We start from the raw sequence: 57,671 nt of genomic DNA, 5'->3' as shown, positions 1-57,671 counted from the left end.
ATCCGATCGGCCTATCGCAACAGCGGCGCGCGACTCATGATGGAGGGTGAGAAAATGTACTATGAGATTTCAGCCGAACGGTTGGTCGACTTCAAACATCCCGGCCGTCATGTATATGAGTTCGTGGAGTTGTACGGCGTGAATGTGTATCGGATTACGAAGGTGAGGTTTCACTCGAAATATTAGGATTTCGTTGCGCGAGATGTAGCGTTTTTATTTCGTGAACTGATTGGGAATTTCACTCGCTTGACTCTCAGCAAAATTCTGAACTGGAAAAATGGAGAAATCGGTTTCACAAAAACTCGGGATCAATCAAGGCATGCGAACTTTTCTCGTAAACGCGCCTGAAAAATTTTTGAAAACGGCGGACATACCTGATGTTGACATCCATGATAAATTAACGGGTGAATTCGATTACATCCATTTTTTTGTCGTGACGCAACAAAAGTTTCACGAAGAATTTCAAACTCTCAAAAAGCATCTCAAGCCGACGGGAATGTTGTGGGTTTCTTGGCCAAAGTCGGGACAAGAGAACACCGATTTGAATATCAAAATTGTTATCAAGATCGGATATGGATATGGATTGGTCGAAAGCAAGTCGATAGGTATCGATTCCGTTTGGTCGGCGTTGAAATTCACGCACCCGAAAGAGGGAAAGGAATATTGTAATAGTTATGGAAAACTTGTTTGATAGATAGGTTATGGATAAGCTACGATGGATTTATGATGTGCGTTTTTTAGCTGATGAGATTGAATTAAACGTTGGGAATAGGATTGAATTTGCGTTTGAGGGTTTTGCGTGGGTGTGAAAAAGCTTCGGATAATTTAGGAATTGATGCAGTTTTCGTGTATTCGAAGAATCGCGAATCGCACTAACTTTCGGGCGGGTGGTGGTGGTAATTTTAAGGTGACGAAAAAAACATATCCGTTACCAGCGTTGCAATCTCCGAACTTTGAATTTGTCGAAAATCCTAAACCAAAACATCCACAAATTCCATCCTCACGATCCCATCATCGTCAATCCTCGTCAACGTAACCTCATGCAAAGTGTTCACCAACTCCGGATTCCAAGGCGTTTTCACCTTCACGTAATTCTCCGTAAAACCGTGAATATAACCTTCCTTGTTTTCGGCCTCGAACAAAACCGTGCGCGTCGAGTTCAATTGACTCTCATAAAAAGCACGGCGTTTCTTAACCGACAATCCGCGTAACATCTTAGACCGTTTCGCGCGAACATTGGCCGGAACGACGCCGTCAAACTCGGCAGCTTCCGTATTGTCGCGCTCCGAATATGTAAACACATGCAAATACGAAATATCCAAATCGTTCAAAAAGTGATACGTTTCAAGGAAATGCTCATCGGTTTCACCAGGAAATCCAACGATAACATCAACCCCGACACAAGCGTGCGGCATCACCTCGCGAATCTTAGCGACGCGTTCCGAATACAATTCACGCATATACCTGCGCTTCATCTTCTTCAAAATATCATTGCTTCCCGATTGCAACGGAATGTGGAAGTGAGGCACGAACGTCCGGCTTTTCGACACGAAATCAATCGTCTCGTTCCTCAATAAATTCGGCTCGATCGATGAAATCCGCAAGCGCTCGATTCCTTCGACCTTATCCAAATTCTGCACTAATTCGTAAAAAGTGTGCTCGTGTTTCTTATTTCCGAACTCACCTTTCCCATAATCGCCGATATTCACGCCCGTCAAAACGATCTCGCGAATGTTCTGGGCTGAAATCTCCTTCGCATTGCGCAACACATTTTCCATAGTGTCCGAACGAGAAATCCCACGAGCGAGCGGAATCGTACAATACGTACATTTATAATCGCAACCGTCCTGAACCTTCAAAAACGCCCTGGTCCTATCGCCTATCGAATAACTTCCCACGTAAAAATCAGCTTCGACGATTTCGCACGAATGCACTTCGCCAAAGTCGTTCTTACTCAAATCGTTTATATAATCGGTGATTTTAAACTTTTCGGTCGCACCCAGAACAAGATCGACGCCGTCAACCGATGCCAATTCCTCAGGCTTCAACTGCGCATAGCAACCAACGGCCGCGACGAACGCCTTGTCGTTGAGTTTCATCGCCTTTTTCACGACCTGCTTGAACTGCTTGTCGGCATTTTCAGTAACCGAACACGTGTTGATCACGTAAATATCCGCGACCTCCTCGAAGTCCACGCGATCAAAACCTTCGTCCTGAAAACTGCGCGCGATCGTCGAAGTCTCACTGAAATTGAGCTTGCAGCCAAGTGTGTAAAATGCGACTTTTTTCTTTTCCATTTTGTATTTGGGCGTTGCCTACGGCCGGTCTTCCGCTTTTACCTTTTATCGGCTGGCTATCGCGCCGCTAAAAGGGTAACCGCTCAAGACCTAACGCGGGTTCCCGATAAACTTGAAATTCCGCGTCCCGAAAAGGGTGTGCAAATTTACGCTAAAATTTCAAACGACGCCAACGCAATTCCCAAAAATCAATCGGTTGGGAATCAGTCGAGTTCGCGTCTCAAAACCTTGAAATCGCAAGCACCCAACGAAAGTGAAGCGGAAACATTCGTTTGCTGTTGCGTCATCACATCGAACCATGAATCTTGAGAAGTTGGAGGAAGCGGCAAAGTTCGCGTCGCAATGCTTGGATTTACAACGATTAAAACGCGTTCATCGGCGGCAATTTTTTCGAACGCGATCAGATCCGTCGACGGTATTTCAACCAAATTGTAATTTCGGATGCAATAAGGCGAACCGAACGAATTCTCGATTCCCGTCAGATAAATCGGCATGATTCAAATCATATTTACGTCCAAATTCTTCAGGTAATCCAGACGGCAGTGATGCCGTTCAAATCGTGCGCGGAGCTGAAAGCGTTGATGTGAATTTCGTACATCGATCTTCGAGACGTCGAGCACTTCGAAAGCATCAATTTCGTCGGCCGCATTCCTGTCATCCTCATTGGAACACGCAATCGCCGACGCCAAAAGCAAAAGTGTGAAAAACAACGGTATGAGTCTGGAAAATTTTGTATACATTGAGAAAAAATTCTGCGGTCAAAATACAATTAATCCGGATTTACAAAGTTATTACCTTCTACGAATTCCGTTTCCCGAATATGAGAAAAATATGTTTGCTTTTGTTGCTGTGCGCCTGTTCGCTGCAAGCCCAAAAAAAGAAGATCCAACCGTCGCAACTTCCTGAAAAGGCGCTTACGTTCATAGAGACTAACTTCTCGAGCGTCGCATTGCGCCAATGCATGCAGTTTACTGAGGGCGACAACATCCGGTACAAGGCTGTTCTCGCCGACGACACTGAGATCGACCTCACCGAATCTGGCGACTGGACCGAAATCGACGGAAAAGTACATTCCATCCAACCGACATTTCTCGGACCCGCCGTCATCGACCAAATCAGGAAAGCCCAACCCGGACATCGGTTGTTGAAAGCTACCAAAACCGCTAAGTCTATAGATGTCACGCTCGTAAATGGCGCGAAACTTTCCTTCGACCTGAACGGCAAACTTAAATAGCTTTAGACTTTCGACTTTCGACTTTCGACTTTAGCCAGTCCTTCACAAATAATGAAATAAATCTTCAAAATCCTACAACGTCCCCGTTCCCCCAAACACCTAACTTTGAACTTCGCACGCTGCACTTTGCACTTCCATCCAGCACTTTGCACAAAAAAAAAACGCTATGAAAAACATTATCCTTTTCGCTCTCCTACTTTCAGGCGGCTTCTTCTGTACCGCCCAATCGTCTAAAATTTCAGTGGCCGAATTGCCGCAACCCGCCAAAATTTTCCTTTCCAAACACTATAAAAACCGTCCCGTGGCAAGTTGCCGCAAAAAAGACGCATCGACCGCTCCGTACGAGGTCCGACTCGCTCAGGGAACGGCGATCAAATTTGCTGAAAATGGCGATTGGCGTGAAGTCGATGGAGACGGAGCATCTCTTCCGAAGGCAATGCTTCCGGAAAACGTCGCAGAATACATCCAGGCAAATTTTCCGCGCAAACGTATCACGTCCATAGAAAAAAGCGCGAATAGTATCGAGGTGAACCTCAACGGCGATATCGCGCTCGCATTCGACGCCAAGGGACAATTACTTCAATAAACCTTCTTAACGCAGTATTAAAGGCTTGGGATTTCATTTTTTGCAGTCGTAAATTAGGGTGAACTTTAAAACACACGACCATGAGAACTACGATCCTCAGCCTGATATTTTTGTTGGGCGCGACATTCACACAAGCCCAGGACAGCAAAATGAAAGTCACCGACCTGCCTAAAGAAGCACAAAATTTCCTCGAAAAATACTTTAAGGACGCCAAAGTCGAGAAGGTGAAAAAAGAAAGCCAGATCGGTGAGAAAGGGTACGAGGTCGAACTCGCGAACGGAATCGAGATCGAATTCACGAACTCCGGCCAATGGCGCGAGATAGACGGAAACGACAACGCGATTCCGACGGGTTACATTCTTCCCGCGATCGTCGACTATGTGAAAGCGAAATACCCGCAGCAAAAAATCACGCATATCGACATTGGCCACAAGGACATCGACGTCGACATATCGAACAACACCGACTTGAATTTCACTCAGGACGGGAAGTTCATCAAAGCAAAACAGAAATGACGTAGCCGTTTCTGGGATCTGCAAAAGCATTACGTCCATTAAAAATCACACTCTTAATGAATTTGATGCTTTTTCGATTCGAATTTCAGTTACGATTTATAAGCTAAATTCCTGCAAAATGACTTATTTCTAAGTAGTTAGACGATTTTATTTGGTCATCCGTTATGCGATTTTTACATTTAAAGGACAACAACCTTTAAATATTTCAGCTATGCGGAACTTTACTCTATTCGTTCTCTTGCTGACCTCGACTGCATTTTTTGGCCAGGTCGGTGTAAATACCACAACCCCTAATGCGATGCTCGACGTAAATTCGACGACAAACGGGTTTCTGGTGCCTCGAGTGGCGCTCACGGCAAACAATGTCGAAGCCCCGATCATCAATCCGCAAGGAGGCGCTTTGGCGATTTCTACTTTAGTATACAATACGGCTACCGTCACCGGAACCAATGGTGTTACGCCCGGATATTATTATTGGAGCGGTACGCAGTGGGTAACGTTTGGCGCGCGCAACTGGGATCTTTCAGGAAATTCAGGAATCGCGACGCCGGTCATTCCCGTAACTTACGGAACGACTACGATAGGCGCAGCCGAAAACTTCTTGGGCACGACCGACGCCAACGACCTGGTTTTCGGCACGAACAACATCGAGCGAATGCGAATAAGGCAAACCAATGGTTTCGTCGGAATCGGACGCGCAAATCCCGCGACACGACTCGACATCCTATCGCCCGGCAATACGATCGGCCTGCAAATCCTCAGCGGAACCAATACACAATACACATATTTGACATTGGGTCGCGCAACTGAATACGCCCAAATCGGAGCGGCGACGACCGGAACGTTTTTTACCGACGCGATCGATGGCGATATGGCGGTAAAGAACTTCAATTCGGGAAAATTGCTTTTGGGAGCGAACTTTTTCGGAAACTCGGCGGTCTCAATCGCCAATACCGGAAACGTCGGCGTAAACACATATACGGCCAATTCCAAACTTGATGTCAATGGCGATTTGTCTTTGCGCGAGGGCGCGGCAATCGCTGTAATTTCAGGAGCTAACGCATTGACGCTCACAGGCGAGTTCAGCCATTACCGATTAACGGGTGCCGCCGCTGCATTTTCGATAAATTCGATCGCGAACGGCGACAACGGGCAAATGCTTACGCTTATCAATGCGACCGGACGCTCAATGACGATCATCAATAACAACGTTGCAAATGGGATCCTCACGGGAACGGGTGCAAACCTCGTTTCTACAAGTGTGAACAATTCGTCGGTAAACTTGTTATATAATGCGACACTGGCGCGCTGGGTCGTGACATCGAATTCGGGAATGTTCAGCAGCAACGAATGGCATACGAATGGAAATGCCGCGTTAAACGATCCGGTTGTTCCTGTAACCTACGGAACCTCAACCATCGGAGCCGCTGAAAATTGGGCCGGCACAACCGACGCAAATGATTTTGTAATCGGCACGAACAACATCGAAAGACTCCGGGTAAAACAAACAAACGGATTTACGGGCGTCGGAACCGCATCACCAACAGCCAGATTTCATGCCGCCACGCTCATACCGGGAGGAACAACCATCTACGGAGAAAATACCTTCATCGGTAATGCAGACGGAGTGGGTGTTTTCGGACGCGCCCAAAACAATCCAGGTTACGGTTACGGCGGGTTTCTCCAAGGTAATTACATGAGTCTTTATGCAACTACGAATGCAACGACATACGCTGGAACCGCTTACGGATTATACTGCACGGTCAACGGTTCTGCGGGAGCGCGATATGGCAGCTACCTGGCGGTAACCGGCACGGCAGCACTCAACTACGGCAATGCGAATTTCAGTGTGAACGGCGCAACGAATGTAGGCTCGTTGTCGTCAGCTTACGGTGGAAGCGTGAATGTCGGTGTCCAGGCATTTGCGAATCTGATCCAACCTAACCTCGGTTGGTTTTCGCTGGGAGCGACGGTCGCGACGGTGAATAGCGGAAAAGGTATCGAAGCCGGCGGACAAAACATCGGTATCGAAGCGCGCGCCAATGCTGACAATGCCAATATTTTAGATAAAATGCCCGGTTTGTTTTACGTGTCGAATGGAGGTTTTCCAGCAATCGCCGCAGTCGGCTCGATCATAGACAACGTAACGTATAAAATCTTCGGATTCGGCGTGGTTTCCACGATCGTGCGCGATACGAACGAGAAAGACCGCATCATGGTCGCACCCGAAGCGCCCGAGGCATTGTTTCAGGATTACGGAACGGGAACGTTGGTGAACGGATACGCGAAAATCACGATCGACCCGATATTGGCGAAAAACATACGCGTGGACGAAACACATCCGTTAAAGGTATTCGTACAGCTTGAGGGCGACTGCAAAGGTGTTTACGTGTTCAACAAGACGTCTTCAGGATTTGAGGTAAAAGAACTTCAAAACGGTACATCTTCAGTAGCGTTCACGTATCAGGTCGTAGGAGTTCGCGCCGATGAGGAACGAGGTGGCCACCTGTCGAAATATTCGGAGATGCGTTTCAAACCGATGAACCGAGAGCTCAGGCCGATCGAGCGAGATGAAAAATCAATCAGGGTCGACACCGACGTCAGGAAACCACAGTTGAATTAAAGAAAAAGCCACGCTGATCACGTGGCTTTTTTTTATTCTTTCCTATACTGTTTCGTCTCCTCAAAAATATGTTCGAGGATTTTCGCTTCCTGTTCATCAAATTCGACGTTTCTGCGCGACATCACGATTCTCGCGGTCTCAAAGGCTTTGTTCGTCATATAGGTCGTGAATCCCGACGCGCCGCCCCAGCTGAAACTCGGCACGAAATTACGTGGGAAACCGGCTCCGAAAATATTCGCGCTCACGCCCACGACCGTTCCGGTATTGAACATCGTGTTGATGCCGCATTTGCTGTGGTCGCCCATCATTAAGCCGCAAAACTGCAATCCGGTTTTAGCGAAACCGCCTTTCTCATAACTCCAGAGTTTTACTTCCTCATAATTGTTTTTTAGATTGGAATTGTTCGTGTCGGCGCCCAGATTACACCATTCGCCAAGTACCGAATTTCCCAGGAAACCGTCGTGGCCTTTGTTCGAATATCCGAAAAGCACCGAATTGGAAACTTCGCCCCCGATTCTCGAATGAGGTCCGACAGTCGTCGCTCCATAGACTTTTGTCGCGAGTTTGACCTGTCCGCCTTCGCAAAGCGCAAACGGCCCGCGAATGACTGAGTTTTCCATTATCTCGGAATTCTTGCCGATGTAGATCGGTCCCGACGAAGCGTTCAATGTCACGAATTCAAGCTTCGCTCCTTCCTCGATGAATATATTTTCAGCCGAGATTACATTTACGCTCGACGGAATCGGTTGCGACTTTCGATCTTCAGTCAATAATTCGAAATCCTCGCGCAACGCCGCGTCGTTCTTGGCAAAAATATCCCATGGATTCGCGACTGTCAGGCAATCGCCCGTGAACTCAATGATTTCATATGAATCGAAATCGACTTCTTCCTGCGTATCCTGAGTGTAAAAAGCGATGATCTCGTCATTCTTCGAAATGGCTTGGTTCGGTTCGAGGCTTTTGACCATTTCGGCCAATTCCTCGGTCGGGAGATACGAACTGTAGATCATCACGTTTTCTTCCATTTCGACCATCGGGAATTTCTCCGACAAATATTCCTCGGTGAGCGTCGTCGTCGTATTCCCAAGGTATTTTTCCCATTTCTCGCGAATCGTCAAGATCCCGATCCTGATATCGGCGACAGGACGGGTGAATGTAAACGGGAGAAGCGCGTTTCGGACGGAGCCGTCGAATAAAATATAGTTCATGATAATTAAAGGATTGAAAAATTTAAAGATTTAAAGATTACACGGATCTTCAAACCACGTGCTAATTTAGCATTAAAAATTTAGACGTACGTATAACTCGATTCCTCCTGATTATTTTATAACGTCTACGTCATACCAAAATCTTTAAATCTTTAAATTTTTCAATCTTTAAATAATATTGAAACAAAAAAGCCCCCTGTTTCCAGAGAGCTCTTCGTAATTTGAACACCATTGCGATTACTTGACGTGTTTCGCGTATTTGTTTTTGAACTTGTCGATACGACCTGCCGTGTCGATAAGTTTCGATTTACCAGTGTAAAAAGGGTGAGATGTTCTAGAGATCTCCATTTTCACTACAGGATATTCAACACCTTCGTGAGTAATGGTTTCTTTCGTATCTGCAGTTGACTTGGTCAAGAAAACCTCGTCGTTAGACATGTCCTTGAAAGCGACTAGTCTGTAATTCTCTGGGTGAACTCCTTTTTTCATGGTGTATCTTTTTTATTGAGCCGCTGTTCCTTCTGAAGCTTTCCCTCCGGAAAGGTATGAACTCGCAACAGCTTTTGATTTTTACTGTTTTTATTTGAGTGCGCAAATGTAAGTCTTTTTTTAAGATTACAAAACGGTTTCAGTATTTTTTTGCTCCGACGCCTGCCAGTCGTATTTCCTAATGTATTTCTTGATTGTCCGAGCACTGAGTCCGTGGACGATCACGCTTAGTAAAATCGTGGCAGTCGTAACCGAAATCAACTTCGTCCGATCAGCAAACGCCGCCGCGCCCAAAGCGAACGCAAGATAATAAATGGATCCGATGCCGCGCAACCCGTAAAACGACAACACGAACCGTTGGAACGGATTTATTTTTCGGCCGAGCAAACCGATGTAACCCGCAATCGGACGCACGACCAAAACCATGGCGAGCGCCGTGAGCAACACGTGAAAATCCAAAATATTCTCATAATTGATCGCGATGAAAAATCCCGAAACGATGAAAATCAGCGCGACCACGAAACTCTCCAACTCTTCATTGAAGTCGTGCAAACTCGAAGCGTGCTCCAAATTCCGCTTCGAATTGCTGAAGATGCAAGCCGAGAAAAACACCGCCAAAAATCCGTACCCTGAAACCATCTCGGCGAGCGCATACGGCAACAAAAGCAACGCCAGCGACAAAATCCCACGGCTGATCGCACCGACGGTTTCGACGTTTCTACTCACTAAAAAAATCGCGCGATACAACAAATAACCCGTTATCAAACCTACGATCACGCCGGCCGCGATCTTGTACACGAACTCGAACAAGAACCAAGGCACGAGCCAATCGCCGTAATTTTCGCCTTTTGTCGCAATGTAGATGCCGAGCCAGATGAACGGGAACGCGATGCCGTCGTTGATGCCGGCTTCAGCGGTAAGGCCGAGTTTTATTTGCGATTTGTCGGGCGCTCCGGGTTCGGATGTTTGAAGTTCCGACGCGAGAACGGGATCGGTCGGTGCAATCAAACCTCCGAACAACACCGCAGTCGCAGGACCGAATCCCAAGAACCAATGCCCTATGAATGCGGCCCCGATTATCGTGATCGGCATCGTAACGGCCAAAAGCCAAAACGCGTTTTTCCAGGTTCTCCACTTAAACGGTTCCGTGATGCGGATTCCGGCGTTCGCGAGCGCTACGAAAATCACGAATTCGGTGATGTGTTCGACGGTTTTCAAATGATCGTCGAGGTCGATTTCCAAATCCGAGAAGAAAAAGAAAACCACAAAACCAACAAGCAGATAAACGACCGGCGCCGAAATGTGTTTCCGCCTGCAAATCACGGGAACGACCGCCGCAAGCAGCGCGATGCAGCCCGTGAAAAACAAAAGCGACGTGTATTCTTCAACCTTAAATAAATTATCGAACATAAGCGGATTTTTCTAAAGATAACCCACAGCGCGCGAAATGCCAATTTGAAAGCGGCTTTTTACCTAATTTTTAGCAGATGTTCCAAAACCACTACTATTAAAATCTACCAATTATCATTAAAGTGGAATTGCTATATTTGTTAACCAAAATAAACAACTACAAAACATGGAATCAGCAATCAAGAAAAACGGAACGACTTACGGAATCATCATCGGTGTAGTCGGCATCCTGAGCGCGACGATCGTCTACGCACTACAACTTTACACAGCTTGGTGGCTCAGCGTTTTAGGTCTGGTCATCTCAATCGCGCTGTACTGCGTGATGCTCTCAAAAACAAAAAAAGAAATGGGTGGCGTGTTCTCGTTCAAACAAGCTTTCACTACTTTTTTCATCGCTGCGGTTTTGGCGATCCTTATCGGAACATTATATAATGTAGTATTGTATAATTTTGTGGATCCCGGAGCGAAAGAAATTGTCAAGGAACAATCAATCAAGGCGACCGTGAGCATCATGGAAGGTTTCGACGCCCCGGCGGCATCGATAAACGAAGCGGTCGAAAAATTGCAAAAAGAGGACCAGTTCTCGATCGGAACGCTTTTCACGAATGCCGTCGTCGCGATCGCCATCAGCTGCGTGCTGGGACTTATCTTGGCCCTGATCTTCAAAAGCCGCCCTACCTATAAAGAATAAATGAATTTATCCATAGTTATCCCGCTGCTTAACGAGGAAGAATCGTTGCACGAACTCCACAACTGGATCGTTTCGGTCATGGAAAAAAACGCATATACGTATGAGGTTCTTTTCATAGACGACGGCAGCACCGACAATTCGTGGCAGATCATCGACACGCTTTCACACGAGAACCCGAATGTAAAAGGCATCCGATTCATGAAGAATTTCGGGAAGTCGCAAGCGTTGCACGCCGGATTCGCCGCGGCCAAAGGCGACGTCGTGATTACGATGGATGCCGACCTTCAGGACAATCCCGACGAAATCCCTGAACTTTTTCACATGATCACCAACGATCATTTCGATCTCGTCTCAGGCTGGAAAAAGAAGCGGTACGACAACGTAGTGATGAAGAATTTGCCGTCGAAATTGTTCAACTGGGCGGCCCGAATGACAAGCGGCGTCCATTTGCACGATTTCAACTGCGGACTGAAAGCCTACCAAAACAAGGTCGTGAAAAACGTCGAAGTCTCGGGCGAAATGCACCGATATATTCCCGTTTTGGCGAAGAACGCCGGCTTCAAGAAAATCGGTGAAAAAGTCGTGAAACATCAGGCGCGAAAATACGGAGAAACCAAATTCGGGATGAACCGATTCATTAATGGATTTCTCGACTTGATCACGATCTGGTTCCTTTCGAGGTTCGGGAAACAGCCGATGCACTTGTTCGGGGCGCTCGGTTCGATCATGTTCGTGATCGGATTCTTGGCCGCGGGCTACATCGGAATCGCAAAGCTCGTGCGTTTGTACGACGGACAGCCTACGATTCTTGTGACCCAAAACCCGTGGTTTTATATTTCACTCGCCACGATGGTGATCGGGACCCAATTGTTCCTCGCGGGATTTTTGGGCGAAATCATTTTGCGCGCGCGAAACAACAACGACCGATATAAAGTCTCGGATCGCGTTAATCTGTAGTTCGAACCTGCCGTATTGCCATAGAATTCAGATTCGTGCATTCGTGGCCGAATATTGATTTTTTAGCCATGAATGCACGATGTTTGTGTTGAACTGTAATAGGTTCGAGTTTGAAAATAATTTGGTCTGACCCTTGAATTTATAAGTGAATTAACAGACCGAGACGCAATTTTTAAAGATATTTATTCTTTGAAATCTACAGCCTAGCCCCGATGCAAGGGAAAAGCTTTTCGATGTAAAAATGCGATTTTGCCGAAGTGCGCGGGCGACCAAAGGAAGCCACGCGCACGAAATGCAAAAACCATTTTTACGGCGGAAACTTTGGAATAGCAGCGGGAATAAGCTCCTAAAAAACAACAACAATGCAAATTGAACAACCGATACTCGACCGCGTAAACGAATGGTTAACGCCCGATTTTGACCGCGAAACCCGCGAAAAAATCGAAGAAATGATGACGTCGAACCCTAAAGAACTCGAGGAAAGTTTCTACAAGAACCTCGAATTCGGAACGGGCGGAATGCGCGGCGTCATGGGTGTCGGAACCAATCGCATCAACCAATATACGCTCGGGAAAAACACCCAGGGTTTGAGCGATTACCTGCACAAATCGTTCCCCAACAAAGACATAAAAGTCGTGATAGCCTATGATTGCCGACACAATTCGAACACGCTTGCGAAAGTCGTGGCCGACGTGTTCTCGGCGAATGGCATCCAGGTTTATTTATTTTCAGATCTGCGCCCGACGCCCGAATTGTCGTTCGCATTGAAATACCTGAAATGCCAATGCGGAATCGTGCTCACGGCATCACACAACCCGCCCGAATACAACGGTTACAAAGTATATTGGGAAGACGGCGGACAGCTCGTTCCGCCCCAGGACAAGGAAATCGTCGAATTGATCGAAAGCCTTTCGTACGACAAGATAAAATTCACGGCGAACGACAAACTCATCACGTATATCGACAAGGAAGTCGACGACGCGTTCGTGAAATCGACGGTCGAGAACGCGAGTTTCGACACGCCACAATCGGCGAAAGACGGTTTGAGCATCGTGTATACGTCGTTGCACGGCACATCGATAAAATCGATTCCTGCGACGTTGGAAAAAGCGGGTTACAAAAACGTGCACATCGTTCCCGAACAGGCCGAACCGAACGGGGATTTCCCGACCGTAAAATCGCCGAATCCCGAGGAACCCGAAGCGCTGTCCATGGCGGTTTCATTGGCCGAAAAACTTGGAGCCGATATCGTAATCGGGACCGATCCCGACGCCGATCGTTTGGGCGTTGCGGTGCGCGACAACAACAACAAACTCGTATTGCTCAACGGAAACCAGACAATGGTTTTGATGACGCATTTCCTTTTGGAACAATGGCGCAAAGCCGGAAAACTCAACGGAAAACAATTCGTGGGTTCGACGATCGTTTCCACGCCGATGATAATGGAATTGGCGTCGGCTTACGGCGTCGAATGTAAAGTCGGTTTGACGGGATTCAAATGGATCGCGAAGTTCATCAAGGATTTCCCGAACCAGGAATTCATTGGCGGAGGCGAGGAAAGTTTCGGATTCATGGTAGGCGACAAAGTGCGCGACAAGGATGCGGTAGGTGCGACGTTATTGATTTGCGAAGTCGCGGCCCAGGCCAAAGCAAAAGGAAGTTCGGTTTATAAAGAACTTCAGCAATTGTATGTCGACTACGGATTTTATAAAGAATATCTCGTCTCGCTGACCAAAAAAGGAATCGAAGGCGCGCACGAGATCAAACAGATGATGATCGACCAGCGCGAAAATCCAATTAAGGAAATCGCGGGAGAACGCGTTGTCTTGGTCGAGGATTACCAATCGTCGGTGGCGAAAAATCTCGTTACGGGTGAAGAAGATGCGATCTCTATCCCAAAATCGGACGTATTGATCTATTATACCGAAGACGGCGCCAAAATCGCCGCACGACCAAGCGGAACCGAACCTAAAATCAAATTTTACGTAAGCGTGAACGCTGCGATCGATTCAGTCGAGGATATTCCCGAAGCCGAGAAACAACTCGACGCTAAAATCAAGGACATCGTCCGCGACCTTAAAATCAATTAATGAGCAGTTTAAAAAAGATTATTCCTTTTGCGAAGCCGTACAAAAAATACGCGTTTCTGAATATATTTTTCAACATTTTGTACGCGTTGTTCAGCACGCTGTCTTTCGTGGCGCTTATGCCGATGCTCGACGTGCTTTTCAAACAGGAAAACAAAGTGTTCGTCAAACCCGTTTTCACAGGTTTGGGCGATATCAAGAAATACAGTTCGGATTTACTTAGCTATTATCTCACCGATTTCAGCCAAACCCATGGCCAGGGCGACACTCTCGCCATTTTGGTTGCGGGAATAATCTCGATTTTCCTATTGAAAAACTTGTGCGATTACCTCGCCATGTTCTTCATCACGTACTTAAAAAACGGCGTATTGCGCGATTTGCGCACGTCGATGTACGACAAAATTTTGCGTCTCCCGATTGCATTCTTTTCAGAAAAACGCAAAGGCGACACGATTGCAAGAATCTCGAACGACGTGAACGAGGTACAGAATTCCATGCTTGCCATTTTGGAACTCATCGTAAAAGAACCGTTGACAATTGTCTTTACGATTATCATGATGTTTTTGATAAGTTGGGAACTGACGCTTTTCGTATTCGTTTTCATTCCGATTTCAGGGTACGCGATTTCACTTCTCGGGAAACAACTCAAGAAAAAATCAACGGCGGCCCAGCAGGAACAAGGCACATTTTTATCGACGCTCGAAGAAACGTTGGGCGGACTTAAAGTAGTAAAATCCTATAACGCCGAAAATCATTTTGGCGATGCGTTCAAGAAATCCACGAATCGGTTTTTCCGATTGTCGAACAGTATCACAAACCGACAAAACCTAGCTTCACCGATGAGCGAATTCCTCGGGATTGCCGTCATCGCGTTCCTGCTTTGGTACGGCGGACAAATGGTCTTGGTCGAGGGAACGCTCAAAGCCGGATCGTTCATCGCCTACATGGGATTGGCATACAATATCCTAACACCTGCAAAAGCGATCTCGAAAGCATCTTATGGCGTGAAACGCGGAGCCGCGGCAGCCGATCGTGTACTCGAAATCCTTCATGAACACAACCCGATCACAAGCAAACCGAACGCGATCCACAAGGAAACGCTCGAATCGGGAATCGCGATAAACAATATCGACTTCGCATATAACGACGAAAATGTGTTGACCGGTTTTTCGCTCAATATCAAAAAAGGCGAAACCGTCGCGCTCGTCGGCCAATCGGGCAGCGGGAAAAGTACGATCGCGAATCTGCTCACGCGTTTCTATGATGTGAACAAAGGAGCGATTCTCGTCGATGGAATCGATATCCGGGACATGGATCTGCAATCGTTGCGCGGTCTCATGGGATTGGTGACTCAGGACAGCATCTTGTTCAACGACACGATCAAAGGAAACGTGTCACTCGGAAAACCGAATGCGACCGACGACGAAGTGATCGAAGCCCTGAAAGTCGCGAACGCTTATGAGTTCGTGAAAGATTTGCCTGACACGATCTACACGAATATCGGCGACAGCGGAAACAAACTTTCGGGCGGACAAAAGCAACGTCTCAGCATCGCGCGCGCCGTGCTCAAGAATCCACCGATCATGATTTTGGACGAAGCTACGTCGGCACTCGACACCGAAAGCGAACGTTTGGTGCAACAAGCGTTGGAAAACATGATGCAGAACCGGACGTCGGTGGTTATCGCGCACAGACTTTCGACGATCCAGAAAGCCGACCGTATCGTCGTCATGCAAAAAGGCAAGATCGTCGAGCAGGGAACGCACGATGAATTGATCGCGCACGATGGAACGTACCGGAAATTGGTGAATATGCAGTCGTTTGAGTAACGGCACGTTTTCGCGACTCGCTACTTCGATGTTCGAAATTCGGTTTAATCGTTGAATTGTTTATTTGAATTAGTCTCGGTGTTTGACGTTAGCGTTAGGTTGTTCGTCTTAAATTCCGCCTTTCACTAGGCATACTCCAAAAACCTCCAACTTCTTGACGAACGCTTAATGTCCTTAACTATCTTAATGGTTTAAAAAACGCTAACTTTAATGTTTAACCGCGTTTGTTTCGCCAGTTCGCTTCACTCGTATGGGATGAAGCTTTGTTTGAAATCACGGCTTTGCGATCAGCGAAAGATGTAGCGAGTGGCCGCGGCAATGCAACTCTTTAAATCCTTCAATCTTTAAATTTTTCAATCAAAAAAATGTACATCCACGATTCCCAAATTAAGCTTCCCTCCGACCCGGATACCATCGTCTGGAAATACATGGATTTGTCGAAACTCATCGATGTGCTGTTGTCGGGCAAAATGTTCATGTCGCGGTCCGACAAGTTCGAAGATCAATACGAAGGCACATTTTCAGAACCGACATACGAGGAAATCAAGAAGCTCTCGGCCGATAATCCCGAGTTCCTGCAATATTACAAACAACATCGCGAGCAGGTCGTGATTTCATCGTGGCATCTCAACGAATACGAATCGTTCGCGATGTGGCAGATCTTCACGCAAAAACAGGAAGGTCTGGCGATCCAATCCACGATCGGGCGTTTGCAGAAAGCCCTTTCTCCTGAAAACCAATTCTCGCAATACATCGGTGAAGTAAATTACATCGACTACAAGAAAGAGCATATCCCGTTCGACAATGCGTTTTTCCCGTTCCTGTTCAAACGAAAAAGTTTCCAATACGAACGCGAAGTGCGCATCATCACCGACGTTTCGGAGTTCGACATGAAGATCGACAACGGACTGAAGATCGACGTCGACATCAACACCATGATCGAAAAAATCTACATTCACCCGAAATCCGAAAACTGGTATAAAAATCTGGTGATCGAATTGGTGAAGCGTTTGGGATTTGACTTTGGGATTGAGAAAAGTGATTTGGAGAGTGAGATTTTGATTTAGCTTGGTGAAGTGCTGTAGTGCTAAAGTGCTGAAGTGCTAAGCTAGTCAGCCTGAACGTTCTCGTACAAATGAAAGAGCGAAATTTGGGATATTATTCATCGAAGAAAGATCGTTGACTTATCCGAAAACAACTCTATCACTTCTGCACTTCTGCACTTCTGCACTACAGCACTACAGCACTTCCCTACCTCACCACTTTTCCCTATACTTGCAAAACCAACCAGACCACCATGACCTGCAAAAACTGCAACTCCAACTTCGAAGGTAATTTCTGCAACAACTGCGGTCAAAAAGCCAAGACCGAACGTTTGAACTGGCGTTATATTTCAGATGAAGCGAAATATGTATTCCTGCATTTCAACGGCGGCTTGATGTATTCGGTCAAAGCGCTTTTCACGCGTCCGGGCGATTCGATTAGGGAATTCATTGAAGGAAAACGCGTACACCATTACAAACCGATTTTGTTGCTGTTCGTGCTCGCGGGTATTTATGGAGTATTGGTGCACTACGTTGACTTTGAAGCCTATGTAACAACCGTTCCACGTTCCGAGGAAGAAAAACTGGCGATGGAAATCCAACGGAAAGTAATCACATGGTTCGTTGACCATTATTCACTCGTAGAGATCCTTCAATTGCCGCTCTATTCCATATGCTCGTACTTGGCTTTCAGGAAATGGGGCTACAATTTTATCGAACACGTGATTTTAAATACATTCGCCTCGGCACAACGTCTGGTGATCAATATAGTGCTCGTTCCTTTTTTGATCTTGATGTCGCACATTTCAAAAGAGTTTTTTTGGGCAATTTCGTTCGTCAGTTTCGGCTCTTTCATCTTCACGGTCTGGACGTTGATCACATTTTTTAGAGGTCGTGACCTTGGAGCGATCATCTTACGGATGTTGCTGTTTTGCGTACTGATGAGCATTGTCATGTTTATCTTGATCGTTATCGGCAGTATCTCAATTGTTGTACTCAGGCCCGACCTTATTGGGAAATAACATTTACGGCAATCCTACATTCGCTCATGTTTGATGATGTCTGAGTGCGATCGTCCAGATTCACTCTTATATCATTTTCCTTTTAATTACAAAGAGCATTCATATACGATCACATCCGATTTATAAGGTGCAATCCTATATACTAAACTTGACGTCAACGGTTTTTTTTTGTAAGGGTTTGGATTCAGACCGGCTTATACTCTATCGCCTTCCAATCAGCCGAAAGCAAATCAACGTAATTGTAATGCAACACATCGTCCTTATCGAACTCCCCGTTTTTATTCGTATCCTCGATCGAACGGAAATACAAGCGGTTCTTGGATTCGATGAAATTCCAGTCGATCAATTCCTGGTATTCGGGTGAGATTTTAGCGAGTCGCTTGCCGCTGATATCGCTCATGTAAAGCGTTCGGATGTCGCTCTGGTCCAATCGTCCGTCCTGGTTCGTATCCATGTCTGAAAGCGAATACACCAAGACTTGCTGTTTCGTCTTGTCGGCGAAAGCTTTGAGGAACGTCGCGGTTTGGATCAAAACAGGTTTGTCAAAAATCGCGGTCATCGAGTCGGAAGCGGTTTGCTGCACTTTCAGATTCTGCAAAAAGCCCGTAATCTCGAACTCTCCGTAATTTGAAACCGTGAAACTTCCTCGTTCATACGTGTAACCCGAGCGCTTCGTACCGTCAAGCACGCGGTATTGCCCGACCGGATGGATCAAATAATCGGTTCCTGAAATTTGGATCGGAAGGTCGGCAATCTCGATCTGGGTCGTATCGGCAACCGGCTGGACTTTCGATTCGGTCGTCTTGTAAATCACTTTGGGCTTATCGGTTTCCTCTTTCTTGCACGAAGCGAAAAAGGCGACGCTCGCCAGCAGCAGCAGTGTTTTTTTCATGGGATTGCCAATTACTTTTCCAAATATACTAAAAATCGAAAGGCGCTTTGTTCTGGCTTACAACCTTGCGGAAAGTTTAACGTTGAACACGCGCGTGGTCATGTAGTTCGGAATGCCGTATTGATTTTTCGTGTATACGTCGCGCACCCAGGTATTGGTGATCGCGTTCTGGTTGTTGAACATGTTGAAAATCTCGAATCCTACCGATAAGTCCTTGAACTTCTTGAGCCAATGGCCGTCAGGACGATTCGCATTGTTCTCGGTAAGCACGTACGAGAACCCGACGTCGGCGCGACGATAATCACGTAAACGGCTTTGGTATACGTATGGATCGGCGTATGAAGGCGAACCTCCGGGCAAACCGGTGTTGTAAACCATATTGATGTAAACCTTCACGCTCGGGATCGCGGGCATGTAATCCTGGAACAGAACCCCGAACTTCAATCGCTGGTCCGTCGGTCGTGGAATGTAACCGCGTCCGTTGTAATTTTCCTCGGTCTTCATATATCCGAACGTGAACCAGGATTCGTTCGACGACGAATATTGCCCGTTCAGGCTCGGCACGAATTGGCCGTTGAGTCGGACGTCGAAACCACTCACGAAAGCCTTCGCATCATTGTCGGCGCGGTAACGGATACGCACGTTTTCAAGCGTGTATGTGTTGACGTCGGTAAGCGATTTGTAGTAGGCTTCGGCCACCAGTTTAAACGGTCGGTCCCACATCTTGAAACTGTAATCGCTTCCCAAGACATAATGTATGGATTGTTGCGCCTTCACATTCGGCAGCACCGTTCCCGATGAATCCCGAAGTTCCCGATACGTCGGCGGCTGATGGTACAAACCGCCCGAAAGCCTGAACAAGATATCGCGTTTCCAATTGGGTTTGATCGTGAATTGGGCGCGAGGGCTGAACGTTGTCTGGTTCTTTCCGTCGGCGCCGACATCGTTCGACACTTTCCAGTTGTGCGCGCGGACTCCGGCGTTGAGCCAAACGTCGCTTTCACCCAATTTCGTTTTCTTGCTCCATTGCACGAATCCCGAAAGCCTGTCGATCGTCGTGAAATTCGTCGCGCGGACATTATTATAAGGAACAAGCGGCCCGGTATACGGAACTTGCGGCTGGTAATTCGGGAAATCCACGATGGGAGGATTGATTGAAAAACCTGCCGAGTCGATCACTTCCCATTCCACCAAACGGTCTCGGATGTCTTCGCGCGAATATTTGAAACCCCAGTCGATATTTGTATTTCCTGACAATTTGTGGTTGCCTTTAACTTCGGCGTTCACGATGAATGCGTCCAAATCGTTACGGGCGTGATTCAGTTGTTCGCCGATGCCACGAGAAAAAGTCACATCGCCAAAAGTTTCCGACCCGATATTCGCATCGACTTCACCCAAGAAATAACCCGCGTAAATGTCGAAATATTCCTGTTCGGTCGCGTGATACGCCGACGTAATTAGTTTCAATGTGAACTTCTCGGAAACCTGGAACGTGGTTTTGAATGCGCCGAAATACGTTTCATATTTGTCTTTTTCCTGACCGTCGTAATAGACCTGTAATGCGATCGGTTCGTCGATCGTACCGAAGTTCGTCTGGCGCGTGAGCGGTTCGTAATGGTAACGGTTCTGGGAAATATTCCCGAGGAAACTGAACGTCCATTTCGTATTCGGCGTGAACGTGATGTTGGTTTGGACGTCCAAGTAGCGCGGACGGTAGTTGGTTTGCGTTTCCTGGCTGTTCACCAAAAGGCTGTTGTCGCGGTAACGCACGCCCGTCATCGCGGCCCATTTCTTGTTTTTCGAAACGAGATCGACAGTCAGGCTTCCGCCCAAAAGACTCGCTTCGGCCGAAGCACCGAACTTGATCGGCGTTCTGTATGTTATGTCGAGCACCGATGAAAGTTTGTCGCCGTATTTCGCCTGGAAACCTCCGGCGGAAAAATCCACGTTCTCGACCATATCGGTGTTCGTAAAACTCAAACCTTCCTGTTGTCCCGATCGGATCAAAAACGGTCGGTAGATCTCGATTTCATTGACGTAGACCAAGTTCTCGTCGTAGTTGCCGCCTCGGACCGAATATGCGGTACTCAGTTCGTTATTGCCGCTTCCGCCCAAAATCTTAATGATGTTTTCGATTCCCGCATTCGCTCCCGGAATTTTGCGCACGACTTCCGGCTCGATGTTGATGATGCCTTCGACTGTCTTGCGATTCTGTGTGTTGATCGTGACCTCAGTAAGTTGCTCCGACATGTTTCCCATAACGGGATTGAATTCGAACTCTTCATTTGGAGCGAGTTGCACTGGAACAATGATTTTTTTGAGCGAGACATGTGTGAATGTTACGCGAACGGTTTCATTCGCGGGAATCGTCAAAATGTAAGCTCCCGTATTGTCGGTAACCGTCGAGGTCGCGCCCGTGCTCACGGTAACACTTTCAACAGCGTTGTTATTTTCGTCAAGGATGACACCTTTTATCCTCGCGGTCTGTGAAAACGCCACGATTCCGAACAATGCGAAAACAAGCGTCAAAAAGTATTTGTTGGTCTTCAAATGGTTTGGTTTTACGGAGTTTTGCTCCTGAAAAAATACGTTTCAAATATAGCGGAATTTCCCACATTATCAGTCACGACGAGCTTTAATTCATTGCGGCCGTCCACGACGAAATCATCACTCGAAAACCAATGCGTGATGCGTTTGGACTTGTAATCGAACTCGAAAAGCACCCAATGTCCGTTCAGATAGCCTTTGTATTCTTTGATTCCCGACAGGCCGTCAGATATGAACGCCGACACGTAACCGTCTTTCAAAGGTTTGCCTTCGATCTTCTTGGCGATCGTGATCTTTGGCGCTTCGGTGTCTTTCGCGAGCTTGAAGCCGCCGAGATTTTTCGTGTACGTCGAAAAAGTCGAACCCTTTCGCTTCGTGGAATTGTAACCCAATCTGCTTCCGATGACCGACGCGATAAACGTCTTTTCGCGATCAGCTTCCGGAATGGTTTTGTCGTCGATGACCACGTTGAAATTCATATGAACGGGAATATCATCGTTCCCGAAAGTCATCGTATTTCCGCTCACATCGAAATTCATGTACACGTCATCGTAAAACGCCTTCGCAGGAATAAATACTGAAAAATTGCCTTTTTCGAGATTCGTATCCTTTGTCGCCGAGATCAAATAGCCTGACGGTTTAACTTCGGGAATCGTTGAGACGATGGCGGCAGGCGCGGCATATTCGACGGGAATGTTGATGACGATGTTGTTCGTATTGAAATCCGAAATTTCGAGTCGGCAGATTTGGTTCATGTTGGGTTCGACCCGTATCGCGCCGTTAAGCTCATCGGTTTTGATGAGGCTGAAATCATTGGCTTGCCTGCGGAAAAGCCGTTGCACGCGCTGGCCCGTTTTGCGGAATCTCGGATAATCTATCACGGCGTTGATATAACGCGATTCGTCGAAAGCGAACGTATTGAACTCGTAACCGTATGACAATTTGCCGTTCACGTAATTCTCTACCTTGTAGATTCCGTTTTTTCCGGGCGAATAATCGACTTGGTCGAAAGCCGTGATTCCGAATCCGATGCGTCCCGTCGCGGTGAGTTTTTCGGCGACATAACTTCCGTCTTCGGCGAGTCGGACATCGACCAAAACGGGCGTTTTCGCGCCATTCACTTCAGAATCGGCGTCGATCGGATACGCGAGCAACGTCTGCAAAAACGGCTTCTTGGTATCGATGATGATTTTGTCGAACCCAAAAAACAAGGGATTTATGATTTTCTCGGACGTCGTATGTCGGATCTCGAAATGCAGATGCGGACCTTCAGAACCGCCCGTATTTCCTGACAACGCGATGATGTCGCCTTTCAAGACCTGAAGTTCGCCGGGCTTCGGAAACAATTCGACTTCAAACGATTCTTGCTTGTATTGGTTGTCGCGGATGTATTTCTCGATCGCGCCTGATCCGGTTTTCAAGTGGCCGTAAACGGTCGTGTAACCGTTCGGATGGTCGATATAGATGGCTTTCCCATAACCGTACGGAGAAATCTTGATGCGCGAGATATAGCCGTCGCCCGCCGCATAGACGTTCAAGCCTTCTTTTTGCTGGGTTCGGAAATCAAAACCCGCGTGGAAATGATTGGATCGCAGTTCCCCGAAATTCCCCGACAACTGCAACGGAATATCGAGAGGCGATCGAAAAAAATCTTTAGGATAGACATCCTGGGCGTAAACGGGCGCGTACAAAAACAAAAGGAGTAGAAAAGATTTCATGATAGGAATTTATTGTAGCCCGAAATCAACCGACGTCGGGTTGGCTAAGATAAAAAAAGCCATTCTAAACTGAGTGTATTTTTAATGTACATAACAGGCTTTGGAGCAATTTATTATCTACTCCATCGATTTCAGTAGCGAATTTCGTATCAAAAAAATTTCGCTAATTGAAGTGAAATGCTACCTTTGTGATTCAGGTAATGAACAGGATTTTCAATGAGCGAAATTGCAGGAATTATTGATACTCTTGAAGGCAGGATACAAAAACTGCTACGCAAAATAGATGCTCTCGAGAAGAGCAACCGCGAACTTCAGGAAGAAAAGGACAAGAATTCCGCACTCGCTGAAAAGCAAAACCACGACATCGTGGCGCTGCAATCGGCCAACGAAACGCTCAGGATCGCCAATTCATTGCTAGGCAGTGACGAAAATAAACGAGATACAAAGCTCAAGATAAATTCATTGATACGGGAAATTGATTACTGTATCGCCCAGCTCGCAGATTGATTATGGACGAAAAGCTGAAGATCAAACTATCCATCGCCGACCGCGTTTACCCGTTAACGGTGAACATGTCGCAGGAAGAAGGCCTTCGCAGCGCGTCGAGGAAAATCGACGTGATGATCAAGCAGTTCGAGGAAAATTACGCCGTCCGCGATAAACAGGACGTCTTGGCGATGTGCGCGTTACAGTTCGCATCCCAGCTCGAACAGAAACAGCTCGACAATTCGATTGACGGAACCGAGACCATCCAGCGACTGAGCGCGATCAATGAAATGCTTGCCGAATATCTCAACCGATAAACACGTTCTTTTACATAAGCTAAGATACTGCCTACATTAGTTTCCATTTGATAAACTCAACATTAAACAATTCAGATGGGCGAATTGCCACTACTAAAGCACGCCGGCTCGTCCCGGATCCTTGAACAGCGGGTTAGCCCAAAACTTGTCATAACGAGTTTATGCAATCAGCTGATGTAGGCTTTTTTTATTGCAACAAACAAGAGTTCAGAGAAACTCAAAAACACTAATTTCAACAAACATGGATAATACATTACTAATAATCATAGCAGCGATCGTCGGCATTGGCGGAGGTTTCGCATTCGCGAAGTTCCTCGAGAAAAAGACCGTTTCGGGATTGCTCAAGAACGCGAAAAAAGACGCGTCGTTAATCATTAAGGACGCGAACCAGGAAGCTGAAAATATCAAGAAAGATAAAATCCTCCAGGCGAAAGAGAAATTCATCGAGCTCAAAGCCGAGCACGAACAAGTAATTCTGTCGCGCGACAAGAAGACCGCCGAGGCCGAGAAACGCATCCGCGATAAGGAATCGCAAGTGTCGAGCGAATTGTCGAAAGCCAAAAAAGTCAACGACGATTACGAGGCCAAGACGGCTGAATACAATACGAAAATCGAAATGCTCGACCGCAAGACGCAGGAAGTCGAGAAAATGCACAAGAGCCAACTCAACCAACTCGAGGTGATTTCAGGTCTTTCGGCCGAAGAAGCCCGCGAACAGCTTGTTGAAGGATTACGCGCCGAGGCCAAGACCAAAGCGATGGCGCACATCCAGGAAACGATCGAGGAAGCAAAACTTACGGCCCAACAGGAAGCCAAGAAAATCATCATCAACACGATCCAGCGCGTTGGAACCGAGGAAGCCGTCGAGAACTGCGTATCGGTTTTCAACATCGAATCGGACGACGTTAAAGGACGCATCATTGGCCGTGAAGGTCGAAACATCCGCGCGATTGAAGCCGCGACCGGAGTTGAGATCATCGTCGACGACACGCCTGAAGCGATCATCCTTTCGTGTTTTGATCCTGTCCGACGCGAAATAGCGCGTTTGTCGTTGCACAAATTGGTGACCGACGGACGTATCCACCCGGCGCGAATCGAAGAAGTCGTAGCCAAGACCACGAAACAGATCGACGATGAGATCGCCGAAGTCGGGAAACGAACCGTCATCGACCTTGGCATCCACGGATTGCATCCTGAATTGATCAAGATCATCGGACGAATGAAATACCGCTCGTCTTACGGGCAAAACCTTTTGCAACACTCGCGCGAGGTGTCGAAACTTTGCGGTATCATGGCAGCCGAACTCGGACTGAACGTGAAACTCGCCAAGCGTGCCGGATTGCTCCACGATATCGGGAAAGTGCCTGATACCGAAAGCGATTTGCCGCACGCACTTTTGGGTATGCAATGGGCCGAGAAATTCGGAGAGAAAGAAGAAGTTTGTAACGCCATCGGTGCGCACCACGACGAGATCGAAATGAAATCGTTGCTGTCGCCTATCGTCCAGGTTTGTGATGCGATTTCAGGAGCACGTCCGGGCGCACGCCGTCAGGTTTTGGACTCGTACATCCAACGTTTGAAGGATTTGGAACAGATCGCATTCGGATTCCAGGGCGTCAAAAACGCTTATGCTATCCAGGCGGGACGCGAATTGCGCGTAATCGTCGAAAGCGAAAAAGTGTCCGACGAAATGGCAGGAACCTTGTCGTTCGAAATCTCACAAAAAATCCAAACCGAAATGACGTATCCGGGGCAGGTTAAGATCACGGTGATTCGGGAGACGAGAGCGGTGAATATCGCAAAATAGTAGAAAGTTAAAAGTCGAAAGTCAAAAGGCGAAAGTCTGAAAGGCGATGACTCGATATTATAAGTAAAAAGTCCGGATTTCGATTCGGGCTTTTTTTTATGGAACGATTTGTAAAAAAGTCGAAAGTCCAAAGTCCAAAGTCGAAAGCACTAATGACTGCGACTCGTTATTATAAATTGTAAAAGTCCGGATTTCGATTCCGGGCTTTTTTTATGACCAATCCGTGACCCGAGCGAAGCGAACTGGCGAAGCAAAAGCCGTGTATCTGTGGCTAAAAAAATATTGGCCACGGGTACACGGATGTCCACGGATATTTAAAGTGGAAAATCTAGCTTTCAATTTTTTCAAATACTACCGCTTGATCTTAACGTTGCAGATCAGCGTTAAAAAGTGGCGCCCAAAATCGCGCGTTACCTTTTAAGTTTCGTCAACCGGGATTTCTTTTCCTTCACGCCGCCTTTACCGACAAGCACCGACGTGACTTTTCCTTTCCTATCCATCAAAAATTCAAACGTGCGATCGGGATTGCCCTTTCGGAAAAACTTGGTTTGTGATTCGGGAACAAATTCGTCATCAAGTGTGTTCAAAAACAACTTATCATCGGACGCGATTATCTTCACGTTTTGATATTCGCCCGCGAACGCTGTGAGTTTCGTCGGAGCAATTTCTATCGCTTTATGAATGTACGGCATTTCAACAGGGATACCGAACACGATCGCCGACAACGCGTAACTGACCATATGCGATTCAGACCCATTGTTCGACAAAACCGCAATGAACAAATCGTCGTCCGGATATCGGTCAAACGTGGTCATCACGCCGATGAAACCGCCGCTATGCGTGCGCAACGAATGCCCGTGATTGTAGTATGGATCAATGATGATTCCGTAGCCGTACGAATCGAAAAATCCGCCGTCAGGAAATCTCGAATTGTATTTGGTTTCCATTTTCGCGCGCGATTCGCTTGACAAAATCGAGTTGCCATACATCGCGCGATCGAGTTTATACAAGTCGTCGACAGTCGAATATGCTCCGTCATGACCGACATTCAAGTTCCAGTTCAGGTATGGGTTTTTCGCGTATTTACCATTTTCCTTGTAATAGATATCGGCCTTCATCCTGACGATGGAGTCGTTGTTGCAGATTCCCGATCCGGTCATTCGGGCCTTGTCGAAAATGTGCTGCTTCAAGAAATCAGCATAGGATTTCCCTGACGCCTTCTCGATTATCTGTCCGAGCAAAAAATATCCGACATTGCTGTATTTACACGCCGTTCCAGGCTCGAACAGATACGGTTTTCGCATCAGGATCACATTGGCCGAATCCTTGGAAATCGTCGTCGAATTCATATACAGATCGTCGAAATCGAGCGGCAATCCGGCCGTGTGCGTGAGCAGCATGTGGATCGTGACCTTTTCCCCGTTCGGATAAGCCGGGAAGTATTTCGACAGTTTATCATCAACCGACAGTTTTTGCTGTTCGACCAACTGCATGATTGCGATCGCCGTAAAATATTTGGTGACCGACGCCAGGACGAACTTCGTTTCGACCGAATTTTTCACCTCGAATTCACGATTGGCTAAACCGTAGGCCTTTCTGAGCAACACCGAATCCTTTTTCATCACGATCACCGTCCCGCTGAAATCGTTTATTTCGAATTGCTTGTCCATATATTCTGACAGTTTTCGTACGTTGGGATTTTGTGAAAAGCAGAAAACTGGTATCAGAAAAAGTACAATCAGGTATTTCATAATATAATTTAATCGTAAAGTCATAAAGTTTTGATGTCTTAAGGGCTACGAATCGTTAATATATGGTCGCAGAAGTCAGGATTTCGATTCGGCGTTCTTGTGCAAAGGTCCCGAAAATAAATTCGTTCGTCATCCGACTCCAAGCCTTTTCGACTTTCTACGTTTGACTTTTGACTTTTTACTTTCGACTTTTTGACACTTACTTTCTCGGATGAAACTTATTCATCACCTGCGTCAAGTGCTTCCGATCCAAATGCACGTAAATCTCGGTCGTCGTAATCGATTCGTGCCCGAGCATGAGTTGGATCGAACGCAAATCGGCTCCGTTTTCAAGCAAATGTGTCGCAAATGAATGTCGGAACGTGTGCGGGCTTATTGATTTTCCGAGTTCAATTTTTTCGGCCAACTCCTTTATTATAGTAAAAACCATCGCGCGCGTCAATCCTTTCCCGCGTCGGTTCAGGAAAATCGTGTCCTCGTGGCCTTTCTGGATCGTGAGCTGATTCCTGACGGTTGCCAAATAGATTTCGATGTACTTGCGCGTCACGTCGCCGATGGGCACGAAACGCTGCTTGTTTCCCTTACCCGTGACGCGCACGAAACCTTCGTCGAAAAAGAGATCCGACATTTTCAAGGTGACGAGTTCCGATACGCGAAGCCCGCAACCATAAAGCGTTTCAAGCATCGTGCGGTCGCGTTCACCTATTTTCAATCCGCTCGCCACGTCGGTTTTGCTTAGATCGATGGCCGAGATGAGCCTGTCGATGTCGGGAAGCGATAACGTATCGGGAAGTTTGCGTGCGATTTTGGGCGTTTCGAGTAGTTCCATCGGGTTCGTATTCCGATAATCCTCGAAGATCAGATAGCCGAAAAAACTCTTCAAACCGGAAATAATGCGCGCTTGTGATCTCGGATTGACTTCCTTGGAAACGGCGTAAATGAACTGTTGCACGGTTTCCTCGGTGATTTTTATCGGAGAAACGGAAATCGCATTTTCATCGAGATACGAACAAAGCCTATTGATGTCGAACGTGTAATTCGCAATGGAATTGGCCGACAATCCACGTTCGATGCGCAAATACGTCTGATAACTCTTGATGAAGCTTTTCCAACTTTCCATATGTAAATAAACGAAATCATTTGGGACGAAAAAACGACTGCAAGAGAATTTCTCCAATTATCACTTTATCAGTAAATGTTTATAGAATTACCATATTGATAAATTATCATTACACTTAAATTCTATTTGTTGCAAAATTCACATAAAAATCAAATTTTTACTGTGTTAAAGAACTGTGAATTAAGAATTCTTTAAGGCAGTCGGGTTGGTTGAGATTCTAATTTTGGCATCAAATAACCCATTAAACATGACAATCATGAAATCATTGAAATTTTTAGTAACAGGAATAATGATGTTCGGCGCTACAGCTATCTATGCGCAGAACGAGGCCGACAACACAACTGACCGAACGGCTAGCCTTGGTGTAAAAGGTGGTGTTAACTTCTCGAACGTTAGCGGAGACGACATCGGAGACACAGAATCCAGAACGAACTTCCACGTAGGTTTGGTTGGTGAATTACCGTTGGCAGACATTTTCTCGCTACAAGCGGAGGTCTTGTATTCCGGACAAGGTTTTGACGTAAAAAATCCAGTACTTCTGGGAGCTGATGAAGCGACGTACAAACTAGACTACATCAACGTGCCGGTGTTGGCGAAAGTTTACCTTTTCAAAGGATTCAGTTTGGAAGCCGGTCCACAGTTCAGTTTCAAAGTAAACGAGAAAATCGAAATTGACGGAGAGGAAAGCGACGAACAGGACGAGGCTGAAGATTTCGACTTCGGAGTTGCCGCCGGTGCAACGTTCCAAACAGAAATGGGATTGTTCGCCTACGGACGTTACAACTACGGATTCACTGACGTCGTAAAGGATACTGACATCCGCAATGCGGTTTTCCAAATCGGTATCGGTTACAAATTCTAAGCAAAATAAACACATTAGAACAAAAAAAGCCTTTCCGTTTGGAAAGGCTTTTTGCATTTAACCCAATCTATTAAAAACGATAACCCGCGCCTACCATGAAGCTCGCGGTCCTAATTTCTCCTCCTACGTCGCTGATATTTAACAAACCGGCGTTGAAACGTGCATCAACGAACAAACCGAAGTCAAATTCGTAAGTCGCGCCGCCTGTCAGTGCGACATCGCCTCTTTTGAGGTAATCGTCGGCGTTGTCTTCAGCATCCAACAAAATACCGAACGTCGGTCCTGCCTGAAGCGCCAAATTCTGGATGATGTAATATTTCGCAAGCACCGGGATCCGCGCGTAGATAAGGCTTACCTGATCAGCTCCTTCAGCCACGAAAAGTAATTCGGGTTGCAAATGGAAGTTTCCCGATATCGGAAGATCGACCAAACCGCCAATGTAACCGCCTATTTTACTGTCATAATCGAAATCATCGGCACCATCAAGATCGTCAGCAACAAGATTTGTGTGTACAAAACCAGCTTTCACACCGAACTTGACCGTTTCAGATTGTGCGTTGGCAAATCCGAAAGCAAACATCGCGCATGCGCAAAAAATCAGTTTCTTCATTTTATTTTGTTTAAACGTTAGTAGTACAAAATTAGACAGGCTTTAACACCGATATTTTAGTTAAAATTTCACTTGTCAACAATTTTATGAACACGTCATCAATACTCCGAGAAATTAAAAAGCCCTTCATTTACGAAAGGCTTTTCCAAATTTCAAACTCAAACTACTACAACTTATCGTTTCGCCAACTTCGAGCCGGCATTAAACATGAATATTTAATTAACTGATAATTAGAAACTTTATATTTTTGGAAAATTTATGCCGTTCCAAAACAACTTTCACCATTACAGTGCGTTCCAATAAAGTTACCGAGTTGTCAAGCGTGCAAGAGATGCCACAACCCGCAGTTATAAACAATCTTATAAACACGAAAAATATTTTTGTGTCAATAACGGGCGGATGGCTTAAAATGCAAGATTTCGCCGAATCTGTATAAAGCCATCGACCGCGTGGATTACTAATTTTACGACAAACTAAAGAACCTGATTATGAAAAAACAACTTTTGGTGGCGCTACTGCTGATCGCGGGAACCATCACTTCACAAGCACAGTTCCTGAGATTCGGGGTTAAGGCAGGACCGAACTTCGCCAACTTCAACGGTGGCGTCGACGGAATAGACTACAAAGCACGCACGAGCTTCCACGCGGGCGCCGTCGTCCAGCTCAAGATATTCGAAAATTTCGCACTCCAACCGGAAGTACTGTATTCATCGCAAGGTGCGGATGTCGAAGGCGTAGGGGATTTCAATCTCGACTACATCTCGGTTCCGGTCATGGCGCGTTTCTACGTGGTAACCGACAGGCTGAGTATCGATGCCGGACCACAATTCTCATTCCTAGTCGATGACGCCGACCTCGTATTCGATGAAGTCGCCGGAGATGCCGACACTGAATCGTTCGACTTCGCGGTTGCGGGAGGCGTGACGGCTTTCATCACTGAAGGTTTGTTCATTTCAGGCCGCTACTCCATCGGACTTACTGAAGCTTCGAAAGACGCCGAAGTCAAAAATGCGGTATTCCAGGTCTCGCTTGGATATTTATTCTAGGATCACGATAATTTTGTTTAGGGTTTAGAGTTTGGGATTGACATGCGTCGTCTTGAATTTTAGACCCTTTTTTGTTTCGGGTTTAGCGTTTAGCGTTCGGCTCGGTATTATTAGTTTTAAAGGTTTTTTGTTTCGAGTTTAGCTTTTTGATTGGACTCGTCATTAGTAGTGCATTAATTTATTTAATTGAATATTTAGCCTTTCACTCGTCATCGCGAATTCTCAACGCGATTTTTTTTATAATACCGAATGCCAACTCTAAACTCGAAACCCTAAACCCTAAACTCGAAACTCGAAATATCCCAAAATCATCGGAAATCCCTATTTTTACTAAAAATCAAGCATGAAGATCATCATCATAAACGGTCCGAACCTCAACCTGCTCGGAAAGCGCGAACCCGAAATCTACGGAAGCCAGACGTTCGGCGATTATTTCGAGACGCTTAAATCAAAATTTCCCGCGGTCGAACTCGAGTATTTCCAAAGTAACATCGAAGGCGAAATCATCGGGAAAATACAGGAAACAGGCTTTAGTTATGACGGAATTGTGCTGAATGCGGCGGCTTATACGCATACTTCGATCGGGATCGGAGACGCCGTCAAAGCCGTTTCGACCGACGTGATCGAAGTGCATATCTCCAATACGTTTGCGCGAGAGGAATTCCGACACCAATCGTATATTTCATCGAATGCAAAAGGCGTGATTTTAGGCTTCGGACTCAAAAGTTACGACCTCGCGATTTCGGCTTTTTTGTCATAATTCCAATTTTTGCGAAACCGGAAACGTCGGCAGCATCGACATTTCCAAATTTTCAAATTACCCAATTTCCAAATTAAATTCATGAAACACTTCTTCATGTTGCTGCTGATTGCCAGCGTTCCGATGTTTTCACAAATCCGCGGCACAGTCTCTGACGACAAAGGCGTAACGATGCCGCTCGTTAACATCTATGTCGAAAACACCTACAACAGCACGACTTCGAACGATCAGGGAAAATACGAGCTGAACATCCGTCAACCCGGAAAATACACGATCCTGTTCCAGTTCCTCGGGTTCAAGACCCAAAGACGCGAAATCACGATCGAGACATTTCCTTACCAATTGGACGTTTCCATGCCCGAAGAGAGTTTCGATCTGCAGGAAGTCGTGATCAACCCAAAAGACAATCCCGCCGATCGCATCATCCGCGCGGCGATAAAAAATAAGAAAGCCAATTCCGAAAAGACCAATCGCTACACCGCCGACTTTTATTCACGCGGGATTTTCCGAATAAAAGACGCGCCCAAAGCCGTTCTCGGACAAAAACTCGACATGTTCGACGAAGTACTCGACTCGACCCGAAGCGGCATTTTGTATTTGTCGGAAACCGTTTCGAAAGTCACGTACCAAAAACCCGATAAACTCAAGGAAGTCATCGTCGCCTCAAAAGTCAGCGGCAACGACAACGGTTTCAGCTTCAACAACGCGGCGTCGGCGAATTTTGACATTTACGACAACAATCTTCCGTTGTACATTAATATCGTTTCCCCGATTTCAGACGAGGCGTTCGGATACTATAAATTCAAGCTCGAGGCGACATTCGTGGACGACGTAAATCGCCTGATCAACAAGATCAAGGTCACGCCCAAACGAAAGAACGAACCCGTAGTCGAAGGTTACATTTACATCGTCGACGACAGTTTCGCGGTCTACGCATGCGACATCGCGATAACGGGACCGAGCATGCAGAACCCGGCGATCAACCTGCTCACGATAAAACAGAATTTTACATTCAACAGCACGAACAACCTGTGGGCGAAAACGTCACAAACGCTCGATTTGAAGGCCGGACTTTTGGGCATCAACATCGACGGGCGATTCACGTATGTATTCAACAACTTCGTATTCGAAGAGAAATTCGAAAAGAAAACGTTCACGCGGGAAGTCCTGACCGTTGCCGAAGGCGCGAACAAAAAAGACGACGCGTTCTGGAACGAGATCCGACCGGTTCCGTTGTCGATCGAGGAAACCAACGACTACATCAAGAAAGACATCCTGCAAACCAAGAAGAAATCGAAAACCTATATGGATTCGATCGATACGAAGTCGAACAAATTCGGGATTATGAGTCCGCTCACGGGTTACACGTTAAAGAATTCGTTCCGCGAATGGCAACTCAACTACGAAGGCTTGCTCAAGGGTTTCAGTTTCAACACGGTTCAGGGTTACACGTTCAAGACGGGCTTCAATTGGCTCAAGAACCGCGAGGAAAAACGCACGTTCACATCGGCGGGAATAAATTTCACGTACGGTTTGGCCGAGGAAAAATTCCGTACGACGGTGAATTTCGGACATCAATTCAACAATACGAACAAGGCCACGATCCGGCTTTCGGGCGGAAGCGCCGCGGCCCAGTTCAACCCCGCGAATCCGATCGGCGCGTTCGTAAACACGTTCAGCACGTTGCTGTTCAAGAACAATTACATGAAATTATACGAGCGCAATTTCGCGAACGTCTCGTATGCGCAGGAAGTCGTGAACGGGATTTTCATGACGGCGGCGATCGATTATTCCGAGCGCAAACCGCTTTGGAACAACACCGATTACGTGCTCATTGCGAATGAAGATCCGTACACGTCGAACAATCCGCTCGCGCCTTTCGACTACGTGACGCCCGCGATCGAGAAACACAATCTGGTCAAGACTTCATTGAACGCGCGCATCGTGTTCGCCCAGGAATATTGGACGCGACCTAACGGAAAGTTCAACGTCGGCAATGATTTGTATCCGACGATCAATTTGGGTTGGGAAAAAGGTTTCGGCGGCAGCGAAAAGCGATACGAATTTGACCACATTAATGCGATGTTGCGCTATGAACGAACGCTCGGAAATAAAGGTAGTTTCGAGACGATCATCAAAACGGGGAAATTCTTCAATGCCGAGAATATTTCGTTCGTCGACTACAAGCACTTCATCGGAAACCAAACTCATATCGGCAAGAACGACCGCTATTTGTACGGGTTCAATTTGCTTCCGTATTATTCGGCGAGCACGAACGACAGTTATCTGGAAATCCACGCCGAACACAACGACAAAGGTTATATCATGAACAAAATTCCGCTACTGAACAAACTGCGAACGACGCTGGTCCTGGGTTACCACAACCTTTGTGTGCCCGACCGCAATCCGTATCACGAGTTTTCAATCGGGATGGATAATTTGGGAATCGGGAAGTTCCGACTCATGCGCATCGATTATTTCCGGTCGTACCAACACGGTTATATCGGCGATGGCGTGATTTTTGGGCTCAAATTCCTGAACATCCTCGAATAGCAAAATCGTAACATCATGAAGCAATTCTTCTATCTAACCGTCGCCATCTTTACCGTTTTGTCAGCAAACGCCCAACGCGATCCGGTATTGACGCGAAATGCGCTCGTCGGAACCTGGACGCTTACGAAATCCAGCCCGACCAACGACACGTTATATTTGCGAAAAATTCCAAAAGCGATAAAACTCGACGGCACTGAAATCGCGTTCAAAGCTGACGGAACTGTTTCAAAAGTCATGAAACCGTACAATGCCAAAGGCGGCAACGACACACCTTGGAAAAACCGACTTGGAAAATTCGAGATCGACCGGAAAGGGAACGGGCTTTCGACGACGATTCCTATTCTTGTCGATAAAAAATCGTTTGAAATTGTGGAACTTACGCGCAATACTATGATTCTCGTTGATGCGTTTCCGGATCGTTGATTGATGGCGCTGCGCTGGTTGATATGAAGACACGAAGTTTTATTTTTAACTGTTTGTTTATATTCAATTGATCGGCGATGCATTTCCGGATCTTTAATTTGATGGCGCTGCGCTGGCTGACACGAAGGCACGAAGACACGGAGACACGAAGTTTGATTTGTTGTTGTTTGTTTATTTTTTTTTTGACTTCCGACAAATTAGAATGTGAAGAAGAAAACGTCAATATTCTTAAAACGAACTTTAGCACTTTAGGGTTTATTAGGCCTTACGGCAACACGATTCTCGGCGATGCATTTCCGGATCTTTAATTTGATGGCGCTGCGCTGGCTAACACGAAGGCACGAAGGCACGGAGACACGAAGTTTGATTTGTAATTGTTTGTTTATTTTTTTTGACTTCAGTTGTGTCAATCTACGGCGGTTTAAATGTCAACATTCCCGAATCCAACTTCAGCACCTCAGCACTCAAGCACCTACATTGGTGGTTAGTCGAACTTACGCGGAATACAATGATTCTCGTTGATTTGATGGCGCTGCGCTGGCTGACACGAAGGCACGAAGACACGGAGACACGAAGTTTGATTTGTAATTGTTCGTTTATTTTTTTTTGACTTCAGTTGTGTCAATCTACGGCGGTTTAAATATCAACATTCCCGAATCCAACTTGAGCAACTCAGCACTCAAGTACCTACATTGGTGGTTAGTCGAACTTACGCGGATTACAATGATTCTCGTTGATTTGATGGCGCTGCGCTGGCTAACACGAAGGCACGAAGACACGGAGACATCAAGTTTGATTTGTTGTTGTCTGTTTATTTATTTTTGACTTCCGACAAATTAGAATGTGAAGAAGAAAACGTCAATATTCTTAAAACGAACGAACATCAGCACTTCAGCACTTTAGCACTTCCGCACTTTACACTTACCTCAGCACTCGCGCACTTCCTTCAACACTTTACCATTTTTCCCAACGCTTCATCGACTATTTCTGACTTTCATCGAAAAATCTGCAATACTAATACTAACAGATTACTTTTGTCGTTGCAATTCATTAAATACCACGAAATGAAAAAAGCACTTTACTTTATTATTCCCGCGTTTGTCGTGTTTGGAATTTTGGCGTTTGGCCGACTTAATGCGCCGTGCAAAAAGAATGTCGTCGTTGAAGGCATCGTAAGTTCGGTGAGCGAAGGCGGCGTTAAGGACGCGATCGTAAAACTTGAGGAACACGAAATCTCCTACTATATAAACCGCGGACTCGAAAACCAATTCACGCTTGAAAGCCTTACGCAACATATCGTCGGGAAAAAAGTAACAATCCATTACGCCGACCGTTGGACGCTGCTCGCTCCATTGGGAACCGACACGAAGGCGATAAAATTAATTGAAGTCGACCAAAAAGTCTTGTATTCTGACCTGAAGTAATTTCATGCTGCGCCGAACCTGGATATACGTAATTGCGTTTTCGATCCTGCTCATCGGTTGCAAATATTTTGCGATTTTCATTGACGGTTTTGAGGCCGTATTCATTTTCTTACTGGCCGTATTTTTTGGCTTCCTGCTTTGTTGTTTTGCATTGTTCGGCGCAATCCGATTGGTTTTCCATAAGGAAGCGCGTTTCATTTATCCGACGGCCGCCGCAGTGTTCGTAATCATTTTCGCGGTATTCGAACCGATTGAATATGTCGTCGAAAAAATGAAAAGCCCGCCTGTCTTTGCCGGCTATTGCGAACATACGGTTACGGCGGTTTGGATTTTGATGCGCGCCGACAAAACGTTCGAGTACGGCCCAGGTTCTTTCCTCACGAACGACACGCGTTTCGGCACGTATTCACGGGCGAACGACACGATTTTCCTGCATTTCAAAGACTCGGTTCCCAAACATGCAAAAACCGAATTGATCTTCAAAAAAGCTTACGACGGCAGCCGATATCTTGGCGAGGTCGGCGACACGACAAAACACCTGCACGGTTTTAAGATCACACTGGACAAACTCAAATAACCGATCGTTCCTGATTGCTTGACATTTGCATTTTGAATATCTTTGGGTAAAACCGATATCATGCCCGACTTCAAACCCAAAAATTACAACTCCGTTTCGCCGTACCTTATCGTCGATGGCGCGCAACGTCTCGCCGACCTTCTAAAAACGATTTTCGATACCGAGGAACTGCGCAAATACAACCGCGAAGACGGTTCTGTGATGCACATGGAAGTGCGCGTCGACGACTCCGTTCTCATGATTTCCGACGCCACCGAAGATTATCCTGCCGATGCGACGATGCTGCATGTCTATGTTTCGGACGTCGACGCCGTTTACAAAAAAGCAATCGACAACGGCTGCCAACCCATAGAAAAGCCCGAGAACAAAAACGGCGATCCTGACAAGCGCGGTTCGTTTTTGGATTTCGCGGGAAATTATTGGTCGGTGAGTACGCAGATCTGAGGTTGCCATTGCCGATCTGTTCCTCACATAAATCGGTAGTATGAAACTACTCAATCTATTCAGTAAAAACAAAAGCTCTTGGTTGAACGAGACCGATGAACTCAGCTTGTTTGCGAATGATATCCATAGCGACACTTTTTTTTCAGAGGTCGAAAAGCTGAACGATGTAAACAAAAAGTTCCAAAAGGGTTTCAACCTTCTCCATCTCGCCTGCGAATATCATAACCTGAAATTGGCAACCCGATTGTTGGAGCGAAATATTCATGTTGACGATAAAAATAAATTCGGAAACACGCCATTGTGGATCGCCGTATTCAATTCGAAAGGTCGATATGAACTCGTCGATCTGCTTTTGTCATTTAATGCCGATCCAAATTCGGTAAACAACGCGGGCAATTCCCCGATAAAATTTGCCGAAACGATAGGTGACGAAACTTTGATACGGAAATTGCGGGATAGCGCGCGATGACAAACGAAACCGCAAATAATTCACATGGAATTTAAAACATCATCGCGTAAAGTAATTTTCTTCTCCGGATGTTTTCTATTCCTATCACTGGCAATATTCGCAAAAATCCTCTACGACAAAAGCATTCCCACCGAATCTGTCTGCCGAATTCCAACACCGTACGACATTCCGAAAAATCATGTAAGATCCGAATCGGCGATGAAAGGCAGACAAATTTTCAACAACTACTGCGCCGCCTGCCATAAACTTTCAGCCCGCGCGACCGGCACGGCTCTGCGCGGGGTCGACTCAACCGTTTATTCCAATTGGATGAAAGTTGAAAAGCGCGAATTCGATACGATCAGATTCAAGGAATTGGGAGTCGAGTATCACCGATATCTGGCGAGTGAATTGAACACGTTGGAAATCCGGAATATTTACCAATACACGAAACCGATTTCTAACTGATTTCCATTTGCGATGAATGTGAATTAAATCGGGAAGTTCTCCAAGACGCGAACCGCAGCCCCGATGGGAGCGGTTATCCTTTTTGGGGTCGCGGCTCGTTTTTGTGCCGATGCGCGGGCGACCAACGGAAGCCCTGCGGATTGGCTTACAAAAACCGCCGCGACCTAAAAAGATAATAGCGGACAGCGGGAATTGCTGCCAAAAAAAAATCCGGAAGCCAAAACCTCCGGATTTTCTATTCATTTGTAGTCCTTTGTCATTAGTCTTTCGTCGTTAGACATCACTTTCGACTTTCGACCTTAGTCTTTCGTCATTAGTCTTTCGTCTAACCTTTTACTCGATCCTCTCAATCTTAGCACCCAACGCTCTCAAACGATCGTCAATGCTTTCATATCCGCGGTCGATCTGCTCGATGTTTTGGATCACGCTCGTTCCTTTTGCTGAAAGGGCGGCGATCAGTAATGAAATCCCTGCGCGAATGTCAGGCGAAGACATCGTCGTGGCTTTCAGCGTCGATTTGAAATCGTGTCCGATGACGACCGCGCGGTGCGGATCGCACAAAATGATTTTCGCGCCCATGTCAATGAGTTTGTCCACGAAAAACAAACGGCTCTCGAACATTTTTTGGTGGATCAGGACGTCGCCTTTTGCCTGGGTTGCTGTTACCAAGATGATGCTTAGCAAATCGGGCGTAAAACCTGGCCAAGGCGCATCGGCGACCGTTAAGATCGAGCCGTCGATGTCGGTTTTGACTTCGTATGATTCGTGCGTCGGGATAAAAATATCGTCTCCGCGTTTTTCCAAAGTGATGCCGAGTTTGCGGAAAACCGATGGGATGACGCCCAGATTTTCCCAACTCACGTTTTTAATCGTGATTTCAGATCTTGTCATCGCGGCCAATCCGATCCACGAACCGATCTCGACCATGTCAGGCAGGATTCGGTGCTCGCATCCGCCGAGAGCTTCGACGCCTTCAATCGTGAGCAAGTTCGAACCGACGCCCGTGATCTTTGCGCCCATCGAGTTCAACATCTTGCACAATTGCTGCAGATACGGTTCGCAGGCCGCGTTGTAAACCGTCGTGATTCCTTTCGCGAGAACGGCCGCCATGACGATGTTCGCTGTTCCGGTTACCGACGCTTCGTCGAGCAACATATCGGCTCCTTTCAAACCTTCTTCGGGCTTTTCTACGCCGTAAAAATGGTCTTCGCGGTTGTAACGGAATTTCGCTCCGAGGTTGATGAAACCTTCAAAGTGCGTGTCCAATCGGCGACGCCCGATCTTGTCTCCGCCGGGTTTCGGGATATAACCTTTCCCGAAGCGCGCCAAAAGCGGCCCGACGATCATGATCGAACCACGCAACGATCCGCCTTCTTTGCGGAACGCGTCGGTTTCGAGATAGCCGACGTTGACCTCATCGGCCTGGAACGTGATCGAACCTTTGCCGTTGTGCGTGATTTTTACGCCGAGATTTCCAAGCAACGTGACGAGTTTGTTCACGTCGATGATGTCGGGAATGTTGTTGATGGTTACTTTTTCAGGAGTGAGCAGTACCGCGCAAAGGATTTGCAACGCTTCGTTCTTCGCTCCTTGTGGAGTTACGTCTCCTTTTAAGCGGATGCCGCCTTCGATTTTAAAAACGCCCATTTTTGATAGTTATGAGATGTGAGTTTTGAGTATTGAGTTATGAATTTGAATCTGCACTTGGAGAAACTAAATGGTCTTAAGACGCATAGTTCGATCCTGTAATTTTTGTTTTGATGACTGTTTGGGTTGATTGTATAAGTCTGTTTTTCGCTTCAAGAATTCTCAATACTCAATACTAATAACTCAATACTAACATCAATACTACAAATTCTTCTTCTTGATGAACGGTTTCTTATTCATCTTATTATTATTGTTCTTCTGCATCTGCATCGGCTGTTGCGGCTGCATTGATTTGTTCGAAACCTTTTTGTTCGTGCGCATGATCTCGCTCATGTTGAGCAATTCCTCTGAGCTTTCGATAAGGTTGAGTTTACCTTCGCTCATCTCGTACAAATGTTCGAAAATCACCGCGTCGGTCACCGTGTCCTTGTTCCAGCTCAGGTACGACTTTTTCATGTGGTTCGCGATCACGACGATGAGTGCGTCCTTCATTTCGCCGTCTTCCCACCCGATCGCAACGTTGATCATGTATTGGATGTTGTTTCCGTAGAAACGGTATTTCGGGAAATTCTGTGGATATTTCAACGGGTCGGGACGCAATTGCAACACTTCTCGCGACGGGATCGGATAAGGCGAATCGACATCGATCCTGAAATCGCTCATGATGAACAATTGATCCCAAAGCTTGTGCTGGAAATCAGGCACGTCACGCAAATGCGGATTCAAACTGCCCATGACCTGGATGATGTATTTCGCGGCCTTGTTGCGCTCGGTCCTGTCCTCGATCGCAGTCGCCTGGTCGATCAATTTTTGCAAATGACGCCCGTATTCGGGAATGATCAGCGGCTCGCGCTCGGCATTGTACTCGAGGTTGTACACGACATCGCCGGCTACTTCTTTTTGATATTGCATAATTACAGGGAAACGATTCCTTCTATGGTGGAAACTTTAAGATATTGATCAATAATGCTTTGCGCGTCTTTCATGACCACATTTATGGACAGGCTCGTATATTTTCCCGTCTTCGATTTCGTAGTTTCGATTACCGCTCCAAGCCCGTCAAATGCGCTTTCTACAGCTTCGACCTTGTCGCGGTCAGTAGGCACGATGAACTTGTAAAGATATTCGGTTGGCCATTTCTCGGTAGTGTTGTTGAGTTCGTCGCGCAGGCGATCGTAGAACTCTTCGCTTTTTTGGTCCATGGGTTTAAATAAAGGCAAATATAGTTGATTTGGTTCAATCGGTTAATCTGTTGATGCGTTGATTTGTTTATTTGTTTATTTGAGGTTTCTGTTTGGACCGCACGAGTTGTTTTTTTTGACTTTCTGATATGCTGGTTCGGGTCTATCGCTGTCATTGATAACAGTTTTGCATCTGAAGCAAATTCCGGCTGTCCGCTTGTAGTCCTCGCGAAAAAGCAATGTCACGACGGCACAAGTCGCGCTTCCGTCGGTCGCGGCCTTGCGCCTGTTCCAAATGCTTTTTCTGCTGTGGGCTACCGCTTCCATCCGGGCTAGGGATTGGTTTCCAGTTGATGTAACCGATTAAATAACATTGCTTCAACGCAGTCGAATTTTACCATTAAGCTCGTTAAGAACATTAAGCGTATAGTTTACAAACGCGTTCTCGTTTCAATCCTTCGCCAGGCTCAGGATGACAACGAGATACAGCGGAAGGCAACAACTCAAATAAACGCATCAACAAATCAACAAATCAACAAAAAACGATTCCCCAACGACAGACACCAAACACCACTAACCAATTCACCAATTAAAAAAACATTGCTTCAACGCATTTGAATTTTACCATTAAGATAGTTAAGAGCATTAAGCGTATAGTTTTACAAAAGACGTTCTCGTTTCAATCCTTCGACAAGCTCAGGATAACAACGAGAAACATCGGAAGGCAACTACTCAAATAAACGCATCAACAAACAACTATTCCTCCAACGGCAGACGCCAAACACCACTAACCAATTAAACAAAACTCTTTCAACGCTATTGAATTTTACAATTAAGATAGTTAAGAACATTAAGCGTATAGTTTACAAAAGGCGTTCTCGTTTCAATCCTTCGCCAAGCTCAGGATGACAACGAGATACAGCGGAAGACAACTACTCAAATAAACACATCAACGCATCAACGCATCAACAAACAACTATTCCTCCAACGGCAGACGCCAAACACCACTAACCAATTAAACAAAACTCCTTCAACGCTATTGAATTTTACCATTAAGATAGTTAAGAGCATTAAGCGTATAGTTTACAAAAGGCGTTCTCGTTCAATCCTTCGACAAGCTCAGGATGACAACGAGATACAGCGGAAGGCAACAACTCAAATCAACGCATAAACGCATCAACGCATCAACAAACAACGATTCCTCCCACGGCAGACACCAAACACCACTAACCAATTAAACAAAACTCCTTCAACGCTATTGAATTTTACCATTAAGCTCGTTAAGAACATTAAGCGTATAGTTTACAAAAGACGTTTCCGTTTCAATCCTTCGACAAGCTCAGGATGACAACGAGATACAGCGGAAGGCAACAACTCAAATAAACGTATCAACGCATCAACACATCAACAAAAAACGATTCCCCCAACGGCAGACACCAAACACCACTAACCAATTAACCGATCAAACATCTTCCCAACCCCAAACGTCCACGCAAGAGAAAATCTCAAATCAACAAATCAACAAATCAACACATCAACAATCAACAAATCAACAAATCAATAAATCAACAATTTCTCGTAAATTCGCGCCCAATGAAACAAATCATCGTCATCATCGGCGGGCCAGGTTCCGGGAAAACCTCGATTATCGACAAGCTTATCGAGCAAGGACATCGCTGTTATCCTGAAGTTTCGCGTGAAGTTATTCTCGAAGCCAAGAAGAACGGGATCGAACAATTGTTCCTCGAGAAACCGCTATTGTTCAGCGAATTGCTGCTCGAAGGCAGGAAGAAACAATTCCGCGAAGCCCAAAATGAAAGCCATGACGTGATTTTTATTGACCGCGGCATCCCTGACGTACTCGCTTACATGCATTACATCGGTGACAGTTATCCATCGGCTTTCGACGCCGCCTGTCACGAACACAAATATGACAGGATTTTCCTGTTGCCGCCCTGGGAAGAAATCTACGAAAGCGACAACGAACGTTACGAAAACTACGAACAGGCGAAACTGATCCACGAACATCTCGTCGAAACCTATTCGAAATACGGCTACGATCTGCTCGAAGTCCCAAAAGACACCGTGCAAAACCGCGTAGCCTATATTCTCAACCGCCTCTAATCCCAAAATTCGCCAATTCGCCAATTCGCTAATTCGCTAATTCGCTAATTTTCTAATCATTTAAGATTTCCTACACTTTTCCCTCAAATCCCGTCTCAAAGCAATTTCGTAAATTCACACCCTAACGCGCTCAGGTACTCAGCTACTCAGGCACTCAGGCACTAAAAAAATGACGGCGCTCGAAGTCCTTCAAAAATACTGGCAACACGACACGTTCCGCGAACCGCAGGCCGAGATCATCGCATCGGTGCTTTCAGGTCGCGATACCGTGGCCATTTTACCCACGGGCGGCGGGAAATCTGCGTGTTTCCAAGTGCCCGCGATGATGAAGGACGGGCTTTGCCTGGTCGTTTCGCCTCTGGTCGCTCTCATGAAAGACCAAGTCCGCAATCTGCAGCAAAAAGACATCAAGGCGATCGCGATGACGGGCGGTCTGTCGCAGGATGAAATTTCGGATTTGCTCGACAATTGCCGATTCGGAAACTACAAATTCCTGTATGTTTCGCCCGAACGCTTGCAGTCCGAATGGATCGTCGAACGCATAAAGGCGCTGCCCATAAACCTCATCGCGATAGACGAAGCACATTGCATCTCGCAATGGGGACACGATTTCCGGCCCGCTTATCTCAGGATTTCCGAACTCAAACCGCATTTCCCGAACGTCGCCTTTTTAGCGTTGACGGCTTCGGCGACCGATCGCGTCCAAAAAGACATCGTCACCCAGCTGCAGTTGTCAAATCCCGCGGTTTTCACGAAATCATTCGGGCGCGAAAACCTGGCGTACATGGTTTACAAGGCCGAGGACAAGTTGTTCCGCACAAGCCAAATCTTAAAAAAATACACCCAGTCGTCCATAATATACGTGCGAAATCGCAAATCCTGCGTCGAAATATCGTCCCAACTGCAATCGATGGGTTTCACCGCAACCTTTTACCACGGCGGTTTGCATCCCAAAGACAAGGACAAGAACATGCTATCGTGGATGAACAATTCGGTTCAGATCATGGTCGCCACGAATGCCTTCGGAATGGGCATCGATAAGCCCGACGTGAAAACCGTGATCCACATCCAGCTGCCCGAAAATCTTGAAAATTATTATCAGGAAGCCGGTCGCGCCGGACGAAACGGCGACAAAGCGTTCGCGGTTTTATTGAACGGCCCGAGCGACGCACGAATCGCCGAAAACCAGTTCCTTTCCGTATTGCCCGACAAGGAATTCCTGACGAAAGTCTATATCAAACTTTGTAACTATTTCCAGATCGCGTACGGCGAAGGCATGGAGCAGGAATTTCCATTCAACCTCAATCAGTTCTGCGCTCAATACCAATTTCCGGTGATGAAGGCGTTCAACGCGCTGCAGTTTCTCGATAGGCAAGGAGTGCTCACGTTGTCTCAGGAATTTTCAGAAAAAATCACCGCACAATTCATAATCGAATCGAAGGAAGTCATGCGTTACATCAGCATGAATTCGCAGGACGAGGATATTTTGCTCGCGATCCTGCGCGGTTATCCTGGGATTTACGAGATGCCGGCTTCGTTGAACGTGTCGGCCATCGCAAAAAAATCGGGAAAACCTGATGTTGAAGTGTACGCGCTGCTTTCGAAACTCAAACAGCGGCAGGTCATCGACTACCAATCGCGTTCAAACGACGCCACGCTTACGTTCAACGAGGTGCGCGAAGACGAACGCACGATAAACCGCGTCTCGAAATACCTCGAAACCCAGAACAGACTCAAGCACGAACAACTTCGGTCGGTGATAGATTATGTATCTGACGACAGCCAATGCAAGAACAAACAGCTTCTCGCCTACTTCGGGGAAACCTCGGGCGATTGCGGCATCTGCTCCTATTGTATCGCGAAAAACAAACCCGATACAGGTGCGACTGCGCTGTCGGACAAAATAAAAATGTTGCTCGCGAGCGAAGATCTCGACTCTCGCGAAATCGAAAATTTGGTGCAGGAACCGTCGAATGCCGTTATCTTTGCATTGCGACAACTGCTCGAGGCCGAAACCGTCGCGATAAAACCCAACAACAAGTACTCCTTAAATAAAGCATGAAAAAATTACGCATCGTTTTTATGGGCACGCCCGAATTCGCCGTCGGTATCCTGGACGCCATCGTAAAAGCCGGACATGACGTCGTAGGTGTCATTACCGCAACCGACAAACCTGCAGGCCGCGGACAAAAAATCAAATATTCGGCCGTGAAGGAATACGCGCTCGAGAACGGTTTGACGTTGTTGCAGCCACCGAATTTAAAGGACGAGGAATTCCTGGGCGAATTGAAAGCGCTCGATGCGAACCTGCAAGTCGTCGTCGCGTTCCGGATGTTGCCGAAAGCCGTATGGGCGATGCCCGAATTGGGAACTTTTAATTTGCACGCGTCGCTGTTGCCTGATTACCGGGGCGCGGCTCCGATCAACTGGGCGATCATAAACGGAGAAACCAAAACAGGTGTGACGACGTTCTTCATCGACGAGAAGATCGATACGGGCGCGATGATCCTGAAAAAGGAAATCAAGATCGGCGAAAACGAAACCGCAGGCGAATTGCACGACCGACTCATGGAAATCGGGAAAGAAGCCGTGACCGAAACCTTGCACAAAATTTCAGAAGGAACGGCGGCGACGACGATTCAAAACGATATGTCGGAGCTAAAAACCGCCTACAAACTCGACCGCGATAATTGTAAGATCGATTGGACGAAACCCGCAAGTGAAATCCATAACCTGATCCGCGGACTCTCGCCTTATCCCGCGGCCTGGTGCTGGTTTACCGACAATGGATCAGAGCAGAACGTGAAGATTTACGAATCGCGCGTGGTTTTGGAGGTGCACGACAAACCCATCGGAACTATCGTTTCGGGCAAAAAAGAAATCAAGATTGCGGTTGCCGACGGATTTATCCAAATCATTTCGTTGCAACTTCCGGGTAAGAAAAAAATGACAGCTCAGGAGCTTCTCAACGGAATATCGTTTTCCGAATCGGCAATTGCGTCTTAGGTTGCGCCAATAAAGGGATGACAGAAAATTTTGGATTTGCAAGTTCCTTTATCAACAAAACATCCAACTTATCAACAAATCGTTTAAAAACACACGCGAAGTCTTGCGTAGTAAGGAATTCCTACTAAATTTGTTCAAGTAACTTATTGTTTAACCAATCAATTAATAACTATTATTATGAACAAATCAGAATTAATCGATGCTATTGCTGCAGATGCAGGAATTTCAAAAGCAGCTGCAAAATCAGCTTTAGAATCATTTTTGACTAACGTAGGTGGAACACTTAAAAAAGGTGGACGCGTATCGTTGGTAGGTTTCGGATCTTGGTCAGTTTCTCAAAGAGCTGCTCGTGAAGGTCGTAACCCACAAACTGGCAAAACTATCAAGATTGCAGCTAAAAATGTTGTGAAGTTCAAAGCCGGAGCTGAGCTCGAAGGTGGTGTAAACTAAGCAGTAAGCACATACGAAATTAGGAAGCCTTTCTTTTGAAAGGCTTTTTTTTTGTAAAATCCTCACCTTTTTTGGCGGTTCAAAAGTTTTTTTGTTAAATTTAAAGCAAAATGCGGCAAAGATGATTTCAGAAAAACTCAACAAAGGGCTTTTGCTGATAGCGGAACCTTCCATAATGGGGGATATTTCCTTCAACCGATCCGTTATATTATTAGCCGATCACAACGAAGATGGTTCCGTGGGATTCATCCTCAACAAACCGCTAAAATATACCGTGAACGACCTTGTTCCCGATGTAGAAGCGAACTTCAAGATCTACAACGGCGGTCCGGTTGAACAGGACAATCTGTATTTCATCCACAATATTCCCGATTTGATTACCGACAGCATCGAAATTTCGAACGGAATCTATTGGGGAGGCGACTTCGACAGGACGAAAAAACTAATAAACGACGGGCTGATCAAAAAGGAAAACATCCGATTTTTCCTGGGTTACACCGGTTGGGCGGCCCAGCAGCTCGAAGACGAGATGCAATCGAACTCCTGGATCGTGGCCGAAAACGTCTACAAGAACAAAATCATCGGCAAATCGACGAACGATTTCTGGAAAGAGAAAATCCTCGAACTCGGCGGCGATTATATGTTGTGGAGCAACGCGCCCGAAAATCCGATCCTCAATTAGGACAGCCTGACCTGGGCGTTTAGTTTCACGAGCAGGTCGGCAGCCAATTCAAAACCATATTCTTTTTTGCGATATTTCGTGATGGGCTGGATTCCCGTAATTACGTTAGTAAGGAACAATTCGTCGGCTTTCTGGAGATCGAAAGGCGAAATGACTTCCTCGACAACCTCGATATTTTCATTCTTTCTTGCGATCGCGAGGATTTGCTTGCGCATGACGCCATTGAGGCAACCCTCGGAAACAGGCGGCGTGATAAGTTTCTTGCCCGACAACATAAAGATATTTCCATTCAACGCTTCGATCACGTTTTTGCTGTCGTTGAGCAGCAGGCAATTGTCGAGTCCGTTTTCATCGGCAAAAATACTCCCTGTGATATTGATCAATTTATTTGTGCTCTTTATCGACGACAACAATTGCTTGGTCACGTAAAAGTCTTTGAAAAGATCGACCTCGTAAGTCGCATCTGAAAATGAATACAGTTTATTTTCAAGCGGAATCGCCGATGCAATCCATTCGACTTCATTCGTCTGCGGCAGATAAAAACCGCCACCGCTTCTATAAACGGTAATTCGCGCACGACCCGAGTCTGTACAATTTTCCGATTCGGCCGCCAAAAGCAACTGGGATTCGAAAAATTCCATCGTGAACGTCATCGGGATTTCCATGCGAACGATACGCATGGATGACATCAGCCTGAAATAATGATCTTCAAGAAAAAGTACTTTACCGTCGAGAATCCTCACGGTCTCGAAAACGCCGTCGCCCATCAAAAGGCCGCGGTTGTCTAATTTCGGATGTATCGGCGCAATGAGTCCGCCATTGTAATTGAGCATAAAAAAACCCTGAATAAATCAGGGCAAATATACATTTTAAAAAGGGTTTGTCTATACCGAGCCGATCACATGTTTCAAATCGGCGATTTGGTTTTCCCATAATTGCTTGGCTTCGTCGACTTCGTCCTCGTCGGCATAATCGACTACGAGAAGCGAGACGTCTTTGGTAATCTCGTCTTCAAGGATCCGGAGCTCGAAATAGAAGTCGCTGTCGTGGTTATTTTCATCGACCCAACGAAATTTTACCTTTTCGCCCGTCTTTTTTGAAGACAATCTTGCGCGTTCCTCAGTGTCATTCCAAATAAAAGTGAAGTATTCGCCACGCGAGTTTACGTTGTCGGCGAACCATTCCGAAAGTCCTGACGGAGTAGAAATGTATTGGTAAAGAAGTTGTGGTGAGGAATTTAAGGGGAACTCCAATTCATATCGCACTTTTACATCCATGAGGGTATTTATTTTTTGGAAATATATCGAATAAAAATCAAAACCGCCTCTTTTTGAAAATTATTTTTTTCCAAATTTATATTTGTGCAGATACAATTAAGTTTTATATTTGCACCCGCATTTAAGCCTGTTGGCAGAATGCGTAACCGCAAACCTGGCGAGGTAGCTCAGTCGGTTAGAGCGCAGGATTCATAACCCTGAGGTCACGGGTTCAACTCCCGTCCTCGCTACTCCAAAACCCTAAAAGGGATCTGATTTTTCAGGTCCCTTTTTTCATTTCCGCGCTGGGCAAATTCTTTGACTGACAGTCCAACTGTTACACTTCGAGACGTTTTCCCTGAACTCTGCGGGCAGCTACTTTCCCATAACCTGATTTTTAGACAGTTACGACAACAAGGTTTTTGTCGCCCGAAAATCAATCATAAAAAAATTCTTGTAAGTTTTTACACATAAAACAGATCATTTTGTGCATTTTATCGATGTTTTATGCATTTTACCGATAAAAAATTTTTTTCTTTTTGACTTAAAATATACTTTTGACCTGTTAAAATTTCTTTAATACCACGAAAGGAATTTACCATACCGATAGAACACACACAAAAACGGAATGTTATCTACTGAAAGTCAAACAAAACAAATTTTAACCCTGCTATTCGAATTAACAGCAGAACACACTAAAAACTGAGTTATGGAAAACTTTACTCAACTCGCTAAAAAATTATCGCTTTTAGTCCTTTTCTTACTTATTGGGAACGAGGCCTTCTCGCAATCACCACAAACTTTTGATACGACCAATACTTGGACGGTTCCCGCAGGTGTTACCAGCGTAACGGTTCAGGCTTGGGGCGGAGGCGGTCACGGTGCTTCCCGAACTTCGAATGGTCGAGGCGGCGGAGGCGGCGGCGGCGCTTATGCCGTGAAAGTCGTTGCGGTAACGCCCGGAGATGTGCTGACGGTCAATGTCGGCGGTGGTGCTACCGATGACAATGCCGGTGGCGACTCGTGGTTTATAGACAACACGATCGTATTGGCAAAAGGCGGTGCCAGCGCACCCGATAACAGCAATACAAACGGTGTCGGCGGTTCGCTCACACTATCGATCGGTGACGACACAAATTCAGGAGGTAATGGTGCGAACGGCGGTACGAACAGCGGCGGCGGCGGATCATCGGCCGGAACAGCAGCTGCCGGAAACGGAGCCAACGCGAACAACCAAACAGGAGGAAATGCACCAACAGGAGGCGGCGACGGCGGAAACGGTCGTGCCAGCAACGGAAATGGCCAAGATGGCGATGTTCCGGGCGGCGGCGGTGGCGGCGGATACAAATCGTCAGGAACGTCTACACGATTCGGTGGAGACGGTGGAAATGGCCGCGTCATCCTAACTTGGACAGCAGCCGCCGTTCCTGAAATCAATGTTCAGGGCGCGGGAGCAAACATCGCCAATGCCGACGCAACGCCAACGGCAGCCGACAACACTGATTTCGGCACTACCGATGTGACATCCGGAACAATCCAAAAAGTTTTCACGATTCAGAATACGGGAGCCGGAGCCTTAACGATCGGCGCTATAACATTTACCGGGGCAACAGCCGACTTCTCGATAACGACAGCTCCGGCAGCCACGGTTGCCAGCGGCGTAAACACTACGTTCACGGTGACATTCAATCCTACGGCACTCGGAATTAGAACGGCGGTGATATCCATCGCGAATAACGATTCTGACGAAGCGCCTTACTATTTTACCATTCAAGGAAATGGCGGAGATCCTGACATGAGTGTCCTTGGCAATGGAGTCGTAATCACTGATAACGACTTGTCGCCGTCAGTTGCCGATGACACGAGCTTCGGAACGACCGACATCGCTTCGGGAACAATCGTAAAAACGTTCACGATCACAAACACCTTGGCTTCGGGCACTATCTTAAATTTAGGCGCAATCACTTTCACCGGTGGAGCGGCGGCTGACTTTACGGTTACTTCAGCTCCGGCAACAAGTATAGCACCGGGCGCATCGACAACGTTTCAGGTAACGTTCAATCCGAGCGCGACAGGAGTTCGCACGACTTCATTGAATATCGCCACGAATGATCTCAATACTCCGATCTACAATTTCAATATTGAAGGAACGGGCGGAGATCCTGAAATCAATATCCAAGGAAACGGCATTAACATCGTAATCAATGACAGCGGGCCGTCAACGGCTGACGGAACTGATTTTGGCGCGGTGAACATCATCGGCGCTACGTCGGCGACACAAACCTTCGTGATCCAAAACACGGGTTCCGCTCCATTGAACATTACAGGAGTGACGATTACGGGCGGACAGGCTGGCGACTTTACAGTAACTACGCCACCCGCAACAACCGTTGCACCCGGGGCAAGCACATCATTCGTGGTGACGTTTAACCCAAGCGCTACCGGAATTCGCACTACGGTTATTTATGTTGCGAACAACGACTCGAATGAAAATCCGTACAATTTTACGATCCGGGGAACAGGAAACAATCCTGATATCGCCGTTTCAGGTAACGGAAACAATATCGCAATGGCGGCTGCAACACCTGTGGTAACCAACAATACCGAATTCGGTACGGTCAGCGTGACAGGAGGAACGGTCACAAGGATGTTTACCATTTCGAACACACTCGCTTCGGCCACGACACTTAACATCGGCGCCATTACCTTTACCGGTGCTGCGGCTTCAGACTTTACGGTGAGCACACCTCCAGCCGCTACTGTAGTTGCTGGTGGAACGACTAACTTTTACGTTACGTTCGATCCAAGTACGAATGGTTTACGCCAGGCAACCTTGTACATCGCCAACAACGACAGCGACGAAAATCCTTATTACTTCAACATCCAGGGAACTGGTGGCGAACCTGAAATAAACGTTCAGGGCAATTCGACCAACATACCTGACGGCGATTTATTTTCTTCGACGGCCGACGGAACCAATTTTGGAACATGGAATGTAGTTGGCAACACCAGCGACACGCATACGTTCACTATCCAGAACACAGGTCTTGCCGCGCTGATTATAAGCGGCATAACGATTACCGGTGCCAATGCAGGCGATTTTACGGTCGGGACAGCTCCGGCTGCAACCGTCGCCCCTGGCGGAAGCACTACATTTACGATCATCTTCAACCCAAGTGCGACAGGAATCCGGACAGCAACCGTCAACATCGCGAACAACGATGCGAACGAGGCAAATTATGATTTCGTAGTACAGGGAACGGGGAACGATCCTGAAATAAATGTTACCGGGGCAGGAAATACGATTCCAACCGGAAGCAACGCGCCAGTAATTACGAACAACACTGATTTCGGTACTACCGATGTTACAGCAGGCACAATCGTGCGCAGTTTCACTATCTCGAACGCGCTGCTTTCAGGAACACAGCTTACTTTAGGCACGATCACTATTTCAGGTGCTGCTGCTGCCGACTTTACGGTTACTGCGACTCCTGCCGCTACCGTAAACGCCGGAGCGACTACGACTTTCAGCGTTACGTTCAACCCAAGCGTTGCGGGATTGCGTACTGCCGTGATTTCGATTCCCAATAACGACAGCGACGAAAGTCCATACACGTTTGCGGTACAAGGTAACGGTGCCGATCCTGAAATCAACATTCAGGGCAACGGAATCGACATCGTCGACGGAGACACGACACCATCGACTGCCGACGGCACGAACATGGGAACGGTAGCTGTTATCGGCGCTACGACATCGACACAGACGTTTTACATCTATAACCTCGCCTCGGCCACAATGCCGTTGACGATTTCAGGTGTTACGATAACCGGAACCAACGCCGCCGACTTTTCGATAACGAACGCGCCGGCTGCTTCAGTTGCCGTTGGAGGCGTTACGTCATTCACGGTAACGTTCAACCCAAGTGCCTCGGGTGCAAGAAATGCTACGATTAACGTTGCCAACAACGATGGAAACGAAAATCCATACAACTATAACGTCCAGGGAACTGGAGTTGATCCGGAAATCAATTTGCAAGGAAACGCCGTAAGTATCGTAGACGGCGACACTACGCCTGCAACTGCCGACTGGACTGATTTTGGAGCGACGACTGTCACTGGCGGAACAATTACACGTACGTTCACGATTTCAAATCAAAGCACAGGAACAGCTCCATTGGATTTGGGCGCTATTACCGTGACCGGAGCGAACGCCGCCGACTTTACGGTGACACAACCGGCAACCACGACACTTGCGGTAAATTCAAGCGTGACATTTACGGTAACGTTCGACCCGATCGGTACAGGAACGAGAAATGCCACGATCAATATCCCGAACAACGACAGCAACGAATCTCCTTATGATTTTGCCGTCCGAGGTTTCGGAAATGAGCCGGAAATGGAAATCACGGGTAACACACTTACGATCTCTGATGGCGACAACACGCCTTCAGTTTCTGACAACACCGATTTTGGTACGGTTTCAATCGACTCCGGATCAACGTTCGTGACATTCGTGATCAGGAATACCGGCGTGGGACCATTGTCAATCGGCGGAATTTCATTCGCAGGTCCTGACGCATCCAACTTTTCAGTTTCTCTGGCTCCGGCTTCATCTGTAGCACAAGGAGGAACAACCACGTTCCAGGTAAGTTTTAACCCGTTGACGATCGGAACAAAAACAGCGACTATTTATGTGATTAACGACGACAGCGACGAAAATCCATACAATTATATAATAACAGGACTTGGCGTTCGCACGTATGCCGACACCGATGGAGACGGAATCACCGACAACATCGACATCGACGATGATAACGACGGCATAATCGACACGCTTGACCAGAGTAATTGCGCGGCTTCAGCATTCGCCGGTTCAATCGAGCACACGTTCCTTAACGAAACTTTCGGAGCCGGAACTACAAAAGGACAGATCAATATCAATATTCCGGGCGCTACTTGTTCGTACTGCTTTGAAGATGGTGTCGTGCAGCCGAACACTACTGCCTGTCCTAACCAATCAAGCGGAATTCTTGACGATGGCGAATATGTAGTCGTACACCGAATTGCGAATACGACCTCAGGCCACCCTGACAACATCCACTACGATTTGGCATGGAACGGTTTTGAAGATCACACGACCGGCGATACTTACGGACGTATGGCGGTATTCAACGCGAGTTATGCGCCTCAGGTATTTTACGAAACGACTATCAGCGGCGTAATGCCGAACGTGCCGATCACGTACAGCTTTTGGGCGTTGAACATCTTGTCATCATCGGTTTACAACAACTCGATTTTGCCGAACATCACGGTTGAGTTCCGCGATATGTCGAATAACCTTATCTCGAGTTACAACACTGGCGATATCGGCCGATGCACCGCCGGAAACAGCAACAACAGCTGTACGGCCAGCGAATGGAGACAATACACCACGAGCGTGAACTTGGGTAACCTTACCTCGTTCATCATCCGATTCCGCAACAACGCGCCGGGTGGTAACGGTAATGACCTTGCGCTTGATGATATTACGATCAAACAAAACTACTGCGACCGCGACTTTGACGGAATCGGAAACATCTTTGACCTTGATTCAGATAACGACGGAATTCCTGACATCGAAGAAGCAGGTTTTGTTTCGCTAAGCGGCGGAAAAGGTATCATGGATTTAACCGGCGGAACTTGGGCGGACACCAATGGAAACGGTCTTCACGACAATATCGACGCGATGATTTCAGGAGGAACGTATTTGCTTCCCGATACTGACGGAGACAGCGTCCGCAACTTCCAGGATCTTGACAGCGACAACGACAGTTTGTTCGACGTCGACGAAGCAGGACTCGCCAATGGAGATGGAGATGTCGAAGGAAACGGTGTCGGCGACGGCATCGATACCGACAAAGACGGAATCCTCGACGTTTGGGATACGGTTACCGGTTATGGAACCGCAGTTCGTCCGTCAGCACAGAATACCGACGGTTTAGGAAATCCTGATTACATGCAGATTGATTCCGACGGAATTGCGCCACGCGACATACAGACATCGCTTTACGCAAACCTCGATACAAACAACGACGGCGTGATCGATGGAAATCTCGACGCCGATAAAGACGGAATACTCGATAACTTCGATACGAAAGCAACGGTTTTGGGATCGCCACGCGACCTTGACCGAAAACTATATCTTTATTTCGACGGACGAAACGACTATGCCATTGGCGAACAATTGCTGAGTTCGTTGCCTTCAGCCTCGATGATGAGCTGGATAAAACTTACTGACGACGTCTCAACCGACACATATACATCTGAGGGCGTCATAATGGGACAAAGCAACTTCATGTTGCGCGTAAACGGTTCTCGCCAGGTTGTCGCAAATATAGGTGGCGTTACGCTTACGTACAATGTCGCGCTTGACGTTGACCGCTGGTATCACATCGCTGCAACATATGACAGTAGCCTGCCTACGCAAAAATTAAAGCTGTTCGTAAATGGTACGATGGTAACATCGGCAAACAATACCTCGCTGGGAAGCGGACTTACAGCCAGTACTACGCCGCTAACCTTAGGGAAAAGCCCAAGTTACAGCACGTTGTATTTCAAAGGAGCGATAGATGAAGCCCGTGTGTTCAACAACGGACTGACAGTGGATCAGGTACAGAAAATGGTCTATCAGGAAATTCAAGCCAACGGTTCGGCTATCCGCGGGGAATTCATTCCTAAGGACATCGAAAGCACATCGTGGACATCGTTGATCGGTTACTATAGAATGGACGTTTTCAAAAACGACGTGATCGACAATTACATTACGAGCGGTCCGGATATCGGAACAAGTTCAACTTTTGCACGCATCTACAACGTGAAAACGATCCGTTACCAGCTTGCTCCGTTGCCTTTCACAACGACATTGGCAGGAAGCTTGGACACGGCCGTAAGCCAGAACAATTTCGTGAATGGACCCGATGTATTCAACGTGCCTTGGTCTATCGTCGACGTGAGACACAACATCAACCTACCGGTAAACCAGACCTCATTGGGTATGATCATCAAACCGGGAACGACCGTGAATCTTACGAACGACAACAAGCTCGAAAACAGCTGGTATTTGAAACTCGACGGAAAACTTGACCTTCAAGGGAAATCACAGTTGGTACAGACGCAATTCAGCGACCTTGCGGCGAACAGCATCGGTTACATCGAACGCGACCAGCAAGGAACGGCGAATAAGTTCAATTATAACTATTGGGGATCGCCGGTTGGCTCAATCAACGCTACGACAAACAATAACAGCTACACCGTGAACAGCGTGTTGCGCGACGGAACGAACCCGGCAAACCCACAAAACCTACTGTGGACGACAGGTTACAACTCATCGGCGACAAGCCCGATCACATTGAGCAGCTATTGGATCTATAAGTTCCAGAACACGTCGAACAGTTACTCGAACTGGGTTGCCGTAGGCCAAAACGGAACATTGCTCGCCGGACAAGGATTTACGCTTAAAGGAAGCAGCGCGATCAGTGAAAAGCAGAACTACGTATTCGTAGGAAAACCGAACAACGGCACGATCACGATGCCTGTCGGGCCGAACAACCTGAATCTCGCAGGAAACCCGTATGCTTCGGCAATCGACGCAAACGCATTCCTTACGGCCAACGCAGCCGTAATCCAGGGATCGTTGAGTTTCTGGGAGCATTTCACAACCAACAGCTCTCACGTTACGGCGGCTTACCAAGGTGGTTATGCCTACTACTCTATCGTCGGCGGCGTGCCTCCGGTTGCGCATCCTGACGCGAGTGGCTTGGGTTCAAGTACGAAAACTCCGAAGCGTTTCATACCTGTCGGACAAGGATTCTTCGTAAAAGGAAACGCAACAGGCGGAACGATCACGTTCAACAACGCACAGCGCGCGTTCATCAAGGAAGACAACGCGACGTCGTATTCGATGTTCCGTCAGACTGCGGCTACATCTGAACCGAAAGCCGTCGGAAATGAAGAAGATATCGTTGCCCGCGAGAATATCGCTTACAAGAAAGTACGCCTCGGTTATAATTTCGTAAACGGTTTCCACCGCCAGATTCTACTCGGTTTCATGGACACCGAAGCGACTCCGGACTACGATCCCGGTTACGATGCCGAATATTTCGACAACTATCCTGACGAAATGGTATTCAAATCAGGCACGCGCAAGTTCACCATTCAAGGTGACGGATATTTCAACGTGAACAACAGCTATCCGCTGAACGTGAAATCCGGAACAGCCGGTACCGTGAAATTCACGCTCGACGACACTGAAAATCTCGACGCTTCACAGCCGGTTTACATTTTCGATGCCCAAACGGGAATCTACCACAACCTTCGCGACGGAGCGTTCACGTTCACGACCGCAGCGACGACGTACGGCGACCGTTTCTTCCTGAGATTTACGGATCAGGTTGGAATGATAAACAAAGACGTTCCGTCAGAATCAGTGGCCGTTGCCTACGACGAACAGATAAGTGAGCTTGCGATCCGAAACGAGATCAAAGACGTCACCGTGACCAAAGCGACCATGTACAACATGTTGGGTCAATATCTTGCCGAGTTCGACGTTACTGGACAGGAACAAACCAACATCAGGATTCCGCTCAAGAACATCGCAAGCGGAACATATATCCTGAAAATGGAAAGCAACGGAGGTTCATTCTCCCAAAAAGTAATTATCAAGTAACACCCTTTTTTCCCCCTTTTTCCCCCAAAAAAAAAGCCTCTTCTTAACGAGAGGCTTTTTTCTTTTTTATATGATTCGAATTCTAGAAAATGTCCGACAGCATGTCTTTGAGCGCGTTCAGGTTCACCGTCGTTTTGTCGCCCGAAATCAAGTTCTTTATCGTGTAATTCCCTTCGAGAAGTTCCTGTTCCCCGACTGTCACCACGAACGGGATATTGCGTTTCTCGGCATACGTGAACTGCTTTGCCTGTTTTGCATTATCGGGATACAAATCCACGCGCACGCCTGAATTTCTCAGAGCCGTGACAGCCTGCATCGCAAACTGCGCCTCGCCTTCCCCGAGATTCAAGAACAACGCGACAGGTGAAGTCGTGACC

At 46.8% G+C, this 57,671-nt stretch carries 48 protein-coding genes, 1 tRNA gene and 1 other RNA gene (1 of these 50 running past the window's edge); 33 read left to right on the top strand and 17 right to left on the bottom strand.

The features are described 5' to 3' along the window. A protein-coding gene (locus EOO50_RS04200; RefSeq protein WP_290838193.1) for a hypothetical protein crosses the window boundary here: on the top strand, positions 1-186 show its 3' portion. The gene continues 156 nt to the left of window position 1, outside the view; only the last 186 of its 342 coding nucleotides appear in the window; the start codon falls outside the window, past its left edge; the stop codon is at positions 184-186. A gap of 91 nt (positions 187-277) precedes the next feature. After that, positions 278-691, top strand: a complete 414-nt coding sequence (locus EOO50_RS04195; protein WP_290838191.1) for a hypothetical protein — start codon at positions 278-280, stop codon at positions 689-691. A gap of 280 nt (positions 692-971) precedes the next feature. Here EOO50_RS04195 and mtaB read toward each other — a convergent pair whose 3' ends face one another. Continuing rightward, positions 972-2,297 carry a tRNA (N(6)-L-threonylcarbamoyladenosine(37)-C(2))-methylthiotransferase MtaB gene (mtaB, locus tag EOO50_RS04190; protein WP_290838190.1) on the bottom strand — a complete coding sequence of 442 codons (1,326 nt, stop codon included), beginning with the start codon at positions 2,295-2,297 and terminating at the stop codon, positions 972-974. 203 nt (positions 2,298-2,500) lie between these two features. Beyond that, on the bottom strand, positions 2,501-2,791 hold the full coding sequence (locus EOO50_RS04185; protein WP_290838188.1) for an alpha-glucosidase C-terminal domain-containing protein: 291 nt from the start codon (positions 2,789-2,791) through the stop codon (positions 2,501-2,503). A gap of 326 nt (positions 2,792-3,117) precedes the next feature. Here EOO50_RS04185 and EOO50_RS04180 point away from each other — a divergent pair, with 326 nt between their 5' ends. The 4 genes from EOO50_RS04180 to EOO50_RS04165 all read left to right on the top strand — a co-directional run bounded on the left by EOO50_RS04180 (position 3,118) and on the right by EOO50_RS04165 (position 7,255). Continuing rightward, positions 3,118-3,531 carry a PepSY-like domain-containing protein gene (locus EOO50_RS04180; RefSeq protein WP_290838187.1) on the top strand — a complete coding sequence of 138 codons (414 nt, stop codon included), beginning with the start codon at positions 3,118-3,120 and terminating at the stop codon, positions 3,529-3,531. Positions 3,532-3,697: 166 nt separating this feature from the next. Then, a complete protein-coding gene (locus tag EOO50_RS04175; protein ID WP_290838185.1) occupies positions 3,698-4,117 on the top strand; it encodes a PepSY-like domain-containing protein in 420 nt (139 codons plus the stop codon). Positions 4,118-4,197: 80 nt separating this feature from the next. Then, the gene (locus EOO50_RS04170) at positions 4,198-4,632 is read left to right on the top strand and encodes a PepSY-like domain-containing protein (RefSeq protein ID WP_290838184.1); all 435 of its coding nucleotides are present in this window, start codon (positions 4,198-4,200) and stop codon (positions 4,630-4,632) included. 211 nt (positions 4,633-4,843) lie between these two features. Then, entirely contained in the window at positions 4,844-7,255 is a 2,412-nt protein-coding gene (locus tag EOO50_RS04165; RefSeq protein ID WP_290838182.1) for a hypothetical protein, read from the top strand. 32 nt (positions 7,256-7,287) lie between these two features. Here EOO50_RS04165 and EOO50_RS04160 read toward each other — a convergent pair whose 3' ends face one another. The 3 genes from EOO50_RS04160 to EOO50_RS04150 form a co-directional block, all read right to left on the bottom strand. Next, positions 7,288-8,463, bottom strand: coding sequence for a GlmU family protein (locus tag EOO50_RS04160; protein ID WP_290838181.1), 1,176 nt, complete (start codon positions 8,461-8,463; stop codon positions 7,288-7,290). A gap of 237 nt (positions 8,464-8,700) precedes the next feature. Then, positions 8,701-8,952 (bottom strand): type B 50S ribosomal protein L31, encoded by a 252-nt coding sequence (locus EOO50_RS04155; RefSeq protein ID WP_290838179.1) that lies wholly within the window; start codon positions 8,950-8,952, stop codon positions 8,701-8,703. Positions 8,953-9,078: 126 nt separating this feature from the next. Continuing rightward, positions 9,079-10,362 (bottom strand): cation:proton antiporter, encoded by a 1,284-nt coding sequence (locus EOO50_RS04150; protein WP_290838178.1) that lies wholly within the window; start codon positions 10,360-10,362, stop codon positions 9,079-9,081. 166 nt (positions 10,363-10,528) lie between these two features. Here EOO50_RS04150 and EOO50_RS04145 point away from each other — a divergent pair, with 166 nt between their 5' ends. From EOO50_RS04145 to EOO50_RS04120, 6 genes are all read left to right on the top strand, one after another. Continuing rightward, the gene (locus tag EOO50_RS04145; RefSeq protein WP_290838176.1) at positions 10,529-11,053 is read left to right on the top strand and encodes a DUF4199 domain-containing protein; all 525 of its coding nucleotides are present in this window, start codon (positions 10,529-10,531) and stop codon (positions 11,051-11,053) included. After that, positions 11,054-12,010: a glycosyltransferase family 2 protein gene (locus EOO50_RS04140; protein WP_290838174.1), complete on the top strand. Its 957-nt coding sequence runs from the start codon at positions 11,054-11,056 to the stop codon at positions 12,008-12,010. Between the two features lie 362 nt (positions 12,011-12,372). After that, complete coding sequence (locus tag EOO50_RS04135) at positions 12,373-14,100, top strand: phospho-sugar mutase (protein ID WP_290838173.1); 1,728 nt, start codon at positions 12,373-12,375, stop codon at positions 14,098-14,100. Continuing rightward, entirely contained in the window at positions 14,100-15,926 is a 1,827-nt protein-coding gene (locus EOO50_RS04130; protein WP_290838172.1) for an ABC transporter ATP-binding protein, read from the top strand. The genes EOO50_RS04135 and EOO50_RS04130 overlap by 1 nt, the downstream gene beginning before the upstream one ends. A gap of 365 nt (positions 15,927-16,291) precedes the next feature. After that, a complete protein-coding gene (locus EOO50_RS04125) occupies positions 16,292-16,993 on the top strand; it encodes a hypothetical protein (protein ID WP_290838170.1) in 702 nt (233 codons plus the stop codon). 230 nt (positions 16,994-17,223) lie between these two features. Then, positions 17,224-17,991 carry a DUF3667 domain-containing protein gene (locus EOO50_RS04120; RefSeq protein WP_290838169.1) on the top strand — a complete coding sequence of 256 codons (768 nt, stop codon included), beginning with the start codon at positions 17,224-17,226 and terminating at the stop codon, positions 17,989-17,991. A 184-nt stretch (positions 17,992-18,175) separates the two neighbouring features. Here EOO50_RS04120 and EOO50_RS04115 read toward each other — a convergent pair whose 3' ends face one another. Genes EOO50_RS04115 through EOO50_RS04105 form a run of 3 tightly spaced genes read right to left on the bottom strand, consistent with a single transcriptional unit; the run spans position 18,176 to position 23,148 of the window. Next, positions 18,176-18,883 carry a hypothetical protein gene (locus EOO50_RS04115; RefSeq protein WP_290838167.1) on the bottom strand — a complete coding sequence of 236 codons (708 nt, stop codon included), beginning with the start codon at positions 18,881-18,883 and terminating at the stop codon, positions 18,176-18,178. Between the two features lie 57 nt (positions 18,884-18,940). Then, the gene (locus EOO50_RS04110) at positions 18,941-21,433 is read right to left on the bottom strand and encodes a TonB-dependent receptor (protein WP_290838165.1); all 2,493 of its coding nucleotides are present in this window, start codon (positions 21,431-21,433) and stop codon (positions 18,941-18,943) included. Positions 21,434-21,444: 11 nt separating this feature from the next. Further along, on the bottom strand, positions 21,445-23,148 hold the full coding sequence (locus EOO50_RS04105; RefSeq protein WP_290838163.1) for a M23 family metallopeptidase: 1,704 nt from the start codon (positions 23,146-23,148) through the stop codon (positions 21,445-21,447). 216 nt (positions 23,149-23,364) lie between these two features. Between EOO50_RS04105 and EOO50_RS04100 the strand changes: the two genes are divergently transcribed. The 4 genes from EOO50_RS04100 to rny all read left to right on the top strand — a co-directional run bounded on the left by EOO50_RS04100 (position 23,365) and on the right by rny (position 25,758). After that, a complete protein-coding gene (locus EOO50_RS04100) occupies positions 23,365-23,655 on the top strand; it encodes a hypothetical protein (protein WP_290838161.1) in 291 nt (96 codons plus the stop codon). Between the two features lie 2 nt (positions 23,656-23,657). Then, entirely contained in the window at positions 23,658-23,951 is a 294-nt protein-coding gene (locus tag EOO50_RS04095) for a cell division protein ZapA (RefSeq protein ID WP_290838159.1), read from the top strand. Between the two features lie 54 nt (positions 23,952-24,005). Then, a non-coding RNA gene (ssrS, locus tag EOO50_RS04090) (6S RNA) lies at positions 24,006-24,112 on the top strand. An 80-nt stretch (positions 24,113-24,192) separates the two neighbouring features. Beyond that, on the top strand, positions 24,193-25,758 hold the full coding sequence (rny, locus tag EOO50_RS04085) for a ribonuclease Y (RefSeq protein WP_290838157.1): 1,566 nt from the start codon (positions 24,193-24,195) through the stop codon (positions 25,756-25,758). A 410-nt stretch (positions 25,759-26,168) separates the two neighbouring features. Here rny and EOO50_RS04080 read toward each other — a convergent pair whose 3' ends face one another. Then, complete coding sequence (locus tag EOO50_RS04080) at positions 26,169-27,428, bottom strand: serine hydrolase (RefSeq protein WP_290838155.1); 1,260 nt, start codon at positions 27,426-27,428, stop codon at positions 26,169-26,171. A 280-nt stretch (positions 27,429-27,708) separates the two neighbouring features. Further along, positions 27,709-28,629, bottom strand: coding sequence for a site-specific tyrosine recombinase XerD (xerD, locus tag EOO50_RS04075; protein WP_290838153.1), 921 nt, complete (start codon positions 28,627-28,629; stop codon positions 27,709-27,711). Between the two features lie 256 nt (positions 28,630-28,885). Here xerD and EOO50_RS04070 point away from each other — a divergent pair, with 256 nt between their 5' ends. After that, on the top strand, positions 28,886-29,491 hold the full coding sequence (locus tag EOO50_RS04070) for a porin family protein (RefSeq protein WP_290838152.1): 606 nt from the start codon (positions 28,886-28,888) through the stop codon (positions 29,489-29,491). Between the two features lie 70 nt (positions 29,492-29,561). Here EOO50_RS04070 and EOO50_RS04065 read toward each other — a convergent pair whose 3' ends face one another. Next, positions 29,562-30,101, bottom strand: coding sequence for a porin family protein (locus EOO50_RS04065; RefSeq protein ID WP_290838151.1), 540 nt, complete (start codon positions 30,099-30,101; stop codon positions 29,562-29,564). Between the two features lie 488 nt (positions 30,102-30,589). On the opposite strand from EOO50_RS04065, the gene EOO50_RS04060 reads away from it, so the two are divergent. The 9 genes from EOO50_RS04060 (at position 30,590) to EOO50_RS04020 (ending at position 38,244) form a co-directional block, all read left to right on the top strand. Next, a complete protein-coding gene (locus tag EOO50_RS04060; protein WP_290838149.1) occupies positions 30,590-31,147 on the top strand; it encodes a porin family protein in 558 nt (185 codons plus the stop codon). A 343-nt stretch (positions 31,148-31,490) separates the two neighbouring features. Beyond that, complete coding sequence (gene aroQ / locus EOO50_RS04055) at positions 31,491-31,907, top strand: type II 3-dehydroquinate dehydratase (protein WP_290838148.1); 417 nt, start codon at positions 31,491-31,493, stop codon at positions 31,905-31,907. Positions 31,908-31,988: 81 nt separating this feature from the next. Next, positions 31,989-34,460, top strand: coding sequence for a DUF5686 and carboxypeptidase regulatory-like domain-containing protein (locus EOO50_RS04050; protein WP_290838147.1), 2,472 nt, complete (start codon positions 31,989-31,991; stop codon positions 34,458-34,460). A gap of 15 nt (positions 34,461-34,475) precedes the next feature. Next, positions 34,476-34,883, top strand: a complete 408-nt coding sequence (locus tag EOO50_RS04045) for a lipocalin family protein (RefSeq protein WP_290838146.1) — start codon at positions 34,476-34,478, stop codon at positions 34,881-34,883. Positions 34,884-35,947: 1,064 nt separating this feature from the next. Next, positions 35,948-36,307 carry a hypothetical protein gene (locus EOO50_RS04040; protein WP_290838145.1) on the top strand — a complete coding sequence of 120 codons (360 nt, stop codon included), beginning with the start codon at positions 35,948-35,950 and terminating at the stop codon, positions 36,305-36,307. A gap of 4 nt (positions 36,308-36,311) precedes the next feature. Next, positions 36,312-36,884 carry a hypothetical protein gene (locus EOO50_RS04035; RefSeq protein WP_290838144.1) on the top strand — a complete coding sequence of 191 codons (573 nt, stop codon included), beginning with the start codon at positions 36,312-36,314 and terminating at the stop codon, positions 36,882-36,884. Between the two features lie 60 nt (positions 36,885-36,944). Next, a complete protein-coding gene (locus tag EOO50_RS04030) occupies positions 36,945-37,328 on the top strand; it encodes a VOC family protein (protein ID WP_290838143.1) in 384 nt (127 codons plus the stop codon). Between the two features lie 40 nt (positions 37,329-37,368). Next, positions 37,369-37,797 (top strand): ankyrin repeat domain-containing protein, encoded by a 429-nt coding sequence (locus tag EOO50_RS04025; RefSeq protein ID WP_290838142.1) that lies wholly within the window; start codon positions 37,369-37,371, stop codon positions 37,795-37,797. Positions 37,798-37,995: 198 nt separating this feature from the next. Continuing rightward, positions 37,996-38,244 carry a c-type cytochrome gene (locus EOO50_RS04020; RefSeq protein WP_290838141.1) on the top strand — a complete coding sequence of 83 codons (249 nt, stop codon included), beginning with the start codon at positions 37,996-37,998 and terminating at the stop codon, positions 38,242-38,244. Positions 38,245-38,577: 333 nt separating this feature from the next. Here the strand turns inward: EOO50_RS04020 and murA are convergent, their stop codons facing one another. The 3 genes from murA to EOO50_RS04005 all read right to left on the bottom strand — a co-directional run bounded on the left by murA (position 38,578) and on the right by EOO50_RS04005 (position 41,093). After that, the gene (gene murA, locus EOO50_RS04015) at positions 38,578-39,891 is read right to left on the bottom strand and encodes a UDP-N-acetylglucosamine 1-carboxyvinyltransferase (RefSeq protein WP_290838140.1); all 1,314 of its coding nucleotides are present in this window, start codon (positions 39,889-39,891) and stop codon (positions 38,578-38,580) included. Between the two features lie 201 nt (positions 39,892-40,092). Beyond that, complete coding sequence (locus EOO50_RS04010) at positions 40,093-40,803, bottom strand: DUF4290 domain-containing protein (protein ID WP_290838139.1); 711 nt, start codon at positions 40,801-40,803, stop codon at positions 40,093-40,095. Positions 40,804-40,805: 2 nt separating this feature from the next. Continuing rightward, positions 40,806-41,093, bottom strand: coding sequence for a DUF493 family protein (locus EOO50_RS04005; RefSeq protein WP_290838137.1), 288 nt, complete (start codon positions 41,091-41,093; stop codon positions 40,806-40,808). A 1,572-nt stretch (positions 41,094-42,665) separates the two neighbouring features. Between EOO50_RS04005 and EOO50_RS04000 the strand changes: the two genes are divergently transcribed. The 5 genes from EOO50_RS04000 (at position 42,666) to EOO50_RS03980 (ending at position 47,334) form a co-directional block, all read left to right on the top strand. Then, on the top strand, positions 42,666-43,196 hold the full coding sequence (locus EOO50_RS04000) for an ATP-binding protein (protein WP_290838134.1): 531 nt from the start codon (positions 42,666-42,668) through the stop codon (positions 43,194-43,196). 169 nt (positions 43,197-43,365) lie between these two features. After that, positions 43,366-45,258, top strand: a complete 1,893-nt coding sequence (locus EOO50_RS03995; RefSeq protein ID WP_290838133.1) for an ATP-dependent DNA helicase RecQ — start codon at positions 43,366-43,368, stop codon at positions 45,256-45,258. Further along, complete coding sequence (gene fmt / locus EOO50_RS03990; protein WP_290838132.1) at positions 45,255-46,202, top strand: methionyl-tRNA formyltransferase; 948 nt, start codon at positions 45,255-45,257, stop codon at positions 46,200-46,202. The genes EOO50_RS03995 and fmt overlap by 4 nt, the downstream gene beginning before the upstream one ends. Before the next feature lie 177 nt (positions 46,203-46,379). Further along, positions 46,380-46,652 carry an HU family DNA-binding protein gene (locus EOO50_RS03985; protein ID WP_290838130.1) on the top strand — a complete coding sequence of 91 codons (273 nt, stop codon included), beginning with the start codon at positions 46,380-46,382 and terminating at the stop codon, positions 46,650-46,652. 121 nt (positions 46,653-46,773) lie between these two features. Continuing rightward, positions 46,774-47,334 (top strand): YqgE/AlgH family protein, encoded by a 561-nt coding sequence (locus EOO50_RS03980; RefSeq protein WP_290838128.1) that lies wholly within the window; start codon positions 46,774-46,776, stop codon positions 47,332-47,334. On the opposite strand, the gene EOO50_RS03975 is transcribed toward EOO50_RS03980, so the two are convergent. After that, positions 47,331-48,167, bottom strand: coding sequence for an aminotransferase class IV (locus EOO50_RS03975; protein ID WP_290838127.1), 837 nt, complete (start codon positions 48,165-48,167; stop codon positions 47,331-47,333). The two genes, EOO50_RS03980 and EOO50_RS03975, sit on opposite strands and share 4 nt — an antisense overlap. A 51-nt stretch (positions 48,168-48,218) precedes the next feature. After that, complete coding sequence (locus EOO50_RS03970; RefSeq protein ID WP_290838126.1) at positions 48,219-48,611, bottom strand: START-like domain-containing protein; 393 nt, start codon at positions 48,609-48,611, stop codon at positions 48,219-48,221. A gap of 156 nt (positions 48,612-48,767) precedes the next feature. Between EOO50_RS03970 and EOO50_RS03965 the strand changes: the two genes are divergently transcribed. Continuing rightward, positions 48,768-48,841, top strand: a tRNA-Met gene (locus EOO50_RS03965). Between the two features lie 458 nt (positions 48,842-49,299). Beyond that, the gene (locus EOO50_RS03960) at positions 49,300-57,294 is read left to right on the top strand and encodes a choice-of-anchor D domain-containing protein (protein WP_290838125.1); all 7,995 of its coding nucleotides are present in this window, start codon (positions 49,300-49,302) and stop codon (positions 57,292-57,294) included. Positions 57,295-57,376: 82 nt separating this feature from the next. Here the strand turns inward: EOO50_RS03960 and EOO50_RS03955 are convergent. After that, a partial coding sequence (locus EOO50_RS03955; RefSeq protein WP_290838123.1) for a His/Gly/Thr/Pro-type tRNA ligase C-terminal domain-containing protein occupies positions 57,377-57,671 on the bottom strand: 295 nt, incomplete at its 5' end.

The organism is Flavobacterium sp. (genome assembly GCF_004211145.1).
Classification (GTDB): domain Bacteria; phylum Bacteroidota; class Bacteroidia; order Flavobacteriales; family Flavobacteriaceae; genus Flavobacterium.
Note: the sequence above shows the minus strand (reverse complement) of the source record. Positions and strands in the feature narration are given on the sequence as shown.

Bases quoted from the DNA above. Each gene is read 5' to 3' on its own strand.
- EOO50_RS04195 (WP_290838191.1), top strand. From the start codon at position 278: ATGGAGAAATCGGTTTCACAAAAACTCGGGATCAATCAAGGCATGCGA.
- mtaB (WP_290838190.1), bottom strand. From the start codon at position 2,297: ATGGAAAAGAAAAAAGTCGCATTTTACACACTTGGCTGCAAGCTCAAT.
- EOO50_RS04185 (WP_290838188.1), bottom strand. From the start codon at position 2,791: ATGCCGATTTATCTGACGGGAATCGAGAATTCGTTCGGTTCGCCTTAT.
- EOO50_RS04180 (WP_290838187.1), top strand. From the start codon at position 3,118: ATGAGAAAAATATGTTTGCTTTTGTTGCTGTGCGCCTGTTCGCTGCAA.
- EOO50_RS04175 (WP_290838185.1), top strand. From the start codon at position 3,698: ATGAAAAACATTATCCTTTTCGCTCTCCTACTTTCAGGCGGCTTCTTC.
- EOO50_RS04170 (WP_290838184.1), top strand. From the start codon at position 4,198: ATGAGAACTACGATCCTCAGCCTGATATTTTTGTTGGGCGCGACATTC.
- EOO50_RS04165 (WP_290838182.1), top strand. From the start codon at position 4,844: ATGCGGAACTTTACTCTATTCGTTCTCTTGCTGACCTCGACTGCATTT.
- EOO50_RS04160 (WP_290838181.1), bottom strand. From the start codon at position 8,463: ATGAACTATATTTTATTCGACGGCTCCGTCCGAAACGCGCTTCTCCCG.
- EOO50_RS04155 (WP_290838179.1), bottom strand. From the start codon at position 8,952: ATGAAAAAAGGAGTTCACCCAGAGAATTACAGACTAGTCGCTTTCAAG.
- EOO50_RS04150 (WP_290838178.1), bottom strand. From the start codon at position 10,362: ATGTTCGATAATTTATTTAAGGTTGAAGAATACACGTCGCTTTTGTTT.
- EOO50_RS04145 (WP_290838176.1), top strand. From the start codon at position 10,529: ATGGAATCAGCAATCAAGAAAAACGGAACGACTTACGGAATCATCATC.
- EOO50_RS04140 (WP_290838174.1), top strand. From the start codon at position 11,054: ATGAATTTATCCATAGTTATCCCGCTGCTTAACGAGGAAGAATCGTTG.
- EOO50_RS04135 (WP_290838173.1), top strand. From the start codon at position 12,373: ATGCAAATTGAACAACCGATACTCGACCGCGTAAACGAATGGTTAACG.
- EOO50_RS04130 (WP_290838172.1), top strand. From the start codon at position 14,100: ATGAGCAGTTTAAAAAAGATTATTCCTTTTGCGAAGCCGTACAAAAAA.
- EOO50_RS04125 (WP_290838170.1), top strand. From the start codon at position 16,292: ATGTACATCCACGATTCCCAAATTAAGCTTCCCTCCGACCCGGATACC.
- EOO50_RS04120 (WP_290838169.1), top strand. From the start codon at position 17,224: ATGACCTGCAAAAACTGCAACTCCAACTTCGAAGGTAATTTCTGCAAC.
- EOO50_RS04115 (WP_290838167.1), bottom strand. From the start codon at position 18,883: ATGAAAAAAACACTGCTGCTGCTGGCGAGCGTCGCCTTTTTCGCTTCG.
- EOO50_RS04105 (WP_290838163.1), bottom strand. From the start codon at position 23,148: ATGAAATCTTTTCTACTCCTTTTGTTTTTGTACGCGCCCGTTTACGCC.
- EOO50_RS04100 (WP_290838161.1), top strand. From the start codon at position 23,365: ATGAGCGAAATTGCAGGAATTATTGATACTCTTGAAGGCAGGATACAA.
- EOO50_RS04095 (WP_290838159.1), top strand. From the start codon at position 23,658: ATGGACGAAAAGCTGAAGATCAAACTATCCATCGCCGACCGCGTTTAC.
- rny (WP_290838157.1), top strand. From the start codon at position 24,193: ATGGATAATACATTACTAATAATCATAGCAGCGATCGTCGGCATTGGC.
- EOO50_RS04080 (WP_290838155.1), bottom strand. From the start codon at position 27,428: ATGGACAAGCAATTCGAAATAAACGATTTCAGCGGGACGGTGATCGTG.
- xerD (WP_290838153.1), bottom strand. From the start codon at position 28,629: ATGGAAAGTTGGAAAAGCTTCATCAAGAGTTATCAGACGTATTTGCGC.
- EOO50_RS04070 (WP_290838152.1), top strand. From the start codon at position 28,886: ATGAAATCATTGAAATTTTTAGTAACAGGAATAATGATGTTCGGCGCT.
- EOO50_RS04065 (WP_290838151.1), bottom strand. From the start codon at position 30,101: ATGAAGAAACTGATTTTTTGCGCATGCGCGATGTTTGCTTTCGGATTT.
- EOO50_RS04060 (WP_290838149.1), top strand. From the start codon at position 30,590: ATGAAAAAACAACTTTTGGTGGCGCTACTGCTGATCGCGGGAACCATC.
- aroQ (WP_290838148.1), top strand. From the start codon at position 31,491: ATGAAGATCATCATCATAAACGGTCCGAACCTCAACCTGCTCGGAAAG.
- EOO50_RS04050 (WP_290838147.1), top strand. From the start codon at position 31,989: ATGAAACACTTCTTCATGTTGCTGCTGATTGCCAGCGTTCCGATGTTT.
- EOO50_RS04045 (WP_290838146.1), top strand. From the start codon at position 34,476: ATGAAGCAATTCTTCTATCTAACCGTCGCCATCTTTACCGTTTTGTCA.
- EOO50_RS04040 (WP_290838145.1), top strand. From the start codon at position 35,948: ATGAAAAAAGCACTTTACTTTATTATTCCCGCGTTTGTCGTGTTTGGA.
- EOO50_RS04035 (WP_290838144.1), top strand. From the start codon at position 36,312: ATGCTGCGCCGAACCTGGATATACGTAATTGCGTTTTCGATCCTGCTC.
- EOO50_RS04030 (WP_290838143.1), top strand. From the start codon at position 36,945: ATGCCCGACTTCAAACCCAAAAATTACAACTCCGTTTCGCCGTACCTT.
- EOO50_RS04025 (WP_290838142.1), top strand. From the start codon at position 37,369: ATGAAACTACTCAATCTATTCAGTAAAAACAAAAGCTCTTGGTTGAAC.
- EOO50_RS04020 (WP_290838141.1), top strand. From the start codon at position 37,996: ATGAAAGGCAGACAAATTTTCAACAACTACTGCGCCGCCTGCCATAAA.
- murA (WP_290838140.1), bottom strand. From the start codon at position 39,891: ATGGGCGTTTTTAAAATCGAAGGCGGCATCCGCTTAAAAGGAGACGTA.
- EOO50_RS04010 (WP_290838139.1), bottom strand. From the start codon at position 40,803: ATGCAATATCAAAAAGAAGTAGCCGGCGATGTCGTGTACAACCTCGAG.
- EOO50_RS04005 (WP_290838137.1), bottom strand. From the start codon at position 41,093: ATGGACCAAAAAAGCGAAGAGTTCTACGATCGCCTGCGCGACGAACTC.
- EOO50_RS04000 (WP_290838134.1), top strand. From the start codon at position 42,666: ATGAAACAAATCATCGTCATCATCGGCGGGCCAGGTTCCGGGAAAACC.
- EOO50_RS03995 (WP_290838133.1), top strand. From the start codon at position 43,366: ATGACGGCGCTCGAAGTCCTTCAAAAATACTGGCAACACGACACGTTC.
- fmt (WP_290838132.1), top strand. From the start codon at position 45,255: ATGAAAAAATTACGCATCGTTTTTATGGGCACGCCCGAATTCGCCGTC.
- EOO50_RS03985 (WP_290838130.1), top strand. From the start codon at position 46,380: ATGAACAAATCAGAATTAATCGATGCTATTGCTGCAGATGCAGGAATT.
- EOO50_RS03980 (WP_290838128.1), top strand. From the start codon at position 46,774: ATGATTTCAGAAAAACTCAACAAAGGGCTTTTGCTGATAGCGGAACCT.
- EOO50_RS03975 (WP_290838127.1), bottom strand. From the start codon at position 48,167: ATGCTCAATTACAATGGCGGACTCATTGCGCCGATACATCCGAAATTA.
- EOO50_RS03970 (WP_290838126.1), bottom strand. From the start codon at position 48,611: ATGGATGTAAAAGTGCGATATGAATTGGAGTTCCCCTTAAATTCCTCA.
- EOO50_RS03960 (WP_290838125.1), top strand. From the start codon at position 49,300: ATGGAAAACTTTACTCAACTCGCTAAAAAATTATCGCTTTTAGTCCTT.